Origin of the sequence: Micromonospora reichwaldensis (assembly GCF_031845925.1) — a bacterium.
GTDB classification, from domain to species: Bacteria; Actinomycetota; Actinomycetes; order Mycobacteriales; family Micromonosporaceae; genus Micromonospora; species Micromonospora reichwaldensis.
Map to the genome: position 1 here is coordinate 1 of NZ_JAVRFL010000023.1, position 57,671 is coordinate 57,671.

Sequence of the window (57,671 nt, forward strand, 5' to 3'; positions counted from 1 at the left end):
GGGTGCGGAGGCGCGGGGCGCGGATGTGGGGAGCGGGGCCGGGGGCGCGGGGTGCGGATGCGGGGCGGGGGTGCGGGGGTGCGGGGGTGCAGGGCGGATGTCGGGCTTTGGCGGCGGGGGAGACGGGGGCGGGGAAGGATGAGGGTGTGCGCGCTGTGACTGTCAACCCGGGTGTCGCCGACTCGCTGCGGCTGGTCGACGATCATCCGGAGCCGCCGCCCGAGGAGGGCGCGATCCTGGTCGAGGCACTGGCGGTGGGGATCTGCGGCACCGACCACGAGATCATCGCTGGCGAGTACGGCGAGGCGCCGCCCGGCGCGGACCGGCTGGTCCTGGGACACGAGTCGCTGGGCCGGGTGCTGGAGGACCCGTCGGGCACGCTGCAACCCGGCGACCTGGTGGCGGGCGTCGTCCGGCACCCCGACCCGGTGCCCTGCCCGAACTGCGCGGTCGGCGAGTGGGACATGTGCCGCAACGGTCGGTTCACCGAGCACGGCATCAAGGCCCTGCCCGGCTTCGCCCGGGACCGCTGGCGGCTGCAACCCCGGTTCGCCGTGGGACTGGACCGGGCCCTCGCCTCGGTCGGCATGCTGCTGGAGCCGACCAGCGTGGTGGCGAAGGCGTGGGAGCACATCGAGCGCATCGGTGCCCGTGCCGAGTGGCAGCCGCAGACCGTACTGGTCACCGGGGCGGGGCCGATCGGCCTGCTGGCCGCGCTGCTGGCCACGCAGCGCGGGCTCGCCGTGCACGTGCTGGACCGCAACACCACCGGGCCGAAGCCGGGTCTGGTCCGGGCGCTCGGGGCGACCTACCACACCGTGCCCGTCAGCGAGCTGGACTTCGAGCCGGACGTGGTGCTGGAGTGCACCGGGGCGCCGGTCGTCGTCCTCGACGTGATGTACAAGGCCGCGCCGACCGGCATCGTCTGCCTGACCGGCGTCTCCAGCGGCGGGCGGACCATCGACCTCGACGCCGGGGCGCTCAACCGCGCGCTCGTGCTGGAGAACAACGTGGTGTTCGGCTCGGTGAACGCCAACCGCCGGCACTGGGACCTCGCCGCCGCGGCGCTGGCCCGCGCCGACCGGTCGTGGCTCGACGCGCTGATCACCCGCCGGGTGCCGGTGGAGGCGTACGCCGAGGCGTACACCTCCGAACCGGACGACATCAAGGTGGTGCTGGAGTTCGGTTCCTGACTCCGCTCAGAGGCCGGGCAGCCGGCCGTTGCGGAACAGGTCGACGAAGAGCTGGTGGTCCTGCCGGGCGCGGACGCCGTACGCGTGGGCGAAGTCGACCAGGTGCGTCACGAAGCCCGCCTCGTCGGCGTCCACCGCCGCCACGATCGCCTCCTCCGTGGAGTAGTCGACCAGGTCGTGGCTGGACTCGTCGTCGGCCACCGAGTGCATCCGGGCGACCGCCCGGCCCAGGTCGGTCAGCACGCCGGCCAGTTCCTCCGGCTCGTTCACGTCCGCCCAGTCGAGGTCGGCCGCGTACGGGGAGACCTCGGCGACGAGCTGCCCGGCCCCGTCCAGCTCGGTGAAGCCCAGCCACGGGTCGGCGTGCGCCTGGAGTGCCCGCTGCGACTCGGCGGTGCGGTGCCCCTGGTGCTGGAAGTAGCCCGCGACCGCCTCGTCGGCGATGTGCCGGGCCACCGCCGGCACCTGGGCCTGCTTCATGTAGATGACGACGTCGTTCTCCAGCGCCTGGGTGTGCCCCTCCAGCAGCAGGTTGTACGACGGCAGCCCGGCCGAGCCGATGCCCACCCCCTTGCGCAGCACCACGTCCTTGATCTGGGTGGCCACGGGACGGAGCTGGGCGGAGGAGGCGGGCAGCGTGCCGAGGTAGTCCTCGAACGCGGCGCAGACCCGCTCCCGGGTCTCGGCGTCGATCTCGAAGACGCCGTCGCCCAGCGAGAACCGGCGTTCGTAGTTGTCGATGGTGGTCTGCGTGGCGAGCAGGTCGACCCGGGTGTTGAGCCGTGCCTGCTGGAGCACCCGGCGGAGCACCCCGTCGGCGTTGTCCAGGGTGATCGAGCCGATCGCGTCGTCGCCCCCCTCGGCGATGGCCCGCAGCTCGGTCAGGTACGACTGCGCGAAGCCGGTGACCAGGTCGCTGATCGCCCGGTCGGAGAGCGCCTTGGCGTAGCCGATCAGCGCCACGCTGGCCGCCAGCCGCTTCAGGTCCCAGCTGAACGGCCCCACGTACGCCTCGTCGAAGTCGTTGACGTTGAACACGAGCTGCCCGGACGCGTTCATGTACGTGCCGAAGTTCTCCGCGTGCAGGTCGCCGTGGATCCACACCCGGCTGGTCCGGCCGTCGAGGAACCGGTCGTCGGCGAAGTCGCCGACCTGGTCGGCGTAGAAGAGCGAGGCGCTGCCCCGGTAGAAGGCGAACGGGGACGCGGCCATCTTGCGGAACTTGCGGCGGAAGGCGGCCGGGTCGAGAGCCATCGACGCGCCGAACTCCTCGGTGAGCACGTCGGCGATGTGGGCGGAACGCTGGTCGGCGGAGTGGTTCATGGTGCGCAGGCTAGCCCCCGCCGGCCAACCGGGGCCCTCGGCCGACCGGACGGTACGGCTCAGGGGGCGGGCGGGCGGACCGGCGGGGCGGTCAGCGACTCCGCCGAGCGTGGGCGCACACCGGTCGAGCCGGCGTCGGCCGGCGGGGCGTCGACCGGCGGGGCGAGCGCGTCCGGTCGGGGCACGCCGCCGATCCCGGACTGCTCGGCGGCGATCTTCTCCTGGAGACGCAGGATGCCGTGCAGCAGCGCCTCGGGCCGGGGCGGGCAGCCGGGCACGTAGACGTCGACCGGGATGAGCTGGTCGACGCCCTTGGTCACCGAGTACGAGTCCCAGTAGGGGCCGCCGCAGTTGGAGCACGCGCCGAACGAGATGACGTACTTCGGCTCGGGCATCTGGTCGTAGAGCCGCTTGATCGCGGGGGCCATCTTGTCGGTGACCGTCCCGGAGACGACCATGAGGTCGGCCTGCCGGGGCCCGTGCGCGAACGGGATCACGCCAAGCCGCATGAAGTCGTGCCGGCCCATGCTGGTGGCGATGAACTCGATCGCGCAGCAGGCCAGGCCGAAGTTGAAGACCCAGAGCGAGTAGCGGCGGCCCCAGTTCAGCACGAAGCGGATCGGCTCACCGAGCACTCCCGGCACCTGCACGACCGCCCCCTTCCCGAGCACCGCCACAAGTCAACCACAGCCCACGGCGGCGCCGGTCGACCCGTCGGCGGCGGCCGCCCGACGCGGTGGCGGCGGCCGCCCGCTCACCAGGTGGGGCGTTGCAGCAGGCCGACGAACTCCACCAGCAGCCGTTCCCGCAGCGCCGCCGGCGCGGCGTCGAGCAGGGTGTTGACCACCGCCATCCGCTCGGGAGCCGCACCGGCGGCGTCGGCGGGGGTGGTCAGGCCCAGGCCGGCGGCCAGGCCCGCGACCAGGTCGGGGGTGAGCGCGTCGGGGGTGAGCGTGGTCGCGAGGGCGAGCAGCTCGGCGGGGAGCGTCACCGGTCCGGCGGCCCGGGCGGCGGCCACGGCGTCGGCCAGGTCCGGGCCGAACTCCGCCACCCGGGGCGCCACCGCGGCGGTCACCGTCAGGTGCACGCTCGGCGGCAGGTCGGCGTACGACAGCTGGGGCTGGGTGTGCCAGCCGCGGGCGGCCAGCTCGTCGACCAGGACGAAGAGGTCGAGGCCCGCATCGGTGGCCGTGAAGCAGACGACTGTCGACTCCGGCTCGGCCATCAGCCGCAGCCCGTCGACCGCGCGGACGGCGTCAGCGAGGCCGGCGACGGCGTCCCGGGTGGCCGCCGCGAGCCGCAGGTACCCGTCGTCGCCGAGGTGGCGCAGGGTGGCGTAGGCGGCGGCGATCGGTCCGCCGGAGCGGGTGGAGGCGATGACCGGGTTGACCATCGTGTAGCCGGGCCAGTCCGCGTACGCGAAGTACTGCGGGGCGCGCAGCGCCGGGTCGCGGTGCAGCAGCACCGACACGCCCTTCGGGGCGTACGCGTACTTGTGCAGGTCCACCGAGATCGAGGTGACCCCCGCGAGCGCGAAGTCGAACGGCGGCACGTCCGCCCCGAGGCGGCGCAGGTACGGCAGGGTCCAGCCCCCGAAGCACGCGTCCACGTGGCAGCGCACCCCGGCCTCGGCGGCAGCTTCGGCGATCGCGGCGACCGGGTCGACGACGCCGTGCGCGTACGAGGGGGCGGAGCAGGCCACCAGCACGGTCTCCGGGCCGATGGCGGCGGCCACGTCGGCGGCGGCCGGCCGCAGCGTCGACGCCGACACGGGCACCGTGTCCACGGCGACCCGCAGGTAGTGCGCCGCCTTGGCGAACGCGGCGTGCGCGCTGGCCGGCACCACGATCCGGGGCGCCGCGATCTCCGGGTGGGCGTCCCGGGCGGCCTTGACGGCGAGGATCAGCGACTCGGTGCCGCCGCTGGTGACGCTGCCGACCACGTCCGGCGCGGCGCTGCCGGGGCCGCCGCCGAGCAGCCGGGCGGCAGCGCCGACCAGCGCGTTCTCCATCGCCAGCAACGACGGGAAGGCGGTCGGGTCGAGCCCGTTGACGTGGGCGCTGCCGGCGTACGCGGCGGCGGCCAGCTCGTCCAGCCCCGGCACCGCCGGGTCGTAGACGTACGCGAACAGCCGCCCCCCGTGCGTGGGCCGGTCGGCCGCCCGCAGCGCCGACACTTCCGCCAGCACCCGCTCGGCGGGCAGCCCGTTCCCGGGCAGCGCCCGCCGCTCGGTTCCCTCGTCGATCATGGAGTCGTGGTGCCCTTTCCGTGGGGGTCAGCGGCTTTCCTCCCCCACCACAACCGCATGATCGGCGGGGTGGGTGCGGGGGTGCGGGGGTGCGGGGCGGGGTTGGTCTCGGCGGCGGTCAGGCGGGCCGGGGTCAGGTCGTAGGGGCGGAGGGCCAGGACGGCCAGGCCGACCAGGAGGGCGGGGAGGACCGTGAAGCCGAGCAGGATGCCGAGGCGGGCGGTGCCGGACTGGGTGGCCGCCGTGCCGGTGTCGGACGACACGTAGCCGCTGAGTTGGAGCACCAGGCCGAAGATGCCCGGCCCGAGGGCCAGCCCGAAGGTCTCCCCGGCCGTCCAGAGCCCGGTGAAGACGCCGGCCTGCCGCCGGCCGGTGCGCGCCGTGTCGTACGCGATGCAGTCCGGGAGCATGGCGAGGGCGAACACCTGCTGCCCGGCGTAGCCGACACCGATCAGCGCGACCAGCAGGTAGACCGCGAGCGGGGGCAGCACGGGGGCGGCGACCAGGGCCAGCGCGCCCACCGCGAAGATCAGCGAGGCGGCGACCAGCGCGGCGAGCTTGCCGACCCGCGCCCCGACCCGGGTCCAGAGCGGCATCACCAGCAGCGCCGGCCCGACGAAGCAGGCGAACAGGACGGTCGGCCCGCCCTTGGGATCGCGCAGGATCTGGTCGGCGAAGTAGTTGACCCCGGCGAGGACGGTGGCCACCCCGGCGGACTGCACCACGAAGCAGACCAGCAGCGCCCGGAACGGTCGGTTGCGGGCGGCGACGGCGAGCTGGGCGCGCAGCGTCGGCTCGCTCTCCCCCACCGTGCCGGAGGGCGCGGACCGGGTGCCGAAAAAGGCGCCGACCGCGCCGAGCACGATCAGCCCGGCGACGAAGAGCCCCATCCAGCGGTGCCCCGGGACGCCTCCGCCGCCCGCGTCGCGCACCAGCGGGGCCACCGCGCCGGAGACCAGGATGGCCAGTGCCAGCACCGCGATCCGCCAGCTCATCAGCCGGGTACGTTCGGCGTAGTCGCCGGTCAGCTCCGCCGGCATCGCCACGTACGGCACCTGGAAGAAGGCGAACGCGGTGGCGGTGGCGAGGAAGGCGAGCGCCACGTACGCCCCGGCGGCCGGCCCGGCGCCGAACGGCGCGGCGAAGATGGCGGCGAAGAGCACGCCGAGCGCGAGCCCGGCGACCAGCAGGTACGGCCGACGCGCGCCCCAGCGCGACCGGGTGCGGTCGGAGATCCGGCCGGCGACCGGGTTGACCAGCACGTCCCACGCCTTCGGCAGCAGCACCAGCAGGGCTGCCGCGCCCGCCGCGACGCCGAGGGTGTCGGTCAGGTACGGCAGCAGGAGCAGACCGGGCACGGTGCCGAACGCGCCGGTCGCCAGCGATCCGAGCGCATAACCGGCATGCACCCGGCGCGGCAGCACGCCCGGCGCGGACGTCGGGCCGGCGGCGGCCGGCGAGGCGGGCGGGGAGCCGGCTTCTCCCGGCGGCGCGTCCATGACGCCGAATGTTACTCACGTTATGGCACGGGTCACATCCCCTCCTCGGGGGACCAGCTCGCCCTCATGTCCACCCCGTCGCCGCGCAGCGGCGTCCCCTCGGCGCGCAGCCGGGCCCGCGCCTCCCGCTCGTGACCGGGTGGCAGCCGGCCGGCCGCGTTCACGACCCGGTGCCAGGGCACTCCCCCGCCGTGCCGGGCCATGATCGAGCCGACCAGCCGGGCCGACGCCCGCCCCGAACGTTCGGCCAGCGCGTCGGCCACCGCCCCGTATGACATCACCCGGCCCGGCGGAATCCGCTCGACGAGCTCCAGCACCGCCTCGACGTACTCGTCAGGTCTCACGACCGGCCACGATATGAGAACGCGCCGGGGCGTGCCGGGACCGACCACGCAGAATGGGCGGGTGCGTGACATGGTCACGGCGGCCCGACGGGTCGTCGTCAAGATCGGATCCTCCTCGTTGACCACCGCCGAAGGCGGGCTGGACGACGGGCGGGTCGGCGCGCTCGTCGGCACCCTGGGCGCGCTCGCCGCCGAGGGCCGGGAGGTCGTGCTGGTCAGCTCCGGCGCGATCGCCGCCGGCCTCGCGCCGCTGGGGCTGTCCCGGCGCCCGCGCGACCTGGCCACCCAGCAGGCCGCCGCCAGCGTCGGGCAGGGCCTGCTGATCGGCCGGTACGCGGCCGCCTTCGCCCGGCACGGGCTGACCGTCGGGCAGGTCCTGCTCACCGTCGACGACGTGACCCGGCGGGCGCACTACCGCAACGCGTACCGCACGCTGCGCAAGCTGCTCGACCTGCGGGCGGTGCCGATCGTCAACGAGAACGACACGGTCGCCACCGAGGAGATCCGCTTCGGCGACAACGACCGGCTGGCCGCCCTCGTCGCCGCCCTGGTCCACGCCGACCTGCTGGTGCTCCTCTCCGACGTGGACGCCCTCTGGACCGGCGACCCGACCCGCCCGGGCTCCAGCCGGATCAGCGAGGTGCACGACGAGCGGGACCTGACCGGGGTCGACATCGGCGGCGCCGGCCGGGCCGGCGTGGGCACCGGCGGCATGGTGACGAAGGTGGAGGCGGCCCGGATCGCGACCGGGTTCGGCATCCCGGTGGTGCTGACCGCCGCGCCGCTGGCCGCCCCCGTGCTGGCCGGCGAGCCCGTCGGCACCCTGTTCCACCCGAGCCGCCGCCGCCCGACGGCCCGGCTCTTCTGGCTGGCCCACGCCACCACTCCCCGGGGGCGGCTGCACCTCGACCCGGGCGCGGTCGCGGCGGTGGTGGGCCGCCGCAAGTCGCTGCTGCCCGCCGGGATCACGGCCGTGGACGGGGCCTTCACCGCGGGCGACCCGGTCGACCTGGTGGACGTCGAGGGCGCCCCCGTCGCCCGGGGACTGGTCAACTACGACGCGGTCGAGCTGCCCGGGCTGCTCGGCCGGTCCACCACGGAACTCGCCGCGGCGCTCGGCCCGGCGTACGAGCGTGAGGTAGTCCACCGCGACGACCTGGTACTGCTGTAAGGAAGGGCACCTTGTTAACGGATTCTGTATAGCAAGGGGCCCTTCCTAACGACTGAGGAGATGAGTGCGGCGATGAGCGTGAGCGAACAGGCCCGGCGGGCGCGTACGGCGGCGGAGGCGCTGGCCGTCGCCACGCGTACGGCGAAGGACGCCGCGCTGGTGGCGATGGCCGACGCGCTGGTGGCGCGTACGCCGGAGATCCTCGCCGCGAACGCGACGGACCTGGCGGCCGGGCGCGAGGCCGGGCTGAGCGCGGCCGTGCTGGACCGGCTGGCCCTCGACGCGGGGCGGGTGGCCGGCATCGCCGAGGCGCTGCGGCAGATGGCCGCGCTGCCGGACCCGGTGGGCGAGGTGGTCCGGGGCTCGACCCTGCCCAACGGGCTGGAGCTGCGCCAGATCCGGGTGCCGTTCGGCGTGGTGGGGATCATCTACGAGGCCCGGCCGAACGTGACGGTCGACGCCGCCGGCATCTGCCTGAAGTCCGGCAACGCGGCGCTGCTGCGCGGCTCCTCGTCGGCGGCCCACTCCAACGCCGCCCTGGTCGCGGTGCTGCGCGACGCGGTGGCCGACGCCGGGCTGCCGGCGGACGCGGTGCAACTGCTCGACGCCAGCAGCCGCGACTCGGTCAAGGAGCTGATGCGCGCCCGGGGCCTGGTCGACGTGCTGATCCCGCGCGGCGGCGCGTCCCTGATCCGCACGGTCGTGGAGGAGTCCACCGTGCCGGTCATCGAGACCGGCGTGGGCAACTGCCACGTCTACGTCGACGCCGCCGCCGACGTGGCGAAGGCCCTCGCGATCGCGCTCAACGCGAAGACCCAGCGGCTCTCCACCTGCAACACCGCCGAGTCGCTGCTCGTGCACGCGGCGGTCGCCGACGCCTTCCTGCCGCCGATGCTGGCCGCCTTCGCCGAGGCCGGCGTCACCGTGCACGGCGACGAGCGGGTCGCCGCCCACTCGGCCGCCGTGCGGCCGGCCACCGACTCCGACTTCGCCACCGAGTACCTCTCCGCCGACATCGCGGTCGCCGTCGTCGACTCGCTCGACGCGGCGGTCGCGCACATCCGGCGGTACGGCACCGGGCACACCGAGGCCATCGTCACCGACTCGACCACCGCCGCCCGGGAGTTCGTGGCCCGGGTGGACGCGGCGGCCGTGATGGTCAACGCCTCGACCCGGTTCACCGACGGCGGCGAGTTCGGCTTCGGCGCCGAGATCGGCATCTCCACCCAGAAGCTGCACGCCCGCGGCCCGATGGGCCTGCCCGAGCTGACCTCCACCAAGTACGTGGTGACCGGGGACGGCCACCTGCGCGGCTGAACCATCGCCGACGCTCGCGGATGCCCGGACGGCCGTGGGCGGGGCCACCGCCGAATGGCGGGTGACCGCTAGTCTGGGTCGGGTTCGGCACGGCTTGTCTTGGGGAGGCGGCATGCTGGGCGAGAGTGCCCTGGAACAGCAACTGGCACAGACGCGGGCCGCGCTGCGCGAGGTGGGCGGCGCCGCCGCACCCCGGGAGCGGGTGGAGTCGGTGGCCGAGGCCGCCGAGGGCCGCATCCGGGTGACGCTCGGCACCGACGGCCGGGTGAGCGCCGTCGACATCGACCCCCGGGTGCTCCGGGAGGGCTCGGAATACCTCGCCGCCGAGCTGCGCCAGGCGGTCAACGCCGCGCTCGACGGCCAGGACGACGGGATCGCCGCCACCGAACCGATGCCCGACCTCGCCGCGATGACCGCCACCATCGAACGCCTTCAGGACCAGGGCCTGCGGCAGATGCGGGAGATCAGCCAGGCCGTCGGCGAGACAATGCGGAAACTGCACGGGAGCTGAGCGTGGAGAGCCTCGACGTCGACCTCGACGCGCTGGGTCGCGGCGCGGACGAGCTGGAACGAGCCAAGGAGTCCGTCCGCCAGGTCTTCGAGGGCTTCCAGGCGGCGGCCGGCGGCTACGCCGCGGCCTTCGGCGGCGACGACATCGGGTCCTTGCTCGGCGTCGCCCACCAGGCGTGCGTGGACGCGCTGGCCGAGTGCCTCGGCACCAATATCACCGAGTTGGAGAGCTACGTCGACGGCCTGCGCGGGATGGCCGACGGCTACCGCGCCGCCGAGGAGAACGCGGCCGCGTCCTTCCGCTCGATCCTCGGCTCGCTGGGTGCCTGAGCCGCCGGGCCCCGGCTCGTCTGGAGGCCAGAGCCGCCCGACCGGCTCACCCCGGTGGCTGAGCCGCCCGAACTCGGCTCGCCCCGGTGGCTGAGTCGCCCGATCTACGGAAGGAGTCGCGGTGGGACTGACGCTCCCGGGTGAGCTCGCCTCCCTGCTCTCGATGCTCGGCTACGAGTGGCCACAGTCGGACGAGACGGCGATCTTCCAGCTCGCCGGGGAGTGGACCGGCATGGCGGGCCAGATCTCCGGGTCGGTCGCGCAGCTGGAGGCGGCGGCGCGGACGGTGCTCGACAACAACCGGGGCGAGAGCTTCACCGCCTTCGCGGGCGAGTGGAACGACGGCGAGTCGGCCGCGCGCAACATCGCCGACGTCGCCCGCCCGGCCACCGTCATCGGCGTCGGGCTGATGGTCGCGGCGGGCGTGGTGCTGGCCCTGAAGATCCAGGTGATCATCCAACTGGCCCTGCTGGCGATCCAGATCGCGCAGGCCATCGTGACGGCGGCGGTCACCTTCGGGGCGTCCCTCCTCCAGATCCCGATCTTCAAGATGATCACCGGTCTCATCATCGACCAGCTCATCGGCATGGCCGTGGAGACGGTGCTCAATGGCTAGGAAGCGGACCAGCCCACCCCGGCAGACGCAGGCCAAGGGTGCCCGCGTCGTCTCGGCCTACCTGGAGAACGCCGACGTCTTCCGCACCGCCAAGTCGGCCGGCACGAAGCCGAAGGGCCCGGCGGTGCTGGTGCTGAAGAACCGGCCGGACTTCGATCGGCGGGACTTCGACCGCAAGGCCCGCGACCTGCAACGGCTCGGCCGGGACGGGGCGCTGAAGAAGGCGCCGTCGGACCGGGACAGCAACAAGGTCTACGACCCCTCCACCGGCAAGCGCCGCACCCGTACGAACATCTACCGGGACCGGATGATCCGCAGCCTCACCAAGGACGGCCGCCTCACCCAGGACATGGGCACCCCGGAGACGAACAAGTACCTGGCCAACAAGAACGTGGTCGAGCGCCTCTACGCGGGCAAGGGGCCGATCACCGCCCGGGGCCAGGGCTACGACCCCGACCACATCCAGGAGCTGCAACTGGACGGAACGGACACGTACGATAACCTCAGGCCGATGGACGCCTGGACGAATCGCCAGCTCGGCAGCGACATCTCCGTCGCGCTGCGGGACGTTCCCGAGGGCACCCCGGTCATCGTGAAGGTGATCCCGTGACCGCCCCCCAGGACCCGGCGCGCCTGGACCGGATCCGGGAGAAGCTCGCGCTGCTGCGGCGCCTGGAGGCCGAGCACGGCTTCGGCGTGGTCATCGGCGAGCCGACCCCGCTGGAGCCGATCCCCGACCTGCCCGGCGTGGCCGAGGTCTACGGTCTGTTCGGCCGGCTGGCCGGCGACAACTTCCGGTTCGACCCGCCCGAGGAGATCCGCAGCCCGGCGGCCTGGGCGGCCCGCACGGTGGACGAGGACGACCCGATGGGCAGCCCGCTCGCGGTCGGCCACGAGGTGCACAGCATCCCGCCCCGGCTGCGCGGCGAGATCGGGGCGGGGGCGCCGATCCGCCTCGACACCGAGGACCTCGACGTCTACTGGATGGAGCCCGACGACTACGTCTTCCAGTACGAGCACCCCGACGAGGACGTGGAGTTCACCGTCGTCGCGCCCGACGTGGCCACGTTCTTCGACGAGCACGTGCTCGGTCCCGGCTACCCGGAGCTGGTTGCCGTCGTCCTCGGGCCCGGCGTCCGGGACCAGCGGCTCCGCAAGGGCCGGCACGCCGGCGAGTACGCCGATAACTGGCGGCGCCTGCTGATCGCCGCCGACCTGGCGTCCTGACGCCCGCTGCGGCACCTGGCGTCCCGGCCCCGCCACCTGCGGCGCCCGCACACCCTCCACACCCGAGACGCAAAGGACCACCGATGGCCGCTGACCCCCGGTTCCGCTCACTGTGGAACGAGGACGAGCTCATCCCGTACCCGCGCGAGGCGTGGCTGGAGGGGGGATTCGACCCCGACCTGCTGCCCGCCGGCGACGAGATCCCGCTCGACGTGGCGGTCGTCTACACCGCGTTCCTCGAAGGCGACATCGAGCTGTTCGACACGATCCAGCTGAGCACCGAGGACGGCTCTCTGGACATCCGGTTGATCGTGGTCGGCGCGGTCGCCGACAACCCGGAGCTGCTCTACGTGCTCGACCCGCGGACGGGCGAGATCCTCCAGTTCGACCTGGAGCAGCAGGACATCCAGGCCGTCAACAGCACCTTCCGCACCTTCGTCGAGTTCCTCTACCAGTTCGCGCTCTTCGTGGAGGCCGACGAGGGCAAGCCGGGCCGGGCCGAGCGGGCGGAGACGCTGCGCACCGTCCTGGAGAGCATCGACCGCGCCGCGTTCGCCCCGGACGCCTGGTGGCCACTGGTGATCAGCCAGCTCAAGTGAGGTCGGCGGGTGGAGCCTCAGCGGCAGGCCCGGATCGCGCTCAGCGTGGTGTGCACGTCGAACTGGGGCCCGTCGTCGCTCTCCCACCCGCCGTCGCTGCGCTGGGTCTCGGCCAACCGCCGCCGCGCCCGCCCCAGCAGCCAGTCCTGCCCGTCGATGCCGGCGCGGCGCAGCGTCGCGGCCAGCCAGGCCACGTCGCCCGGGGACAGCTCCGGCACCCGCTCGGCGAGGATCACCTGGATCCGCGCCGCCTCGTGGAACATCTCCTGCCGGTGCAGGACCGCCGCGCTCAGCCAGCCGGCGGGCAGGAAGGACGGCCAGCTGCCGTCCGGGCGCAGCCGGGCGACGAGCGACTGGGCGGCGGCGTGCACGACGCCCGCGTACGCGCCGCCGACCCGGTGGTCGAGCGGCCCGGCCGCCCGCGCGTCCAGGCCGGCGACGGTCAGCCAGAACCCGGCGTTCGCGGTCAGGTGGAACCCCGCCTCGGGGTCGCCCGGGCGGGCCCACTCGGGGGCCACGTCGGCCAGCGCCGGATCCTCCTCCCAGCCGCCGTCGGGCGACTGCCGCGCGGCCAGCCAGTCCAGGGCCCGGCGGGCGGCCGGACGACCGAGCGCGCCGAGATCGTCCAGCTCGGACAGGCGGAAGCAGGTGGCGTCCACGGAGGAGACTCCCCCGCCCAGCGTCGCCGGCCAGCCGCCGTCGGGCGCCTGGCCGACCTCGGCGTCGTCGAGCAGTTCGGGAGGTGGCGGCACGCCGGTGCGCAGCCGGGACAGCCGGGCGCGGTCCACCGCGTCCCCGTGTGCCACGACGAACCCGACCGCCGCATCGATGTCGACCACGGCGGCAACGCTACCTGCGCAAACGTGATCGCGCCTCGGCGAATCGGCCGAGGCCGCGGGGGTCGGGACGGCCCGCCGCGACCTCGGCCGACGGCGCGGGTCAGTACGCCGGCAGCGACGGGTCGATCTGCTTGATCCAGGAGAGCACGCCGCCCTGCACGTGCACCGAGTCGCGGAAGCCGGCCGCCTTGAGCGCGGCGAGCGCCTCCGCCGAGCGGACCCCGGACTTGCAGTGCAGCACGATCTGCCGGTCCTGCGGCAGCTTGGCGAGCGCCTCGCCCGAGATGATCTCGCCCTTGGGGATCAGCGTCGCGCCGGGGATCCGGACGATCTCGTACTCGGCCGGCTCGCGGACGTCGACGAGGAAGATGTCCTTGCCCGCGTCCTGCCACTCCTTGAGCTCCAGCGCGGTGATGGTCGCGTCGACCACCGCCTCCTGGGCCTCCACCGACACCGCGCCGCAGAAGTCCTCGTAGTCCTCCAGCAGGTCGGTGACCGTGGGGTTCTCGCCGCAGAGCACGCAGTTCGGGTCCTTGCGGACCTTGATCTTGCGGTAGCTCATCTCCAGGGCGTCGTAGACCATCAGCCGGCCGACCAGCGGCTCGCCGATGCCGGCGAGCAGCTTGATCGCCTCGTTGACCTGGATGGAGCCGATCGACGCGCAGAGCACGCCGAGCACGCCGCCCTCGGCGCAGGAGGGGACCATGCCGGGCGGCGGGGGCTCCGGGTAGAGGCAGCGGTAGCAGGGGCCGTGCTCGGCCCAGAACACCGACGCCTGGCCGTCGAAGCGGTAGATCGACCCCCAGACGTACGGCTTGCCGAGCAGCACGGCCGCGTCGTTGACCATGTAGCGGGTGGCGAAGTTGTCGGTGCCGTCGACGATCAGGTCGTAGCGGGAGAAGATGTCCCGCACGTTCTCCCGGTCCAGCGCCGTGTTGTGGATCTCCACGTTCACCAGGGGGTTGATCTCGCGGATCGAGGCCGCGGCCGACTCGGCCTTGGAGCGGCCGACGTCGGAGACGCCGTGGATGATCTGGCGCTGGAGGTTGGACTCGTCGACGGTGTCGAAGTCGATGATGCCGAGCGTGCCGACCCCGGCGGCGGCGAGGTACATCAGGGCCGGCGAGCCGAGGCCGCCGGCGCCGACACAGAGCACCCTGGCGTTCTTCAGCCGCTTCTGCCCCTCGACCCCGACGTCCGGGATGATCAGGTGGCGCGAGTAGCGGCGGATCTCGTCAACGGTCAGCTCGGCGGCGGGCTCGACGAGCGGGGGCAACGACACGGTGGACTCCCCGGGATCGGCTGAAGGCGAACCGGCCCATTGTCGCTCGCACCGGCCTCGATCGGCCATGAGGAGCGACACGTAGCCCGAACTGCGGGAAGGGGAATAAGTCAGGTGCCGGGAACGAGTTCGCCGTCGTAGCGCGAGCCGTCGACGTACGGCCAGGCGTTGGCGACGCAGCCGTCCAGGCCGTACGTCTGCTGCTGCATCACCGGCGCCGGCTCGCCGGGCGCCGGGCAGGCCTGGTGTTCCTCGCCGAGTTCGTGGCCCACCTCGTGGTTGACCACGTAGGCGCGGTAGATCTCCAGCGGCGCCCCGTAGTCGGGGACCGCCTCCAGCCAGCGCGCCAGGTTGATGATCACCTGCCCGGGGAGCCGGCAGGAGGTGTAGCCCTCGGTGCTCAGCCCACCCTCGGCGCACATCCGCTCCGAGGTCTCCGGGGTGGCGAGGTAGACGGTGAAGTCGGCGTCGTCCGCCTCCGCCACCCGCCGCAGCCGCAGCTCCTCCGAGGCGATCCAGCTGCGGGGGTCGCCCAGCACCTCGTCCACGGTGGCGGCGAAGGCGGCGACGTCCTGGTCGGTGCCCTGCTCCACGGCCACCCGGTAGTACCGGAGCGGCCCGTCGGTGCCCCGCACCGGGGAGTCGCCGGGCGCGGTGGTGAAGTCGCCCGTACCCGTGCGGGGGTAGGCGGAGGGCCGTGGCCGCTCGTCCGCCCCCGCCGCGAACGACGTGCGGTTGCCATCGCCCGTGGTCGGCACGGGCGCGCGGTCGCCGGCCCGGGTCAGCGTCACGGCGGCGGTCGCCGCGAGCAGGAGGGTGACGCCGAGCACCACCACCCGGCGGTTCCGGAGCGGGGACGGCGGTCGCCACCAGCGCGTCGGCCGAGGTGACGACGGTCGGGTCGGCGTCGGGCGGCGCGCCGGACCGGGCGGGTCGGAAGGGGACGACGACGTCATGGGCCGAGCGTCCCACACCAATCGGGCATTACGCCGCGAAAAACGCGAACCTCGCTCATCCCCCCCAGGGACGAACTGGGCCGGTCCCCCCGGCTGGCGCCCGACGCCCGATCGCCGCCGGTCAGAGCCGCGGGCCCGCGTACCGGCGACCGTCGCGGTACGGCCAGGGATTGGCGACACAGCCGTTCAGGAAGAGCGTCTGCTGCATCATCACCGGCGCCACCCGGCCCCGACCGGGGCAGCGCTCGTGCCGGTGCCCCAACTGGTGCCCGACCTCGTGGTTCACGACGTACGTCCGGTAGACCGACAGCGGCACCTTCGCGCTCACGAAGTGCGGCACCGAGAGCCGCCAGCGGTCCAGGTTGATGATCACCTTTCCGGGCGCCCGGCACGACGTGTAGGGCTTCCCGCCCACCCGGATGTCCACCCCTCCGGCGGCGCACAGCCGGCCCGCCGTCCTGGCCGTGGCGAGGTGGACCGTGAAGTCGTGCCGGGAGGCGGCGCGTACCTGCTGCAACCGCAGCTCGCCGTCGACCCAGCTCCCCGGCCCGGCCAGCGCCCGCTCGACAGCGGCGGCGAACTCGCCCGCGTCCTCGCCGGCGCCCGACTCCACGGCGACCCGGTAGCGGCGCAGCGTGCCCGCGTCACCCAGCACCGGGCCCACCCGGTCGTCGTAGCCGAAGCTGCCCCGGCCCGCCGACGGCACCGGCCCGGGCAGCCGGAGCACGGCCGGCGGTGGCTCGGCGGCCGAGGGCGTCGCGGCGGGCGCCGACGGCAGCGGCGAGGCCGCCCCCGGCGCGAGCATCGGCGCGGGGGCCAACTCCCCGGCGGTGAGCGCCTCCGCCGCGACGTCGGCGCCCCGCCGGTCGGCGATCACCGCCACCGCCGCGCCGACGGCGAGCACCAGCGCCACCAGCCCCGTGAGGCGCCGCCGGCGCTCCGGACGGCGGTGCCGCGGTCGGGTCAGGTCCACGCCGCCGTCCCGTGGGGACGACGTGGCCTGGGCGCGACGGCGGCCCTCGACGGGAGCCGGGGCACGACGGGTCGGGGCGGGGTGACGGGCAGGGGACATCCCGGTCAGCCTGCCATGTCGGACCGCCTGAGCGTGTCCCCCGTTTCGGTGAGCAGGCCCAGCACGGCCCGGGCCACCAGGCGCGGCACCTCCAGTTGCGCCACATGGCCGACCCCGTCGAGCATCAGCAGCCGGCTGTCCGGGACGACGCGGGCCGTCTGCGGGGCCACCCGCACGTCCACCAGCCGGTCGGCCCGCCCGCCGACGACCAGGGTGGGCGCCCCGACCGTCGCGGCGAGCCGCCACAGCGACCCCGACCCCGGCAGGTACGACCGCAGGAAGCTGGAGACCAGGCCCCGGAACGTCCGGACGTACGCGGCGGCGTAGTGCGCGGCCTCGTGCCGTACCCGGATCTCCTCCAGCGCCTCCTCCCGGCGCTGGTCGCAGATCCGGGTGAGGTCGGCCACGCAGGACTCCATCACCTGCTGGGCCATCACCTCGGGCGCGATCTGGGCCAGCCGCCAGGCGGCCAGGCGCTCGCCCCGGGGGATCGCCAGCAGCGGCAGCATCCGGCCCTGCAACGAGCGCCGGAAGTCCAGGAACGGCAGCGCCGGCGAGATCAGGGTCAGGCTCCGGACCAGGTCCGGCCGTACCGCCGCCACCTGCACCGAGACCGCCCCGCCCAGCGAGTTGCCGAACAGGTGCACCGGCCCCCGGCCGGAGTGCTCGATCCAGCGGATCACCCGGTCGGCGAAGGACGGGACGGTGTACCGGCGGCCCGGCTCACTGCGGCCGAACCCCGGCAGGTCGATGGCCTGCCCGTCGAGGTGGTCGGCGAGCAGGTACGCCAGGTCCGTCCAGTTCTGCGACGAACCGCCGAGCCCGTGCACGTAGAGGGCCGGCTCCGCGCCGGGCGTGGTGGCCGGCGTGTCCCGGACGTACGTCACCGTGCCGTCGAGGCGTACCTCCCGCCCCGGCCAGGGCGGTGGGACGGAGTGCTCGGGAAGGAGGTGGTCCGGCCGGAGGGTGGCGCGCTTCATGACTCCAGTCTGCCCGGGGCCGCAACGACCGGCAGCGCTCAGGCCAGCAGCGCCTCGATCCGGCGGTTGACCGCGGCCAGGGTGGCCCGGACGACCGCCTGCCGGGGGTCACCGGCGACCAGCGCGGAGCCGACGAGCTGCTCCACCCAGCCGTCGCAGACCAGCAGCACCACGACCGTGGCCACGTCGCAGTTGCCGAAGGGCACCACGGCGGCGTGCTCGACGAAGCAGCGCCCACGGTCGGGGCCGGCGTCGGGGCCGGGCTCGCCGCCGCGCAGCAGCTCGTCCACCGCCGCCGCCGCGGCCACCGCGCAGAGCCGCAGCACGTACCCGTCGACGGCCGGCCCGGTCGAGTAGCCGGCGGCGCTCTCCCCGCCGGCGAGCAGGCGTACCTCCACGGTGGCGTCGAGCCCGAAGGTGCTCACCTGGACGTGGTCGATCACCACCCGGGGGCCCACCGCGCCGCCGGTGTCCAGCGGCCGGGACGGCGCGGTCTCCGTCGTCGTCACCTGCCCACCGGAGTACGACGTACCGACGGTCGCCGGGGCACCGGCCGGAGACCCGGCCGGGGCGGCGGAGACCGAGCCGGGCTCCTCCACCGTGGCCCGGCCCCGGTGCGGGGCGACGGGCTGCCGGCGCCGGCGCGGGGCCTCGGGCGCCGCCTCGGGACGCTGTTCGGCCCGGGTCGACGCGGACTCCGACGGGCCGCCGGTCACCCTGGCGCCGGGCACCCGGGGCTCGGCGGAGGACGGCTCGGCGGGGCGTGCCGCGACGCCCGCCGACCGGGGGTCGACGCCGCGCGGCTCCGCCGACCGGCGGCGCACCGGCGGGGCGGGTGCCGCCGGCATGCCCGGCAGGTTCTGCGGCGCGGCGGCCAGCCCCATCCGGTCCTGGAGCAGGCGGGCGACCTGCCGGCTCACCTCGGCCGGGTCGGCCCCGTCTGCGAGGTCGAGCCGCAGGCTGTGCGCGCCGGCCGGGGTACGGCGCAGCGCCGCGTCGCGGACACCGGCCACGCCACGGACGGCGTCGAGGATGGCGTTGACGTCGAAGCCCTCCGGGCGCTCCCGCGGCGGGGCGGGCTCGTCCTCGCGGCGCAGATGCGTGGCGATGCGGGCGAGTTCGGGGGTCTCGGCGGGTGGCTCCACGGCTGGCGGCTCCGGCACGACGGGCACGTCCGGCTCGGCGGGGACGCGCTGCGGCAACACCGCCGATGCGGGGTCCGGCGCCGGGTCGGCGGCGGCCGGCGGGGCCGGCTCGGGTGCGGACCGGCGGGCCGCGTAGGGGGGTGCGCTCGTCGGGGCGGACCCGGACGGGGTGCGCTCACGCCGCCCGAACCCGCTGGTGGCGGGCTCGGCGGCGGGCTGCGGGCCGCCCGGCGGCCTCGGAGCCGGCTCCGCGCTTTCCGGCCGGAGCCGGAACGGCCGGGTGACCCGGTCCGGGGTGTCCTCGGCGCGGGCCGCCGCAGCGGTTTCCGGCGCGTACGCGAGCGGGGGCGCGCCCGCCGGCGCGGGGACCGACCCGCCCGACGCCCAGGCCGGTCGCTCGGTCGGGGCCGAAGGTTCGGCCTCGGGACCCGTGAGCCGGTCGGCGGGGGCGGACGGTCGCTCGTACGCCGGCCGGGGCACCGGCGCGGTCTGGGCGACGTCGTAGGGGCGGCCGGGCTCGCGGGGCGGGTCGTAGGGGCGGGGAGACTCGGCGCGCGCCGGCTCCTGCGGTCGTTGCGGCTCACCGGCCCAGGCCGGCGGCTGTTCCTCGCGGGCCCGGCGACCGACGGGCTCGGGCTCCTCGCGGGCTCGGCGCCCCGCCGGCTCGGCGTCCTCCCGGGAGCGACGGCCCACCGGCTCGGCCTCCTCCCGGGACCAGGGCGGCGCCCACGCGGCGCCCCAGCTCGGGCGGTTCCAGTTCGGGCCGGTCCAGTCCGGTTCGGGGCTCGGCGGCCACTCGGCGGACGACTGTCGCGAACCGCCCGGTTCCGACCGGGACGACGGTTCCCGCTCGCCGCCCGGAACGTGCTGCGCACCGGCCGCCGGTTCGGCGACCGGGGACCGGTCGGCACCCGGGTCCGCGCCGAAGCCACGCCCGACCCGCTCGTGCCCCGCGGCGTGCGGCGCACGGTCCTGGTCGAATCCAGCCGCCGTGCGGTCCTGGTCGAACCCGGGCGCCCTGTGGTCCTGGTCGAAACCGGCGGGCGTGCGGTCCTGGTCGAAGCCGGCAGCCGTGCGGTCCTGGCCGGGGGCGCCCAGCGTCCGCTCCGCGTGGGGGCCGTCCGGGGCGCGGCCCTGGCCCGGCCCACCGGTGGCCCGGCCCTGGTCGAACTCCCCCCGTGCGCCGTCCGTGCCGGCGGCGACCGGGTCGGCGTCCCGGTCCTCGCGGAAGGCGCGGTCCGCGCCCAGCGCGCGGTCGACGCCGGCGAGCCGATCGCCGGCCGTCGCGCGATCGCCGGCCGTCGCGCGGTCGCCGGTGGCGGGCGCGGCATCGACCGCGCGCTCGGTGGGCGGGCGCTCGGTGGGCGGCGGGAAGCGGCGCGGATCGGGTGCCGACGGCCCCGGCGCGTAGTGGTCGCTCCAGCCGCGCGTCGGGCCTGCGGCCGACGGGGGCTCGTCGGCGGCGGCACGGTCGGCCGTCGGCGCGTGGAAGCCGGGCGGCACCTCGAAGCCGCTGGCGGCGGTGCCCACCGGCGGGACCTGGACGGCGGGGGGCGCAGAGGTCGGCAGCCCCGGCTCCGACCAGCGGTTCTGGCGGCCGGCCGGCGGGTCCTCGGCGGAGCGCCGGACCGGACGCGCCTCGGGGTCGGTGAACCCGTGCTGCGTCCCGGGCGGCTGCTCGGCCGACGGCGCCGGGCGCTGTGCGGGCACCACCAGCCGGTCGTTGCCCGGGTCGCGGCGCTGGTCGCCGAGGATGCCGGGCGGGGCGCTCACCGGGACCTGGCGGTCGACCGGCGCGTCGTCGGCGGCGTGGTCGACGCCGTTGGCGTGGTGGCCGTTGACCCGGGCCGGCGGCTCGGTCGCGGCCGGCGGGCCGGGCAGCGGTGGCGGCAGGTCGCCGTGCTGCGGGGACGAGGCGGCCCAACCGGGGGACGGCTCGGGCGGACCCCATGGCGAGGCCGGCTCGCGGGGGCCGGAGATCTCCCCGCCCCGGGACCAACTGGCCGCCGGGGGCGCCCACCCGTTGCCGGAACGGGCCAGGTCGTCCTGCGGACCCGTCCCGTCGCCGTGCTCCCCCGGGTTGGCGGCACCGGGTTGCCCTGTTTCACTCACCGCGCACTCCTTGGTCGCCCCCGCTGAGGCTACCGTGTGGTGACAGTGGCGATAAGTTACAGCGGCGGGCCAATTCCGCGACGGGTCCCCGGGCCCCGACCGGTTCGGGTGAATTGCCGGCTCGTACGAAGAGACTCGGAGGTTCCCATGACCGCTGTGGGGAACGGTGCCCAGACCGCCGGCCGGCCCACCCGCCTGCCCCGTTCCGCGCGCCGCAAGCAGCTGCTCGCGGCGGCCCAGGAGGTGTTCGTCGCCCAGGGCTACCACGCGGCCGCGATGGATGACATCGCCGAGCGGGCGGGAGTCTCCAAGCCCGTGCTCTACCAGCACTTCCCCGGCAAGATGGACCTCTACCTCGCCCTGCTGGACACGCACTGCGACGCGATCCTCGCGAAGGTCGACGACGCCATGCGCGGCACCAACGACAACAAGGAGCGCGTCGGCGCGTCGGTGCGGGCGTACTTCGACTTCGTCGACCACGAGAGCGAGGCGTTCCGCCTCGTCTTCGAGTCGGACCTGCGCAACGACCCGGCGGTGCGCCAGCGCGTCGAGCGGGTGGAGCAGGGCTGCATCGCGGCGATCACCGACACCATCATCTCCGACACCGGGATCAGCCGGGCGCACGCCGAACTGCTCGCCTCCGGCCTGGTCGGCGCGGCCGAGACCGCCGCGCAGTTCTGGCTGGCCCGTGGCCGGCAGCTGCCCAAGGCCGAGGCGGAAGCACTGGTCGCGGCGCTCTCCTGGCGGGGCATCGCCAGCTTCCCGCTGCAAGGTGAGTCAGCCTGAACATCCGGCCCCGAGATCGGATAGCCTTCCCAACGGCGGCTCTTTCGCCCGAATGAGGAGGCACAGTGGAGGTCAAGATCGGCGTGCAGTACGCGCCCCGCGAGCTGGTCCTGGAGAGCGCGCAGTCGCCGGCCGAGATCGAGCAGATCGTGACCGACGCCTTCGGCAAGGACGAGGGCACCCTCTCCCTGACCGACGAGAAGGGCCGGCGGGTGATCGTGCCGGTCAACAAGGTCGCCTACGTCGAGATCGCCGAGGCGTCGCCGCGCGCGGTCGGGTTCACCGTCCGCTGAGTGGTCCGGTCGGCCGCGACGGGTGACCCGACGATCGCCCGTCGCGGACGCCCGGTTCGCGGTCAGTTGTTCAGCCCGGCGGCGGCCATCCGCGCGGCGTGCGCCGCGGTCAGCCGCCCGAACAGCCCCGGCACGTCCACCCGCCCGCTCTGTGCGACGAGCGCGGTGAGCGCCCCCCGTTCGGCGGCGGCCACCCGGCCGGCCTGTGACAGTGCCTCGCCGACCAGTCGCCGCGCCCACATCGAGAGCCGGCCGGCCACCTTCGGATCGGCCTCGACGGCCGCCCGGATCTCGGCGACGGCGAAGTCGGCGTACGACGAGTCGTGCAGCACGTCGAGGACGAGCTGACGGTCCGGCTCGGCGAGGGCCGCGGCGATCTCCCGGATGAAGTCGTCGGTGATGGCGTCGCCCACGTACGCCTTCGTCACCGCCTCCGCCCAGTCCCTCGGCTCGGTCGAGTCGTGGTACGCCTGGAGCGGCTCGACGTACGGCGCCATGGCGTCGTCGGGCAGCACGCCGAGCGCGGCGAGCCGGTCGGCCAGCCGCCGGTAGTTGCCGATCTCGGCGGCGGCCATCTCGCCCAGCGCCGCCCGCCGGCGCAGGTCGGGGGCGAGCCGGGCGTCGACGGCCATCCGTTCGAAGGCGAGCAGCTCACCGAAGGCCACCAGGCCGAGCAGGTCGACGACGGCGCGGTCGGGCAGATCGGTCGCGGGCACGAGCGCAGGCTACCGCCCGCCGGCAAACCGGCCAGAAGTGACACAGGTCACACAGGTGGCCCCCGGCGTGGCGCGTGCGGATGGAATCGGGACGACTCCGGGTCGGTTCAGGTAGCATGGAGCAGTTGCCGCGGGCGCCGACCTGACCCAGGTTGATCCGAGCGATCAGCCGGTCCGGTCGAAGTGTGAGGCCCGCGGCGCGCGTGCGGCCCGGTCCGGCAGAGGCATTCAGCCGCCGACCGTGTGGCCCGCGCCACACCGAACGCGCCCTGACGGACATGCCGGGGCGCACCCACGAGAGGGCACCCCCAAATCCATATGAGCGAGCTGACTCAAGACCTGACGGACGGCCAGGAACTGGCCGCCACCGCTCCGGTGCGCCCGGAGGCACCCACCTTCGCCGAGCTGGGCGCGCGTCAGGAGACCGTCGACGCGCTGGCCGCGGCCGGCATCACCCGCGCCTTCGCCATCCAGGAGTACGCGATCCCGATCGCGATGCGCGGCGTCGACATGATCGGCCAGGCGCCCACCGGCACCGGCAAGACCCTCGGCTTCGGCGTACCGCTGCTGGAGCGGGTCTTCGCGCCGGGCGAGGGCAGCGACGGCGTGCCGCAGGCACTGGTCGTCGTGCCCACCCGTGAGCTGGGCATCCAGGTGGCCAAGGACCTCGCCGCCGCGGGCAAGACCCGGGGCGTGCGCGTGCTGCCGATCTACGGTGGCGTGGCGTACGAGCCGCAGATCGACGCGCTGCGCAAGGGCGTGGAGATCCTGGTCGGCACCCCCGGCCGCCTGATGGACCTGCAGAAGCAGAAGCACCTGCGGCTGGACCGGGTCCGCGCGCTGGTGCTGGACGAGGCCGACCGGATGCTCGACCTGGGCTTCCTCGACGACGTCGAGAAGATCCTGGCGATGCTGCCGGAGGACCGGCAGACCATGCTCTTCTCGGCGACCATGCCGGACCCGATCGTCACCCTCTCCCGGCGCTTCCTGCGCCAGCCGATGACGATCCACGCCGGGCACACCGCCGAGACCGGCCCGTCGCCGCAGACCGAGCAGCTGGCCTACCGCACCCACTCGATGAACAAGGTCGAGATCGTGGCCCGGATCCTCCAGGCCGAGGGGCGCGGGCTGACCATGATCTTCACCCGCACCAAGCGGGCCGCCGACCGGGTCGCCGAGGACCTCGACTTCCGTGGCTTCGCGGTCGCCGCCGTGCACGGTGACCTCGGGCAGGGCGCGCGCGAGCGGGCGCTGCGGGCGTTCCGCGCCGGCAAGATCGACACCCTGGTCGCCACGGACGTGGCCGCCCGGGGCATCGACGTCAGCGGCGTCACCCACGTCATCAACTACGACTGCCCCGAGGACCAGGACACGTACACCCACCGGATCGGTCGTACCGGCCGGGCCGGGGCGACGGGCGTCGCGGTGACCTTTGTCGACTGGGACGACATGCCCCGCTGGCGGATCATCGACAAGACGCTGGGCCTGGACAAGCCGGAGCCCGCGGAGACGTACCACACGTCCCCGCACCTCTACACGGACCTGCACATCCCCACCGACGTCAGCGGCACCCTGCCGACCGCCGAGCGCACCCGCGCCGGGCTGTCGGCCGAGGTCGAGGAGGACCTCGGCGGCGGACGGTCCCGCCGGGGTGAGGGCGGCCGGGGCGCCCGGCGCGGCGAGGGCCGTGGCGAGCGTGGCGAGGGCCGTGGTCGCGGCGAGCGCCGCTCGGGCCGCGCCGGCGCTGCGACCAGCGCGCCCGAGGCCGACGCGCCGGCCGACACCGCCGACGAGGAGGGTCCCCGCGTCCCGCGTCGCCGTCGGCGTCGCCGCGCCGGCGAGACCGTCGCGGGCGAGCCGACCACGGTGATCACCGCCGAGGCCACCGACGCCCCGGCCGCCGCCGAGGGCGAGGCCGCGAAGCCCCGCCGCCGCCGGCGCCGTCGTGGTGGTGGCTCCGCCGCCGGTACGCCGGCCGAGGCGACCGCCGACTGACCGACGTACGTCACCCGAGATCCCCCGGACCGGTGCACCCGGTGCCGGGGGATCTCCTCGTCCGGGCCGTGACCCGCGGGCTGGGCGGACGCGACACCACCGGCGAGCCCCCGCCGGGACGCGCGCCGGGCAGACCGCCGGTCGACGAGGAAGATGGAGCAATGCCCGAACCACTGGACGCCGCCCTGACCGAGGTCCGGGCACTGCTGCTCGACCCGGCGCTCACCCGTGCGGTGGCCGCCGGGCGCCGGCGTGGACACCGCCCCTCGATGGTCCGCGCCGAACTGCGGCCGGTCGCGCTCAAGGCGGGCCCCCGGTTGCAGATCTCCACCTCCGACGGCTCCCGCCCGTACACCCGAAACGTGGCCCCCGGCCCGGAGGCGGACGCGGCGGTGGACGCGCTGCTGGCCGAGCCGTTCGGCAACTGGCACGTGGAGACGGCCGACGCGACGCTCCAACTGCGGGTCACCAAGTCCGGCGAGGCGCAGGTGCACCGGGCCACCGCGGCCCGGCCCGCCGCCGAGCCGGGTGGGCACGACCGGGCGAAGGAGTACCTGCTCGACCCCGGTGACCCGATCTTCGCCGAGATCGGCGGCTCGGCGGCGAAGCGGCGGCAGGTCGACGCGTTCCTGCGGGCGCTGGCGGCGACCCTCCCGGACGACCTGACCGGTCCGCTGCGGGTGGTCGACCTGGGCTGCGGCAACGCGTACCTGACCTTCGCCGCGTACCGGTGGCTGGCGCAGCGGGGGGTCGACGTCGAGCTGGTCGGCGTGGACGTCCGGGAGGACCAGCGGCGACGCAACACCGAGCTGGCCGAGCGGCTGGGCTGGGCCGACCGGGTCAGCTTCGTGGCCGGCACGATCGCCGACGCCGTCGTGGAACCCGCCCCCGACCTGGTGCTGGCCCTGCACGCCTGTGACACCGCCACCGACGAGGCGCTGGCCCGGGCGGTGCGCTGGCAGGCCCGCTGGGTGCTCGCCGCGCCGTGCTGCCACCACGACGTCGCGGCCCAGCTGCGGGCGCGGCCGGCCCCGGCCCCGTACGAGCTGCTGACCCGGCAGGGCATCCTCCGGGAGCGCTTCGCGGACGTCCTCACCGACGCGCTGCGCGCCGGGCTGCTCCGGCTGCACGGCTACCGGGCCGAGGTGGTGGAGTTCGTCGACTCCCGGCACACCCCGCGCAACCTGCTCATCCGGGCACGACGCACCGGCACCGCGCCCACCGCCGCCCAGCGGACGGAGTACCGGGAACTCGTCGACCAGTGGGCGGTCACCCCACGGCTGTCGGCGCTGCTGCCGCCGGTGCCCGCGCCGGACGAGCGTGGTCGGGCGGTCACGGAGACCGCCAGCCGCGTGTGATCCACGCCATTCCGCAGGGTACGGAGTCCCGCTCACGAGACGGTCTGGTCGATCAGTCAACTGTTTCCCTGCCTTTCCGTACTACCCTCGGAGTCGCACCGCCGGGTGCCGGTCGGGAGGGAAGACCCGCAGGGATGGGTTCCGTAGAGGTTTCTCCACAGATGGCCTTCGCACGTTTCGTACGGCGCGCCATCGACGACGCCCGCGAGGAACGCGGCTGGACCGTCACCGACCTGGCGTCCCACACCGGCGTCGGTCGGTCGACCGTGTTCCGTTGGCTCGCCGGAGACTGGCAGGACTACCCCGAGCTGGCCAAGGTGCGCGGCTTCTGCGCCGCGCTGGACCTGCCGGTCGCGGCCGCGTTCCGCGCGCTCGGCCTGCCCGACGCCGGTCCCACGCCCCGCCGGCGCGTCGACGACGGCCCGGTCGAGGCGGACGTCCGGGTGATCCTGCAACGGCTCGCCGACCCCACCGTGCCGGCCGAGGAGAAGCACCACATCCGCGACCTGCTGCGCTACCTGGCCCGCCGCCCCATCCGCCGCGCCGGCTGAGCACCACCAGCGGAAACGTGCCTCACCCGGCTTCGGGCGGCATCCGCGAGGTCAGGGCACCGTGAGCGTGAACTCGGCGGTGCGCACCACGCCGGCGACCTGGAAGTCCAGGTAGAGCCGGTAACGGCCCGGGTCGGGCGTGGTCACCCAGAACGTCACCGCCCCGTCGACCGGCTGCGGCTCGGGGTGGACGTGCAGGTAGCCGAGATCCCCCTCGCGCAGGGCGACCAGGTGTCCGTACGCGCCGAGGTAACGCTCCAGCGCCGAGGGCCCGCCGGCCGAGTCGACACGGAAGGTCAGCGGCACGGTCACGCCGGCCTGCGGGGTCCCCTGGTGGCTGACGGTGAAGCCGTCGACCGTGGCCGAGGACGCCGGCGCCGGCAGCGGCCTCGGCTGGTAGCCGCCCGGCGCGGTCAGGTCCACCCCGAGGGTCACGGCGGTCTGCCGGCCGTCGTCGGCGAGCGCGGTGAAGTCGGCGTACGCCCGCCAGACGCCCGGCTGCGGCAGGGCCAGCGGCACCGACCAGGTGCCGTCGGCCGCCATCGTGGGGTGCAGGTGCTGGTAGCCGGTCAGGTCCCGACGTACCACGATGAGGTGCATCGGCTTCTCGTGCACGACCGCGAACCGGGTCACCGGGCGGCGTTGCGCGTCCCGGACCAGGAAGCGCAGCTCGCCCGCGCGGCCGGCGGTGAACGTGGCGGTCAGGGGGGTGAGCGTGTAGCCCGCCGAGCTGATCGAGAGACCGGCGGCCTGCGCCGCCGCGGCCTGGTCGACGCCGTGCTCGTGGGCGCCCGTGCCCGGCGGGTGGCTGTGGCCGGTGAGGGCGCTGTCCGGTCCCGCCGCCGCGGACGGGCCGCCGCCGTTCAGCCGACCGAGGCCGAAGCCGAGCAGGACGGCGAGCACCAACCCGCCGACGACCAGCGCCAGCCGGACGGTGCCGCGGTCCGGCACGGCCGACACGTGCTCCGGCCCGGCGGACGCCTGCTCCGGCGAGACCGGCGCGCCGTCGGACGCGACCGGCGCCTGGTCCGGCGCGGTCGGCCCGCCGTCGGGCGCGGTCGGCACGTGCTCCGGCGCGGCCGAGGCGTGCTCCGGCGCGGCCGACACCTGGTCAGGCACCGCCGCCGTCCCGGTCGCGAACGGGCTGCTCATCGGTCATGCCGCCCACGCTACCGCCCGTCGGCACCGCGCCGGCCCGCCGGTGGCGCGGCGTGGCGACGGTCGCAGTCCGCCCCCACCGGGAACTGTCCCGACCGGTCCGGACACGACGCCGGGCGGTGGGCGGGCAGCCGGCGGTGGGCGGGCGGCGCCGGACGCTCAGCCCGCCACGGCCAGGGCGAGCGGGAGCACGTCGGGGGCGCCGGCCCGGCGTAGCTCCCGGGCGGCCATCGTCATCGTCCAGCCCGAGTCGACCAGGTCGTCGACGAGGAGCACGGGCCCGTCGAGCCCGGCGAGGGCGGCGGCCAGGTCCTCCGGCACGGCGAAGGCGCCGTGCAGGGCGCGTACCCGCTGGGCGCTGTTGCCGCGCGGGCCGCCGGCCGGCGCGCCGGTCGGCGTCACCTGGCCGAGCAGCGGCAGCCGGCCCACGGCGGCGATCCGCTCGGCGAGCGAGCCGACCAGCCGGGGCCGGCGGCGCGAGCCGACCGCGACCACCCCGACCGGGCGGCGCGGCCACCGCTCGTCGCCGTGCGCCCACGCCTTCAACACCTCGACCACGGCGGCGGCCACGTCGTCGGGTACGGCCACGTCCGCCGCCTCCGGCCCGACCAGGTCGCGCAGCCGGCCGCCCCACCCCAGGTCGGAGAGCCGCCCCACCGCGCGCCCCGGCAGCGCCTGCTCCGCCGGGGCGATCCGCCCCTTCAGCGGTACGCCGACCGCCTCCAGCCCCGTCGGCCAGAGCTTCTTCGGCGTGATCTCCACCCCCGGCCGGCCGAGGAAGGTCTGCGCGGCGCTCAGCGCCACGTCCGACACGTCGGCCGTGAACAGCGGGCCGGCGCAACGGTCACAGCGGCCGCAGTCGGCGGCCCCGGCGTCGTCCAGGCACTCGCGCAGGTAGCGCAGCCGGCAGTCGGCGGTGCTCGCGTACTCCCGCATGGCCTGCTGCTCGGCGGTGCGCGCCTCGGCGACGCGGCGCAACCGGGCCTCGTCGTAGACCCAGGGCTCCCCGGTGGCGAGCCAGCCGCCGCGCACCCGGCGGACCGCGCCGTCGACGTCGAGCACCTTGAGCATCAGCTCCAGCCGGGCCCGGCGCAGGTCGACGATCGGTTCGAGGGCCTGGGTGGAGAGCGGACGGTCGGTGTGCAGGGCGGCCAGGACGGCGCGGACCTGCGCCTCGGGCGGGAAGGCGAGCGAGGCGAAGTAGCGCCAGATCGCGGCGTCCTCGGTGCCGGGCAGCAGCAGCACCTCGGCGTGCGCGACGGCGCGGCCGGCACGGCCGACCTGCTGGTAGTACGCGATCGGGGACGGCGGCGCGCCGAGGTGCACGACGAAGCCGAGGTCGGGCTTGTCGAAGCCCATGCCCAGCGCGCTCGTGGCGACGAGCGCCTTGATCTTGTTGTCCAGCAGGTCCTGCTCGGCGGCCCGCCGGTCGGCGTCCTCGGCCTGCCCCGTGTAGGAGGCGACGGCGTAGCCCCGGGAACGCAGGAACTCGGCGGTCTCCCCCGCCGCGGCGACCGTCAGCGTGTAGACGATGCCCGAGCCGGGGAGCCGGTCCAGGCGGTCGGCGAGCCAGCCCAGCCGGTGTGCCGGGCTCGGCAGCTCGACCACGCCGAGGCGCAGCGACTCCCGGTCCAGGCTGCCGCGCAGCACGAGGGCGTCGCCCAACTGCTCCGCCACGTCGGCGGTGACCCGGGCGTTGGCGGTGGCCGTGGTGGCCAGCACCGGGGTGCGCTCGGGCAGGTTGCCCAGGAACGTACGCAGCCGGCGGTAGTCCGGCCGGAAGTCGTGCCCCCAGTCGGAGACGCAGTGCGCCTCGTCGACCACCAGCAGGCCGGTGGTGGCGGCCAGCTTCGGCAGCACGGTGTCCCGGAAGTCCGGATTGTTGAGCCGCTCCGGGCTGATCAGCAGCACATCCACGGCGCCGGCGTGGATCTCGGCGGTGATCTCGTCCCACTCGTCGAGGTTGGCGGAGTTGATCGTGCGCGCCCGGATGCCGGCCCGGGCCGCCGACTCGACCTGGTTGCGCATGAGCGCCAGCAGCGGCGAGACGATCACGGTGGGCCCGGCGACGCCTTCTGCGCCGGCCGCCTCCCGGTCCCGCAGCAGGGCGGTGGCCACGAAGTAGACCGCCGACTTGCCCCACCCGGTGCGCTGCACGCAGAGGACCCGACGACGGTCGACCACCAGCGCCTCGATCGCCCGCCACTGGTCCTCCCGGAGCCGGGCGTGCTCGCCGGCCAACCGCCGCAGCACCGCCTCGGCCCGCTCCCGTACCGCCGTCCGATCCTGGCTCATCCGGCATTTCTACCAGCTCCGGCGGACGTTGCCCGCTTCCGCGAGACGGCGGACCGTCCGGGGGCACGGCGCCCGAACGCCCTCGGACGGGGACGGTCCGCGTGCGGGTCGGCCACCGGTGCAGCCGGGGGCCCGCGTCACCACCACGCTCGGCCCGGTCGACGGCGTGCCGGACGACCGCACGGACGGCCGGGCGGGCCCTCAGGGCCAACGCGGCGGCACGGGCGCGTGCCAAGATCTGCGGCGGCAACTGTCCAGCTAGGAAAGAGAATCATGCGAATGACGCAGCAGACCGGCCGCGCCGGCAGGGTCCGGCGGGTCGCGGCGGCAGCCGTCTCCCTGGTGGCCGCGACCTCCCTGGTGGCCGGGTGTGGCAACGACGACGCCCAGGACGCCCCGGCGGCCTCCTCGCCGGTCCCGTCGGCGTCCCCGTCGGCCAACCCGAAGAGCACGCTCCTGGCGGCGGTGCCGGACGAGGAGGACCCGGCCTTCCGGTTCAGCGGCAGCGACCCGACCGGCGTCGTCACCGGCGTGGTGGACCCGGCGGGCAAGGGCATGGACCTCACCGTGACCGAGAAGGACAAGGAGCTCGACTTCACGATGAAGCTCTCCTTCCGCCTGATCGAGCAGCGCTCCTGGATGAAGGTGAGCTTCGACGGCGCCGAGGAGCTCAGCAGCATGCTCAAGCTGCCGAAGAAGTGGATGGAGCTGGACCACGCGAAGCTGACCGACCCGGCCAGCGTGCCCTACTACGAGGGTGCCGACCCGGGCAACACCGGCGCGATCCTCGGGGCGATGGGAGACACCGTGACGGACCAGGGCGGCGGGACCTACACCGGGACCGTGGACCTGACCCACGGCGAGCACGTGCGCCAGGCCATGGCCGACGCCGTGGACGTCGACGCGCTGGGCGCCGCGGCGAAGACGATCCCGTTCACGGCCGTCGTCGGGGCGGACGGGAACCTCACCTCGCTGACCCTGGAGATCCCGGCGGTCGGCAAGCTCAAGGCCACGAAGTACGTGGTGAAGTACTTCGACTTCGGCAAGGCCCCGAAGGTCACCGTGCCGACGGGCAGCCAGGCGCAGAAGGCTCCGGCGTCGGCATACGAGCTGCTGAACAGCTGACGTACGAGGACAGGAAGGGGCCGCGGTCGCACGAGAGGGCCGCGGCCCCGACTCCCGCGGGCCGTCGGTCCCCGTCCACGTGCAGGCCCCGCCGATGACGAGCCGGCGCCGGGCGGCGGCGGCTGCGTCATCGGCGGGCCTGGGCCCGCGCCGTCAGGGGCGGCGGGACGGGGTGCGCAGGGAGTGCTTCAGGAGTGCCAGGCGCGGGGCGAGGCTGGCCAGGCCGCCGGGGAAGAAGTAGACGGCCAGGATGAAGACCGTGCCGAGCACGAAGAGCGGCTGCGACAGCGGGTTGCTCAGGAACGCCGGCAGGGCCTCCACCGCGTCGGACGTGCCGAACGCGACCAGCCGGTGGTCCAGGTACATGTAGAGGATCCCGCCGATCACCGGGCCCCACCGGGTGCCCGGCCCGCCGAGCACCACCATGACCAGCAGCGCCAGGGTCCACTCGGAGGAGGTGATGTGCGGCGAGGCGCCGCCGACGATCAGGACGTAGACCGCGCCCCCGGCCGCCGCCAGTCCGCCGGCCAGGGTGAACGCCACCAGCTTGAACCGGTACGGGTCGAGCCCGAGCACCCCGATCCGCCGCTCGTCGTCGCGCAGGCCGGCGAGCACCCGCCCGGTCGGCGAGCCGGAGACCCGGTGCACCACGAAGACCACCACGACCAGGTACGCCAGCGCCAGCCAGTAGAGGTTGACGGTGTTGGTGACCCCGACCAGCCCCTCGGGCAGCCCGGAGACGTCCAGCGGCAGCCCTTCCTCGCCGCCGGTGAGCCCGCCGAAGTCGCGGGCCACCAGGATCGCCCCGACCTGGGCGAAGGCGAGCGTCACCATGGCGAACGCGATGCCGACGGTACGCAGCGCCACCGCGCCGAGCAGCGCGGCGAGGATCGTCCCGCCGGTGGTCGCGAGCAGCGCGGCCTGCCACAGCGGCAGCCCCGCCTTGGTGACGAGGATGTCGGTGCCGTAGACGCCGGCGGCGAAGTAGAGGGCGTGCCCGAAGGAGAGCATCCCGGTCCGCCCGAAGAGCAGGTCGTACCCGGCCGCCAGGCCGCCGAAGACCAGGCAGACGGCGAGCAGTTGCAGGGTGCCCGGGGAGTTCAGCGCCCCCTCGAAGATCCCCGGCAGGTGCAGCGTCGAGTACGGCAGGATCAGCGCGACCACCAGCGCGACCAGCGGCAGGTACGGGCGCAGCCCGTGCCACCGTCGGCGCCCCGGCGTCAGCTCGTCGGGCACGGCGGCCGGCGGCGCCGGCACCTCGGGGCTCTTGACCTCGGTCATGCCGTTGCCACCTTTCCGGCGATGCCCTGCGGGCGCAGCAGCAGCACCACGGCCAGCAGCGCGACCACGCAGATGTCGCCCAGCCCGGAGGTGCCGTAGTAGTTGACGAACTGTTGGGTCAGGCCGACGGCGACGGCCGCGTACGCGGACCCGATCACCGAGCCCATTCCGCCGATGACCACCACGATGAACGCGAAGATCAGCAGCGAGCCGCCCTGGCCGGGCGAGACGGTGCCGAAGTAGACGCCGCCGAGCGCGCCGGCCAGCGCCGCCGCCGCCCCGCCGATCGCGAAGACCAGGGTGAACGCCTTGCGCACGTCGATGCCGAGCGCGGTGACCATCTCCCGGTTCTCCACGCCGGCCCGGATGATCAGGCCGTAGCGGGTCCAGCGGAGGAAGGCCAGGATCGCGCCGAGCACCAGCACCGCGGCGATGATCAGCAGCAGGCCGCCGTTGGGCACGTTGGCGCCGAGGATCCCGGTGACCTGCCGGGTCCACTCGGGGCGCGGGAACGGCCGGGCGTCCGCGCCCCAGGTCGCCTGGAGCAGCGCCACGCCGGCCAGCGAAAGGCCGACGGTGACCAGCACCTGCTCGATGGTGCGGGAGTAGAGCGGCCGGATCAGCACCAGCTCGACGAGCACCGCCACCAGCGTGCCGGCGGCCACCCCGAAGGCGACCGCGACCACGAAGCCGAAGCCGTCCGACCCGGCGCCCGGCAGGTTGCCCGCCGCCCACCAGGTCCCGTACGCGCCGACGCCGAGGAAGACGCCGTGCGCGAAGTTGAGCACGTCGGCCAGGCCGAAGACCAGGGAGAGCCCGCTGGCGACCAGGAAGTAGAGCGCCGCCAGGCCGAGCCCGGTCAGCGTCAACAGGATGACGGTGTCCATCAGTGCTCGTCCTTCCGTGCGCCGGCCGGCGTACCGGCGGGGTGGTGTCCCTCGGCCGAGCCGACGCCCAGCAGCGACTTGGTCAGGGCGGTCTCCAGCAGCAGTTCCTGCGCGTCGCCGGTCCAGGCGACCCGGCCGGCGGCCAGCACGACCGCGTCCCGGGCGAGCCGCCGGACCACGGCCAGGTTCTGCTCGACCAGCAGCACCGGCACGGATTCGGCGACCCGTTCCAGCACCTCGGCCACCTCGGTCACCACCTTCGGCGCGAGCCCCTTGGTCGGCTCGTCGACCAGCAGCAGCCGGTTGTCGTTGAGCAGCACCCGGCCGATCGCGAGCATCTGCTGCTGCCCGCCGGAGAGCGAGCCGGCCCGTTGCCGTCCGCGCCGGTCCAGCTCCGGGAAGAGCGCGAACACCTTGTCGTACGCCGGGGTGCTGCCCCGCCGCTCGGCGAGCCGGAGGTTCTCCGCGACGGTGAGCCCGGCGAAGACGCACCGGTCCTCGGGCACGTAGCCCAGCCCGCCGCGGACCAGCCGGTGGGTGGGCCGGGCCAGCAGGCTCTGGGCGCCCATCCGGACGGCGCCGCGCACCTCGCCGGCGGGCGGGGTGAGGCCGACGATCGCGCGCAGCGTGGTCGTCTTGCCCACGCCGTTGCGCCCGAGCAGGACGGTGACGCCGGTCGGGGCGACCGTGAAGGACACCCCCTGGAGGATGTGCAGCCCGGCGATGCGGACCGACAGGTTCTCCACACTGAGAATGGGTTCCACTAGAGCGACTCCCCCAGGTAGGCCTCTTGCACGGTGGGGTTGGCCATCACCGTCTCCGGGGTGTCGCAGGCCAGCAGCGCGCCGTGGTGCATCACGGCGATCCGGTCGGCCAGTTCCAGGATGACGTCCATGTGGTGCTCGACCATCAGCACCGACCGGCCGCTGTCGCCGGTGAGCGAGCGGATCACCGCGACCAGCTCGGGCACGTCCTCGGCGCTGACCCCGGCCATCGGCTCGTCGAGCAGCATGACCCGGGGCTCCCCGGCGAGCAGCAGGGCGATCTCCAGCTTCCGCTTCTCGCCGTGGGCGAGGGTGCCGGCCAGCGCCGTACCCCGGTGGGCGAGGCCGACCCGGTCGAGCGCCGCGTCGGCGGCGGCGGCGACCTCCCGGTCGGCCGCCGCCCGCCGCCACAGCTTCATCGAGCCCCCGCGGTGCGCCTGCACGGCGAGCCGGACGTTCTCCCGCACGCTGAGCGAGCCGAAGACCGAGCTTGCCTGGAAGGTACGGCCGAGGCCGAGACGGGCCCGCTGGTGCGGCGGCAGGGAGCCGATGTCCTGCCCGTCGAGGGTGATCCGTCCTTCCGTGGCCCGGCGGATACCGGTGATCAGGTTGAACAGTGAGGTCTTGCCGGCGCCGTTGGGCCCGATGACGCCGAGGAACTCCCCGGGCGCCAGGTCGAGGTAGACGCTGTCGACGATGGCGACCTCACCGATCCGCCAGGTCAGACCGCGGGTGGCGAGCATCTGGTGTCAGCCCTTCATCGCCACGGCCGGCGGCGCGGACTCGTCCCCGGTCAGCGCCTTCTGGGCGGTGGCCGTGAACGCGGTGCCGCTGCCGGACAGCTTGGCCTGGAACATCGGCTGGAGCAGCGCGTGGTCCTCGGCGCGGATGGTCATCTTGCCCTTGACCCCGTCGAAGCTCCAGCCCTCCAGCGCCTTCACCATCTTCTCGACGTCGTCGCCGCCCTCCTCGATGGCCCGTACGACCATCTGCGCGGCGGCGAAGCCGTCCGGGTGGAACAGGTCGACGGTGCCGACCTTGGCCTTCAGCGCCTTCACGGCCTCGTTGTCGGAGGCCCCGTCGAAGTAGTGCGACAGGAAGGAGATCTTGCTGCCGGCGGCGCCGAAGGTCGGCCACGAGGCGCGGATGTCCAGACCGGTGACGACCGTGGTGGAGGAGAGCACGCCCTGCTGGTCGAGCGTCTGCCACATCGCGGGGGCGGTGGTGCCGGCCCAGGCGACGAAGAGCAGGTCCGGCTTGGCGGACTTGATCTGGCTGGCGAACGGGGTGAACTCGGTGGCGCTGGCCGGCGCCCGGACGCTGCTGACGGCCGCGCCCGCGCCGCCGATGACGGCCTTCACGGCCGCCTCGTTGGCGTCGCCGAAGGCGCCGTCCTGGGCGAAGACCACGACCTTCTTGCCGGCCGGATCGCCGATGAACGACTTGGCGGTGACCACGTCCTGGTACGACTGCCGCCCGGAGCGGAACGTGTACTTGTTGGCGCCGGTCACCGCGTCGGTGGCGGCGGGACCGGAGATGAAGAGGACCTTGTTCTGCGCGGCGATCGGGGCGACCTGGAGGGCCACGCCGGAAGCCGTCGAGCCCGCGATGATCTTGTTGCCCTTGCCGATCAGGTCCTTGGCCGCGGAGACCGCCTTCGCCGGGTCACCCGCGTCGTCGACCTCGGTGACCTCGACGGCCCGGTCGCCCACCTTGTTGGTGCCCTTGGTGGCGAAGTCGAGGCCGGCCTTGAATCCCTCGATGTACTGCTTGCCGTAGCTGGCGAGGGCTCCCGACTGGGAGTAGACCAGGCCAACCTTCACCGGGGCGGCGCTGTCGCCGCCACCGGAGGCGGTGTCCTGCGGGCTGCCACAGGCCGTGGCGGCGAGCGCCGCGGCCATCATCGTGGCGGCGGAGAGGAACACCCGCCGCGTCGTCCGGACCGTCATTGCGACTCCACGTGAGGACTCGGAGGTAGGGAACTCATATGACGGCTCACGCTAGAAGTGACGTCACCCACGGGCTATGTGGCCGAAACACACAAGTAACAGGGGTGGGGTGGTCGGGGGTTACAACGATCACGACGCGGTGGCGACCCCACCCGTCCGCGATGGGCGCCCGCCCCATCGACGGAAGTGATGCTGTGTCGCTCCGCGCCACCGATACCCACACCGGGCCGGTCGGGACCGTCGAGATCTTGGTAGGAAAGTGCCCCTTGAGGGGCCGTTTCCTACCAAGATCTGCGGCGTCGGCCGCATGAGATGTCGCGAGACGTCGACCGGGGCGGCGTCGAGTTGGGAAGCGGCGTGCCGTCGACCGATCCGCCACGACGCGGATCGCCCCGACAACGGGGCCGGCCCGCCGGCCCCGGGAAGTGGGGTGGCGGGCCGGCGAGGGACGGGCCGGGCTGGCCGGAGGCGGCGGCACCGTCTCCGTCAGGGCAGCCCGTGCGGGGAGGTCAGCGCAGGGCGAGGTCAGCGGCGGGCGAGGCCCTCGCGGGCGGCGACGGCGGTGTCCGGGTGGTCGGTGAAGACGCCGTCGAGGCCGAGGGCGAGGAACAGCTCGTACTCGGACTGGATGTCGCCGCGAGCGTTGGGGTCGGCGCCGATACGCAGGTCGGTCGGCAGGAACTGGTTCTCGGCCCGGAACGTCCAGGCGTGCACGATCAGCCGCTCGCGGTGCGCGTCCCGCACCAGGGTGGTCGGGGCGAGCAGCCGGCCGGTGGCGTCCCGAGGGACGATCAGGTTCTTGTTGGCACCGACGCCGTCGGCGTACGAGGCGATCCACTTCAGGCCGGCCGGCTTCGCCAGGTCCTGGTAGGTGCGGGCGTCGCCGGCGACGGTGAAGTCGTAAGGGCGGCCGGTGGCGTCGAGGAGCTGCGCGAGCCGGACGTCGATCATCTTGTCGAGCTTGCGCAGGTTGGCCGTCTCGAACGACTGGATGATGACCGGCGAGTTGCGGCGGGTCAGCCCGTTGCGCCGCAGCACCTCGACCAGCGGCTCCTCCAGCGGCAGGCCGATGGACGCGAAGTAGCTGGGGTGCTTGGTCTCCGGATAGACGCCGATCGTCCGGCCCCGCGCCCGCCCCTCGCTCCGGGCCAGGTCGATCACATCCTGGAGGGTGGGCACCTGGAACCGGCCGTCGAAGGCGGTGTTGGCGACACGCACCTTGGGCAGCCGCTCCTTGGCCCGCAGGGTCCGCAGCTCCGCGAGGGTGAAGTCCTCCGTGAACCAGCCGGTGACCGCGACGCCGTCGATGGTCTTCGTGGCCCGGCGCGCGGCGAACTCGGGTCGGGCGGCCACGTCGGTCGTACCGCTGATCTCGTTCTCGTGCCGCGCGACCAGCGCGCCGTCGCGGGTGGCGACCAGGTCCGGCTCGATGTAGTCCGCGCCCTGCCGGATCGCCAACCGGTAGGCCTCCAGGGTGTGCTCGGGCCGGTAGCCGCTGGCGCCCCGGTGACCGATCACGAGCGGCCGGTCCGCCGCCCGGGCACGCTCGGCGGCGGGTGCCGGGGCGGCCGAGGCCGTCAGCGCCGGCACGGCCACGGCCGCCGCGAGCAGGGCGCCGGCCAGGCCGAGGGCGGAAAGGGTACGTCGCAACGCAGTCTCCTTGTCGTCGAGGAATCCGCCTCAGCAGACAGGCCCGCGTTGACGGCGAGTTGGTCGGTGCCTGGCCGGCGGATGAACCCTCGGGATGCCGGTTTCCACACCCGATCCGCAGCGGAAAAGGAAGATTGTCTGGTGCGCCGGCTTCTTCGTCACCCCGTGCGGCTCGTGCCGCTCGGCTTCCTGGTGACGATCCTGGTCGGCACCGGACTGCTGATGCTGCCCTGGGCCACCAGCGAGTACCGGCACACCCCGTTCCTGACCGCCCTCTTCACCGCCACCTCGGCGGTCTCGGTGACCGGGATGGCGGTGGTGGACACCCCGAACTACTGGAACGGGTTCGGGCTCGTGATGATCACCGTGCTCACCCAGGTCGGCGGCCTCGGCATCGTGACCGGTGCGACCCTGGTGATCCTCGTGGTGGCCCGGCGGCTGGGGCTGCGCAGCCGGCTGCTGGTGCAGGCCGAGACCGCCGAGTTCGGCATCGGCGACGTACGCCGGCTGCTGCTGCGCATCGCCGGCCTCGCGCTGGCCTGCGAGGCGGTCATCACCGCGATCCTGACCGCCCGGCTGTGGATTACCTACGACTACCCGTTCGGCCGGGCCCTCTGGGGCAGCGTCTTCCACGCCGTCCAGGCGTTCAACAACGGCGGGTTCGCCCTCTACACCGACAATCTGGTCGCCTTCTCGACCGACGCCTGGGTCACCCTGCCGCTGGCGATCGGCACGATCGTCGGCGGGCTGGGCTTCCCGGCGCTCTTCGAGGCGGTGCGGGAGTGGCGGCAGCCCACCCGGTGGGCGGTCTCCACCAAGCTGACCGTCTGGGGCAGCCTGACACTGCTGGTGGTGGGCTTCACCGCCCTGCTGACCATCGAGTGGGCCAACCCGCGCACCCTGGGCATCTACACCTGGCCGGACAAGCTCCTGGTGGCGTTCGCCCAGAACTCGTACATCCGCACCGGCGGTTTCAACGTCCTGGACATGGGCGGCCTTGAGGAGGAGAGCTATCCCCTCCTCATCGCGCTGATGTTCATCGGCGGCGGCAGCGCCAGCACGGCCGGCGGGATCAAGGTGACGACCTTCTTCCTGCTCGCCTTCGTGATGTGGGCGGAACTACGGGGAGAGCCGGACGTGACGGTCGGGAAACGCCGGGTGGCCACCGCCAGCCAGCGGCAGGCCATCACCGTCGCCCTGCTCAGCGTCGCGCTGGTGGCCTGCGGCACGGTACTGCTGATCTTCCTCACCGAGGGAGTCCCCTACTACGCGGCGCTGTTCGAGGTCACCTCGGCGCTCACCACCACCGGCCTCAGCCTCGGGGTCGCCGCGTCGCTGCCGGAGAACGGCCAGCTCGCCCTGATCATCCTCATGTTCGTCGGCCGGATCGGGCCGCTGACCCTCGGGTCGGCGCTCGCCCTGAACACCCGCCGGCGGCTGTACCGCTACCCGGAGGAGCAACCCATTGTCGGCTAGGAGGACGGACGAGGGCAGTGTCGTGGTGATCGGGCTGGGCCGGTTCGGGTGTCACCTGTCCGGCGCGCTGGCCGCGATGAACCACGAGGTGCTGGCCATCGACCGCAACCCGGAGCAGGTGCAGCGGTGGTCGGCGCAGCTCGACCGCGTCGTGCAGGCCGACGCCACCGAGGAGGGGTCGCTGCGCCAGCTCGGCGTGGCGGACTTCGGCCGGGCGGTGGTCGCCATCGGCGCCTCGTTGGAGGCGAGCGTGCTGACGGTGTTGGCGCTGGTCGAGCTGGGCGTACCGCAGATCTGGGCGCGGGCCACCTCGACGAAGCACGCCAAGATCCTGGACTCGGTCGGCGCGCACCACGTGATCTTTCCCGAGGCGGAGACCGGGGAGCGGCTGGCCCACCTCATCGTCAGCAGGATGCTCGACTTCATCGAGTTCGGCGACGACTTCGCCATCGCCAAGGTGTGCGCCCCGGAGGCGATGCTCGGCCGGCCGCTCTCGGAACTGACGCCCACCGGGCGCTACGGGGTGCGCGTGGTGGGCGTGAAGCTGCCCGGGGAACGCTTCCGGTACGCCACCGACGCCACCGTGATCGCCCCGGGCAGCATGCTGATCGTCGAGGGGGACATCGAGCAGGTGCAACGGTTCGCGGAGTTCAGCTGACCCCGGCGGGCTCAGTCGTCATCGTCATCGTCCCTTTCCGTGTCCCTTTCCCTTTCCGTTTCCTGGCTTACTTTTTTTCCACCACCCGCCTTGCCCTTGCCGGAGTTGTCGGACTTGGCCTTCGACCCGCCGGAACTCCCGGCCGACGTGCCGGCCTTCTTCGTCGGGGCCTTGACGGTGGGCGCCTTGACCGGTGCCTTGGCCGGCGCCTTCGTGGGTGCCACGCTGGGCGCCGCGCCGGCCACCCCGGAGACCTGCGCCCCGCAGGCCTCGTCGCCGAGGCGGAACTCCAGCGGCAGCGGGTTGGCCCCGCCGTGGCGGCCGGTCAAAGTGAGTTTCTCGGACGCGCCGGGGGCCAGCGCGGCCCGCTCCGGAGCCGGCTCCACGAGCACCGTGCGCCCCTGCTGGCGCACCGGGACGGGGGTCGCCTTCGTCACCGTCTGCTGGCTGGGGAAGGTGAAGCTCAGCCGCCAGTCGCGCAACTCGCGCATGCCGGTGTTGGTCAGGGTCAGCTCGGCGGCGAAGTCCTTGCCGGAGTCCGTGCGCAGCGCGTACGTGACCCGGCACGGCGGCGGCGTCTCCGCCCCCATCCGCGCCTCCGTCGGCTGGTCGATGCCGCCGCTGGCGGGACTGTGCGAGGTCACCCCCCACAGCGCCGCGGTCACCGCCACCAGCCCGGCGGCGGCCACCCCCGCCTCGATCCGCCGGCGCCGGGTCGCCGCCCGCCGGTTGCGCGTACGGGAGAACGGCAGCGCGTCGGTCGCGGCGGACCAGGGCAGGATCGTGGTGCCGGCGGCGGCGAACGCGGCCTCGTCCACGGGCCCCGCCGCAGGGGAGACCGGCACGGCGGAGATCATGCCGGCGGCCTCGGCGAGCGTACGCGCGACCTCGGCGGTGGCGGGCCGGTCACCCGGGCGCTTGGCCAGGCAGCGGCTCACGAGCTCGCGCACCTCGTCGGGCAGCCCCGGCACCGGCGGCATCGGCTCCGGCTCGTTGTACATGTGCGCGCGCAACATCTGCGTGGTGGTGCTCGCCTGCCACGGCAGCCGGCCGGTGAGCATCCGGTAGAGCAGCAGGCCGACCGCGTACACGTCGGTGGCCGGGGAGACCTGGCCGTTGTCGAGCCGCTCCGGGGCGAGGTACGCGGGGGTGCCGAGCAGTGTGCCGTCCGGCCCCTTCTCCTTCTCCCCCACCAGCGCGGAGATGCCGAAGTCGACCACCTTCACGCCGGTGGCGGTCAGCATGACGTTGCCCGGGGTGACATCGCGGTGCACCACGCCGCGGGCGTGCGCGGTGGCCAGCGCCGAGGTGACCTCCGCGCCGATCGTCACCGCCTCCCGCCAGGGCAGACTGCCCCGGCGCAGCCGGCCGGTCAGCGACTCCCCGTCGACCAGCTCCATGACGACGTACGGCACGGTCAGGCCGACCTGCTCCGACTCGCCGTAGTCGTAGACGTTGGTGATGTTGGGGTGGCACAGCCTTGCGGCGGCCTGCGCCTCGATCCGGATGCGGTGCCGGAACGCGCGGTCGGCGGCCAGCCGCGACGCGAGCACCTTGACCGCCACCTGCCGGCCCAGCACCTCGTCGTAGCCGCGCCAGACCACGGACATGCCGCCCGCCCCCAGCTGCTCGATCAGCCGGTACCGCTCGCCCAGCAGTTGTGCGCCGTCCCGGATCGGTCCACCCATGAAGGTCGTTGTTGCCCCGGACCGGCCCGGCTACACCTGAAGGGTCGGAATCGGTCAGCGATTCACCCGTTCAGGCGGTGGCGAGGAGCTGGTCCACGGGCGCGTAGTCGTCGGTCAGCACCAGCGCCTCGCCGACGAACGCGGTGAGGTCCGCGCCCGCCAGCAGGCTGGCGTCCTCCCGCAGCTCGGCCAGCCGGGCGCGGACCGCCTCCAGCGGCAGCGGGGTGTCGGAGGCGACGATGAGGAAGTTCGAGCCCTCCCGACCGGCGAGCGCCGCCGCCGGGGCGATCAGGGCGACGTGCCGGAACTCGGCGGCGACGGTGGCCAGCTCGCTGCGGATGAAGCGCAGCGGCGGGTAGTCGATGACGTTCTGCACGTAGACGCCGCCCGGGCGGGTCACCCGGCGGACCTCGGCGGCCATCTCCCGGGTGGCGAGGTGCCAGGGCACCACCAGGTGCCCGAACGCGTCGCCGACCACGAGGTCGCGGCTGTCGGTGGCCTCCCCCGCGACGAGCAGCCGGGCGTCACCCACCACCGCCCGCAGGTCCGGCCCCTGGCGTACGCCGAGCTGACGCTCGCCCAGCTCCACCAGCCCGCCGTCGATCTCGAACACGACGTTGTCCGTGCCCGGGCGGGTGGCGGTCAGGTAGCGGGGCACGGTGAACCCGCCGCCGCCCAGGTGCAGCGCGTCGAGCCGCTGCCCCTGCGGGGCGACCACGTCGGCCACCGCCCCGATCCACCGGGTGTACGCGTACTCCAGGTGGGTGGGGTCGGCGAGGTCCACGTACGAGTGCTGGGCCGAGTTGAGCAGCAGGGTGCGGCCGGAGTCCCGGGCGGGATCGACCTCCACGCTGGCGCAGTGGTAGGCGGTCTCGATGTCGCACGGGTTCGGGGCGACGGTGGTCAGGCCGGCGCCGACGAGACCGAGCACCGCCAGGGCGGCCTTGGCGCGGGCGGGGCCGGGCAGCTCCGCGCGGTCCTGGCGGCGCAGCCACACCCCGAGGCCGAGCCCGGTGAGCCCGAGCGAGGCCGCCAGGGCGAACAGGATGACCGTGCTGGGCAGCGCGGCCACCAGCACGAAACCGGTGACCAGGGTGGCCGTGACCGCGCCCAGCGTGCCTACGCTGGAGAGCCGGCCGACCACCTGGCCGGTGCGCCGCAGGTCGGCGAGCTGGAGCTTGACGACCAGCGGGGTGACGGCGGCGAGCAGGGCCGCCGGCACGAAGACAGCCAGCGCGACGAGCAGCAGGATGGCCGAGGCCGCCCCGCCGCGCAGCACCTCGCCGGCGTACCGGACGACGGGCAGGGTGACGGCCGTGGCGATGCCGGCCAGCACCAGCGCCGGGGCCAGCATCGCCCTCGGGTTGCGCCGGTCGGCCAGCCAGCCGCCCGTCCACGCGCCGTAGGCGATGGCGGCCAGGGCGATGCCGATGACCGAGCTGGTCACCTGGAGGGTCACCCCGACGTACGGCCCGACCAGCCGCAGCGCGGCGGTCTCCAGCACCAGGACGGCGCCGCTGGAGAAGAAGACCAGGAACGCGGCGAGGCCGTTGGGCAGGGCCCGGGCGGTGGAGGCCGCCGGAGTGGCGGGCGGGACCGTGACGTCGGAGGATGGGGAGCTCACCCGCGCGATGGTACGCAGGAAAACTGGGCCCCCGGGTCAGTACATCGAGAGATGAACATGGTTCGTGTGGTCGGCGGCGGGGCTGCCGCTGCCGCCGTACGCCCGCCAGCCGGTGCCGGGGTGCCAGATCTGCCGGTACCAGATCACGTAGAGCACGCCCAGCCTGCTGGCGTTGCGCACGTGCCAGGCGGCGAGGCTGTCCCCGTACGACTTGTCCCCGCCGGTGGCGGTCTTGTCCTCGAACCCGCCGGTGGCGGCCGAGAAGTCGCAGGCCCGGCCCTTGGGGTGCTCGCCGGAGCCGCCGCTGCGGTAGCAGGAGACGTGCCGCTTGTAGCCCGCGGCCTGGGTCTGCTTGAGGGCGTTGAGCGTGCGCGGGGTGATGCAGCCGGAGGTGGTCGGGTCGTTCACCGAGCAGGACTCCGACGGCCAGGACCCGTCCGAGTTGCGGGGGGCCGGCTTCGCCGAGGAGGAGTTGCCGCCGCTGAAGCCGCCGCTGCTGCCCGAGCTGACCTCCGCGAGCGCCGCCTCGGCCTCCTTCTTCTTCTTCGCCATCACGGCGAGCTGCTTCTGCTGCTCCCGCACCTCGGTGTCGATGGCGATCTTGGCCTGTCGCGCCTGCTCCCGCGCCTCGATCAGGCTGCGCAGCCGCCTGCTGTCGCGCTGCGCCATCAGGTCGAGGCTGGCCGCCCGGTCCAGGAACGCCTCCGGGGAGGCGCTGTTGAGCAGCATCGACGTGGGCGTCAGCCGGCCCAGCCGGTAGGACTGGGCGGCCACCTCGCCGACCTGCGCGGTCAGCTCGACCAGCCGGACCTCCACGGCGCCCAGCTGCACGGCCAGCTGCTTCTGCCGGACCTTCGAGTTCTCCAGCTTCCCCTTGGCCTCGATGTGCGCCTTGGCGGTGGCTTCCAGGGCGTCCCGGAGCTTCTTGGTGCCGCCCTCGTTGGGCTCCGCGTACGCCGGCACGGCGCCCACGCCGAAGAGCAGCGTGACGGCGACGAGCAGGGCGGTCAGCGGACGGCGGGCATGCCGCCCGGCCGACAGGGCGGTCAGCGGACGGCGGCCGCGACGCCCGACGGGCATGGTCCTGCGCACGAAAGCATCCTTCCGTCGGCCGCCGGCCCCGGATGACAACACGGCGCGGCGGCGGCCCCCGCCGGGCGCCGGTCGGCGGCCTGCTGGCGGAGACCGGCGGTCAGGATACCGGACGGAGCACGCCGGGCCAGGCCCGCGAACGCCCGGACCGTCGAACGTCCACGCAGGGTCGCAACGGCGTCACGCCCCGTCGAGCAGGGCCTCGCGCACGCCCATCCAGACCTGCTCGCTCGCGGCGACCAGGAGGCCGTGGCCGTCGTCGCCCGGGCGGTAGTCGGTGCCGTCGAAGCGCCGGGCTACCCCGCCCGCCGCCCGGACCAGCAGGGCGCCCGGGGCGTGGTCCCACGGCAGGGTGCGCCAGAAGAGCACGAAGTCCTGGTCCCCGGTCAGCACGTCCAGGTATTCCCGGCCGGCGCAGTGCTGGCCGGGCAGCATCTCGCCCAGCCGCGCGCCGCCCTCCTCGACCAGCGCGCGCGGCGCGGCCGGCAGCGCGTGCGACATCGCGGCGCCGCGCACCGCGTCGAGCGCGGGCGCCCGGTCGCCGGTCCGCACAGGTTGGCCGTCGAGCCAGGTGCCCTCGCCGGCCCGCGCGACGGCCAGCGTCCCGGCGAGCGGGTCGAGCACCCACGCGGCGACGGGATCCCCGTCGGTCAGCAGCGCCACCATCAGCGCGAACGGCTGCCGGCCCGCGGCGAAGTTCGAGGTGCCGTCGACCGGGTCGACGAGCCACACGTCGCCGGAGCCGCGCAGGTGCTCCAGCAGGGCCGGGTCGTCGGCGACCGCCTCCTCGCCCACCACGACCGAGCCGGGACGCAGTCGGCGCAGGGCCGCCGAGATCACCTCCTCGGCGCGGCGGTCGGCGACGGTGACGAGGTCGCCCGGCGCCTTCTCGCTCACGTCGGCGTCGTCGAGCTTGCGGAACAGCGGAAGCACGACCTGGTCGGCGGTCTCACGCAGCAGACCACCGACGTCGTCGAGCAGGGTGTCAGCCACGCGGCGGCAGCTTCACCACGCTGACGAAGAACTCGTCGATCTGCCGGACCACCGAGATGAAGCGCTCGAAGTCCACCGGCTTCGTCACGTACGCGTTGGCGTGCAGCTGGTAGCTGCGCAGGATGTCCTCGTCGGCCTGGGAGGTCGTCAGCACCACCACCGGGATCCGGCAGAGCTGCTCGTCCTTCTTGATCTCCTCCAGCACCTCCCGGCCGTCGCGGCGCGGCAGGTTCAGGTCGAGCAGGATCAGGTCCGGCTGCACCACGTCGGCGTACTGGCCCTCCCGCCGCAGGTAGGCGAGCGCCTCGGCGCCGTCGGAGACGACGGTCAGCCGGTTGCGGAGCTTGTGCTCCTCGAACGCCTCCTGGGTCATCAACACGTCACCCGGATCGTCCTCGACCAGCAGGACCTCGATCGGGCTCTTGCCGTCCGCCGGCGCGGTCATCCCACCGTCTCCCTCATGTCACCCGTTCTACCGCCTTCCGGTGCCCGGCCGGGCCCGTCCGTGGTCTCCGTCTCGTCGTCGCGCCGGTCGGCCTGCGCCGGGACACCGCCCGTGCCGGCCCCGGCGGCGGGCTCGTCGCCGTTCCCGGGCGTCCCGTCGCCGTCCCCGGCCACACCGTCCCCGGCTTCACCGTCCGCGCTCGCGCCGTCCCCGGGCGCCGGCTCGTCCGCCGTCGACGCGGCGGCCGCCTCGACGTCCTCGGGGAGCGCCGGGAGGGTGAAGCGGATCGCCGTGCCCTCCTCGGTGCCCGTGTCCACCCAGACCCGACCGCCGTGGTACTCCACGATCTTCTTGACGATCGCCAGCCCGATCCCGGTGCCCGGGTACGCGTCCTTGGCGTGCAGCCGCTGGAAGATGACGAAGATCTTGTCGGCGAACTCCGGCTCGATCCCGATGCCGTTGTCCTGGCAGCTGATCTCCCACTCGTCGCCCACGAGACGGGCCGAGACGTGCACCTTCGGGGGCACGTCGGGGCGGCGGAACTTGACCGAGTTGCTGACCAGGTTGGCCAGCAGGTTCGTCAGCAGCGGCTCCTCGCCACGGATGACGGGCAGCTCGCCCCAGGTCAGCTCCGCGTCGGCGTACTGCCGGGCCGCCTCGGTCTGGCCGGCCACGTCGCCCATGACCTTGTTCATGTCGACCTCGGTGAAGCCGGTGGTGAGCCGGCCGATCCGGGAGAAGGCGAGCAGGTCGTTGATCAGGCGCTGCATCCGCTGCGCGCCGTCGACCGCGAACGCGATGTACTGGTCGGCCCGCTCGTCCAACTGCCCCGCGTAGCGGCGCTGGAGGAGCTGGCAGAAGCTGGCCACCTTGCGCAGCGGCTCCTGGAGGTCGTGCGAGGCGACGTACGCGAACTGCTCCAGGTCACGGTTGGAGCGGGTGAGTTCCTCGGCCTGCTTCTGGAGCTGGCTGTTGACCCACTCGATCCGCTCCCGGGCCTCCCGTACCTCGGCCAGGTCCTTGGCGATCTTGCGCCGCATGGCGTCCACGTCCTCGGCGAGCCGGAGGAACTCGGGCGGGCCGGCGCCGGCGATGCCGTGCTGGTAGTCGCCCTCGGCCACCTCGCGGACCTGGTCGGCGAGGCCGGTCAGCGGGCGGATCACCATCTTGTCCAGGGAGACCAGCAGCATGCTGCCGGCGATGATCACCACCGCGAGGGCGGCGATCAGCAGGACGACCAGCAGGTTGCTCGTCCGCAGGACGTCCTCGGCACTGCGCTGCCGGGCCTCGAAGATCTCCTGCTGGAGATGGTCGACGGCGCCGCGTACGTCGTCGAACTGCTCCCGCGCCTGGTCGGTGATGAGCGCCTGCCCCGCGGCCGTGCCGTTCTGCTGCGTCGTGGTGACCACCGGCACCGCCACCGCCTGGCGCCACGCCTCGGCCCGTTGCTCGACCAGCCGGATCTCCTGCCGAAGCTCCGGATAGTCGTCGACCAGCCGCTGCATCGAGGCGACCAGGTCCTGCTCGCGCTTGCGGCCCGCCTCGTACGGCGTCAGGTCGGCCGGGTTGCCGCTGACCGCGTAGCCGCGGATCGCCGTCTCCTGGTCCAGCAACGCGTTCAGCAGCTCCTGCGCCTGCACCCGCAGCGGGCCGGTCTTGTACAGGATCGCGTCGATGTGCGTCCGGTTCTTCGCCGCCAGCGCCACCTCGCCGCCGGCCAGCCCGATCAGCAGGATCGCGACGACGGTGAGCAGCGTGACGACCCGCCGGCGCAGGGTCCAGTCGCCGACGCGCGTCACCGGCCACCGCCCCGGCTCACCAGGAGCATGGCGACGTCGTCGGCGAACGGACCGCCGTTGAGCTGCTCGGCGCGCCCGACCAGCCAGGCCGGCAGCTCCGACAGCGGCACCGCGAGGGTCGCCGGGTCGGCGAGCAGTCCGCTGAGGCCCGGCACGTCGAGGCGCTCGTCGCCCTCGCCGATCCGGCCCTCGATGAGGCCGTCGGTGTACATCAACAGGGACCAGTCATCGGTGTCGAACTCCAGGTCGTAGGCCACGGGCCGGCGGGGTCGTACGCCGAGCAGCAGGCCGCCTGGCGCCGGAACCGGCACCACCTTGCCCCCGGCGAGCAGCAGCGGCGGCGGGTGCCCGGCCAGCCGGACGGTGGCCCGGTTGGCGTCGAGGTCCAGCCGCACGGTCGCGACGGTCGCGAAGATCTCCTGGAGCCGGCGCTCGCTCATCAGCACCTGTTCCAGCGCCGGGAGCACCTCGTCGTCGGGCACGCCGGCGAGGATCAGCGCCCGCCAGGCGACCCGGAGCTCGACGCCGAGGGCCGCCTCGTCCACGCCGTGCCCGCAGACGTCGCCGACGATCAGGTCGAGCCGGTCGGGCCGGGTCTGCACCACGTCGTAGAAGTCACCGCCGATCAGGGCGGCGTGCCGGCCGGGCCGGTAGAAGGTGTGCACCGCGACGACGTCGGTGGTCATCAGTGGCTGGGGCAGCAGGCCCCGTTCGAGGCGGGCGGACTCGGCCTGGCGCAGCTCGACCTCGCGCAGTCGCCGGGCGTTCTCGTCGGCCCGCTTGCGCTCCACCGCGTAGCGCAGCGCCCGGGTCAGCAGCACGCCGTCGACCTGGCCCTTGACCAGGTAGTCCTGGGCGCCCTCGGCGACCGCGACGATGCCGAGGTGCTCGTCGGAGCGGCCGGTCAGCACGCAGACGGCGGCGCCGCTGGCCATCTCCAGCACCTGCCGCAGCCCGTCGAGGCCCTGCGCGTCGGGCAGGCCCAGGTCGAGCAGGACGCAGTCGACGCCCATCACGCGCTGCCGGGCCTCGCTGAGGCTGGTGGCCACCAGCAGGTCGATCATCGAGTTCGTCTCGGCGAGCAGCTCACCGACCAGGAAGGCGTCGCCCTCGTCGTCCTCCACCAGCAGCACCCGCAGCCGCTCGCCGGGAGGCAGGTTGGGATGACGTCCCATGCCGCCGTGCGGATACGGCGCGACGGAGGAACCGGCCAGGCCGGTCCCCCGGTGCGGCCGGGTCACCGCCGCGAGACGCGGGAGATCGCTGGTGATGTCGGGCTCCTTCCGAGTGCCCTGCTGATCCTGTATTAGACAACGTTCGCACACAACACGACGGGCTCCGCATGCGCGGGCATGGGTCGGATCACTGTGCGGCGAGGGGCAAAGCGGGCGTCCGCGCTCCCCCGGCCCACACCGGGAGTCCCGCTGACGGCCGCCGGGGTGCAGGATGGTGCCCACCTGAGACCAGTCCCGAGGAGACCCCGTGGGCGCACCCCCCACCCGCCCCGCCGACCGCGCGCTGGCCCGGCCCCGTCGCCGGCTGGCCGCCGCCGCGGCGGCGCTCGCCGCGCTCGTCGCCGTCGGCGCCGGCACCCTGCTCGACCTGCGCACCCCCGCGCCGCGCCCGGCCGACGCGCCGTCGGGCGAGTTCAGCGCCGCCCGGGCGTACGCGCACGTCGAGGTCGTCGCCGCGCGGACGCACGTGGCGGGCAGCCCCGCCAACGACCAGGTCCGCGCCCACGTCGAGGGGGTGCTGCGCGGCCTCGGCCTGGAGACCGAGGTGCAGGACACGGTCGCGCCCGAGGCCGGCCAGCTCAGCGGGGCGGCCGGCGGGGCCACCCTGGCCCGGGTACGCAACGTGGTGGCCCGGCTGCCCGGCACCGATCCCACCGGCAAGGTCTTCCTCGTCTCGCACTACGACTCGGTGCAGTCCGGGCCGGGCGGCAACGACGACGCCGCCGGCACCTCGGCCATCCTGGAGGTGGCCCGCGCCCTGGCCGCCGGCCCCCGGCCGCGCAACGACATCGTCTTCGTGCTCACCGACGCCGAGGAGGCGTGCCTGTGCGGGGCGGCGGCGTTCGCGTCCAGCCACCCGCTGGCCGCCGGCGGTGGCGTCGTGCTCAACCTGGAGGCGCGCGGCTCGACCGGCCCGGTGATCATGTTCGAGACGTCGCGGGACAACGCCGCCCTGGTGGACGCCTTCGGCCGGGCCGCCCCGCACCCCGTGGGCACCTCGTTCGCCGTGGAGATCTACCGCGCGCTGCCCAACGACACCGACTTCACGGCGTTCCTCGACAACGACTTCGTCGGGCTGAACTCGGCGTACATCGACGGCGGGGCGATCTACCACACCCCCCTGGACACTCCCGCCGCCATGGACCGGGCCAGCCTCCAGCACCACGGCGACAACGCCCTCGGCCTGGCCCGCGAGTTCGGCCGCGTCGACCTGAGGGCGCTGGACTCCGGGCACGACGCCACCTACTTCCCCGTCCCGGGCGGGCTGGTCCGCTACCCCGGCTGGCTGGTCCTGCCCCTGGCGCTGCTGGCGCTCGCCGCCGTGGCGGCCCTCGGCTGGCTCGCCCTGCGGCGGGGCCGCACCACCGGGGGCCGGCTCGCCGCCGGGTTCGGGCTGGCGCTGCTGCCGCTCGTGCTCGCCCCGCTCGCCGCGCAGCTGCTCTGGGCGGCGATCACCGCGCTGCGGCCCGGCTACGCCGAGCTGCTCGACCCGTACCGGCCCACCTGGTACCGGCTGGCCGTGGTGGCGCTCGCCGCCGCCGTCCTGTGCACCTGGTACGCGCTCACCCGCCGCCGGGTCGGCCCGGCCGCGCTCGCCATCGGAGGGCTGGGCTGGCTGGCCGTGCTCGGGGTGCTGCTCGCCGTGCTGGTGCCCGGCGGGGCGTACCTGGTCACCCTCCCGGCCCTGGCCGGCGCGCTGGCCGGGCTGGTCGCGCTGAGCGTGCGGATCGACGGTCCGTGGCCGGTGGTCGCGACCACCCTGGCCGCCGCGGTGGCCGTGGTGATCCTGCTGCCCACCGTCGTCCTGCTCTTCCCGGCGCTCGGCATGGCCATGGGCGGGGTCGCGGCGCTGGTCGCGGTGCTGCTCGGCCTCGCCGCGCTGCCGGTGGTCGACCTGCTGCACCCGCAGGCCGGCGGGCAGCGCGGACTGCTCGCCGTGCGCGCGCGCCGACTCGGCGCGCTGCCGGCCGCCGCCACCACCCTGGCGGCCGTGGTCTTCGCCGGGGTCGGGCTCGCCGTCGACCGCTTCGACGCCGCGCACCCCGCGCCCACCCACCTGATGTACGCCCTCGACGCCGGCACCGGCCAGGCCCGCTGGCTCAGCCACGAGGAGGACCCCCAGCCCTGGACCGACGGCTACGTCGACGGGGTGACCGAGGTCGCCGACTTCCCCGGCCTGGGCGACGCCGAGCTGCGCGCCGGCCCGGCGCAGCCGGCGAACCTGTCCGCCCCCAAGCTGGAGGTGCTCGCCGACACCACCGCCGGCGCCGAGCGCACGCTGCGCCTGCGGCTCGTCCCGCAACGCCAGGTCCGCCTGACCACCCTGCACGTCGACGCGGCGACCGCGACGGTACTGCGGGCGGAGGTGGCCGGCCGGGCGGTGCCGGTGGAGGCCCGGGAGGGCCGCTGGGGCTTCGGCCTGGTCTTCCACGCCCCGCCGCCGGAAGGCATCGAGGTGACGCTGACCGTGACGCCGAAGGCGGGGCAGGTGGCGCTGCGCGCGATGGACGCCAGCGACGGCCTGGACGCCCTGCCCGGCTTCCGCCCGCGCCCGCCGGACGTGGGGATCGTGGGCTCGCACAGCTCGGAGATGCTGGCCGTGGCCCGCACCTATCCGCTCTAGGCGAGGTGGCGGCGGCCTGCGGGTGTGGCTCGGGGAACGATCGGTTCCCGAGCCACACCCGCACCTGTCAGGTGACTCAGCCTCGGGTGACCGTGACCTCGGCGGTGAAGGCGCCGCTGCCGTTGCCCGGCGCGTCGTCGTTGATCCGCAGGTACAGCGTGCTGCCGGAGCCGTAGTAGGTGAACGTCGTGCCCGTCCCGGCGTACCGGTAGTTGCCGTTGGTCTTGGCCAGCAGCGAGAAGGCGCGGGCGTTCGTCATCGGGAACTTCGAGTCGCCCGCCATGTTCGTCCAGCCCTGCGGCCCGTTCTGCCCGGTGAGCCACACGCCGGACCAGATCGACCCGTAGGCGCTGATCTGGACCCGGTCGCCGTACTGCAGCCAGCAGCCGGAGTTGACGTCGTACGACGCCTCCTCGACCTGCTTGGTCTCCTCGCAGACGATCGTGCTGGTGGCCGCCGCCTGTGCCGGCGTCACACCGACCAGCGCGCTGCCCGCCACGGCCGCCGCCACCGCCAGCCGGGCCGATACCGTCTTGAATCTCATGTGGTCCCCCCTCGAAATGGTTGCCGTTACGGAGATCAACACTAGGAATCCGAACGTCGGGGCACCTCAGTGCAAGCACGTAATTGATGTCGGCCAGGGGTCAGTCCGGGTCAGTCCGCCAGGAAGGTCAGCACCGCGAGCACCCGCCGGTGGGTGTCCGGCTCGTCGGCCAGGCCGAGCTTGACGAAGATGCTGCGTACGTGGGTCTCCACGGTGCGCTCGGAGAGGTGGAGTTCGGCGGAGATGCCCCGGTTGGCCCGACCTGCGGCCATCCGGGCCAGGATCTCCCGCTCACGCGGTGACAGCGCGCCGACACCCACCGACACGCGCGGGCGGCGCAACAGCCGGTCGACCACGATCGGATCGATCGCCGTGCCCGACGCCGCGACTCTGCGCACGTCGCGGAGGAACCCGGCGACGTCGGTGATCCTGTCCTTGAGCAGATAGCCGACCCCGCCACCGGGCTGCTGGAGCAGCGCCAGGGCCTCCCGGTGCTCGAGGTGCTGGGACAGCAGCAGCACGGCGACTCCGGGGTAACGACGGCGTACGGCCAGCGCGGCGCGGACGCCCTCCACGGTGAAGCTGGGCGGCATGCGGATGTCGACGATCGCGACGTCCGGCTGGTGCTCGGCGACAGCGGCCAGCAGCTGCTCGCCGTCGCCCACCTCGGCCACGACCGTGATGCCCTGCTGCTGAAGCAACAGCGCCAGGCCGCTGCGCAGCAGTACGGAGTCGTCGGCCAGAACCGCCCGCACACCACCGTCCCGTGCGGCGACCGGTACGGCCCGGGTCATGACGCCGCGAGTGGCATGACGGCGCGTACCGCCGTGCCACGCCCCCGGCTGCTCGACACCCGCAGGGTCCCGCCGCACGACTCGACACGCTCCCGCAGGCCGTGCAGCCCGCCACCCGGCACCGCGAGCGCGCCGCCGATCCCGTCGTCGTGGACGGTGACCTCGACCCGGCCCCCGCTGGCGGCGAGTGTGACGGACACCTGGCCCGCTTGGGCGTGCTTCTGGCTGTTCGTCACCGCCTCCATCGTGACGAAGTAGGCGGCGACCGCGACCGGTTCGGGGAGCGTGAGGTGGCTGACCCGATCGTCGACCAGGACGGGGACCGCGGCGCGCTCGGCGATGGCGGCCACCGCCCCGGAGAGGCCGTGGCACACCAGGGCCGCCGGGTTCATGCCCCGGACGAGGTCGCGCAGATCGGCGATCGCCTGCTCGACCTCCGCCGCGCCGCGCGCGACCAGGGCGGGATCCTCCTGCCGCAGCATCATGGCGGCGACGAGCAGCCGCTGTTGCACTCCGTCGTGCACGTCACGCTCCACCCGACGACGCTCCCGGTCGCGAGCCCGGATCAGGTGGCGGCGCTCGGCGCGGTGCATGCTGAGCGCGGCCCCGACCGGGATCAGCGCCGCACCGAGGGCGTAGAGCGTGGTCGGCCAGTGCCCGGGGCCGTAGGCGACAGTGCTCAGCATCGCCGTGCACAGGCCGTTCACTGCCAACGCGGCCCAGAACGGGGCGTACACGTGCCGTTCGGCGCGGTCGGCCCGGCGGTACCGCACGATGAACAGCCCGGCGAGAAACACGCCGACCAGCGGATAGGACCACGCCCGCAGGTGCAGCAGATGACCGGTGCTCAGCGTCCCGGCCACCATGGCCCCGGCAACGAGCACCGGCCAGTACGCGTAGCCGGCCGCGGCGACGAGCCGCTCCCACCGCCCCCGCAGGCGGCCCGACGACACGATGAGACCGGCGTGCAGGTGCATCGGATCGTGCACGATGCTCAGCATCATGCCGGCGGTGAACAGGGCGGGCAGGGTGACGCGACCCCAGGCGTCCAGCAGCCACACCAGGCCGCAGACCACCAGCAGCGGCCCGATGCGGTTGTCGGGGCGCTCCCGCCACAGCCGCAGTCCCACCTCGACGTGCAGGACCCCGGTGACGGCGAGGCAGGCCAGCTCCCAGGGATCCGTCCAGTACAGCGCCAGCAGCGGTCCGCACAGCAGCGCCGCGGTCGCGACACGCAGCGGCCACCGTAGAAGTTCCATGGATCATGATGTTGCCGCGTGGCCGCAAGCATCGGTGGATGTCCGTCGTCAGCCCGACTTTTCCGCCCCCAAATGGGTCGGGGAAGCGGGCGTTCCTACTTCCAGCGGAAGCGCACGAACGGACCCAGATTAACGCGTTGACCTGCGCCGCACCGCCACCGCAGGATCGCGGGAACAGATCGGGCACAACTCGGCGCATCACCGGGATCCCGCCAGCCGAGGGCCAGATAGGGCCGCGTCAACCAGGTTCCGCGTCCGGTCAATTGCCTCCGGCCACTCCCCCGCGTACGTGTTCAGGGTGATGATCGGCGTTGCATGCCCCAGCGCCATCTGAACCGTCTTCACGCTCGCCCCGCCATGGATCAGCAGCGTCATCGAGGCGAAGGCGGGGCCGGCTGCCGGGATGTCGGGTCTCAGGCCTACGTGACAGATCGGTATCGGGACTTGCTTGACATGTCCGGCTAGCCCGTCAGTCCTCACGATCGCCTACTGAGCCGACAGCATCTGTATTGTCCTGTCGACTGATGATCGCCAAGGGAGTCGGGCATGAGCAAGGCCGTCACGAGGATGTTCGCCCGGGGGGTGGTAGCTGTGATGGTCGGGACCGCCGTACTCGGCTGCTCGCCCCAGTCCGGACGGCAGGCGGCGGCACCCTCACCTTCTACGTCGGTGCAGCCCACCGCGAACCCGTCCAGTATGCGGGCACGCCTTGAACTGCCGATGCGGCTGGGTAACCGCTCCCGGTTCTTCCATAGGCCGCTGCTCTTCGCTCTGGGCGACGACCTTGAGCGACTGAGTCGGCTAGTGGACGATCCAAGGGACGAAGCCGGGCAGGTCTACAACGGCGAGAGTGACGCCGACTATGCGGTACTGGTCAGCGCTGTAGCTGGCACCGTGAGCGACGAGGAAGCAACGCTGGACGAGGTGTTCAGGTTTTTTCCGCAAGTGCGTGAGATCCGAGCGGTGGACCCTGGCCCCTTGGGCGGCGTGGCCCGCTGCGGTAACGGCCGCAACGACCAGTACTACGTCACGATGTGCGCCTGGGCCGATCGGATCAGCCTCGGAACGGTCACCTTCCTCAGCTCGAAGAAGCGCCTGGGCCCCCCTGGGAACGAGTTCATAGAGATCCGGAGCATGTTGGAGATTCCTATCCCGGGACCTGACCCCCGGCCAGTGATAACCGGGTAGGTCTGGCGCCGTTAGCAGGACGAGGCGACCGGCTCCCCTGTCCTGACAACCGGCTGCCGGCCCCGTTCAAACTTTCTGTACGTCTTCATGGCGGCCCTTGACGGGCCGCACGCGCCGCCGCCAGGGCGCGCGTCCGTCGCTGCGCTGGCGCTCCGACTCCGGCCACGCAATACGCCCGGCGGCTGGCGCGGAGAGCGGGAAGCCCGGTGGGCCGCCGAGGACGACAGGGGTATTGACCGGTTGGGGGTTGGGCCGGCAGCCGGCCGGGCCGCGCGGCCACGAGCCCGCGCGGCGTGAGGGAGCGGACGCCGGCCGCGTTGGCGAGCTGGCGGTGGTCGCGGGGTTGCGGTTACTGCGCCTCCGGCGGGGGCGCTCCGGCTCCAGGATGGCCGGGGCTGCGTCGGCGCGTTGCGGTCCGTGGGTGGTAGCGGTAGGCCATCCCGCCCGCCATCGACCCGGGCAAGCCGAGCAGACCACCGCCCGATCCGCCAGCGTCCGAACTTGCGTCAAGGCCGTCTTGACGTGGCGGGCCGGGCGGCGGCCCGCTCCCCGGAGGGCGGGTCGATGGCAGACGGGATGGCGAGGCGCGGCTGCTGCGTCAGGCTGTCGTAAGGCCGACCGAGTCTCAGACGGCGTGTCGCATGGAGCCACCTCGAACGTGAGGCAGGTTCGAGGTATGAGCATGAGCATCCCGGAGGACGGCACGCCTGTGTTGCAGGACTTCCTTTACGTTGACGTGCCACGCGTGCGGTCCCTTCTTGGGCAGCTGTATCAGGGCACCCCGGATAAGGTCGAGGAAATCACCGAGCGCCTTAACCGGTGGGGCCTTGGGGCATCCCTCGGTGTGGCAAAGGGCGAGGCCGGACGCCAATCGATCTCACGGAACCAGGAAACCCGGAGTTTCGGGGAACTGCATTTCACGATGTTCGAACAGTCGGCCGAAGCAACGGGGTTTCTCACCGACATCTCAGACGTTGCTGCCGATCATCGAATCTGGGAGTCCGATAGAATTGCAGAAGTTGCACCCGAGGGTTCAATCGTGCGAATCGAGGCACCTTCGAATATCACCGATGGGCAGCACTTCTCTGAAATGGTTGGGCACATGCTGGAGTCGGGTGTCCTCAAGAAGAACCAGGCCCAGGCCAAGACAATCTTTCACATGGCCAAGATGATGTACCCGAAGGGGGTGATGATTCGAATAATGCCATGCGGTCCGAGTAAGCCGAACCACGGTTTCGTTGGCACTCTGTTGGAGAGATCTGACTACATCGGACCGGAAAGGAGTGCACTGTATGGTCGCTATGGCAATGAGGCCCGAGACTGGATAACGGTTGGCGTCGTCGCACGAAGGGGTGAACGCCGGTCTGGCCCCGTCCCCTCGCTTCCCGACAACGCTGCCAGTTCTCAGCCAGGATTTGAGCGGGATAAGCTCGATGCGTTAGTTCAGCATTTTTCTAAGATTATGGAATCGCATGGCGCAAACGAATCTCCCACCTACCCCGGAATGGCCATCATTCCTCTCGCTGTTTATCGGCCGATAACTCCTCGTGAAGATGCGAGTTGAACACGAGCATGGCGGGCCGCTGTCGACCGTAGGTAGCCTTCGATGCACTTATTGCATCCAACACGCGTGAAGCCCGGCGACTCGCCGGGCTTCACGTGTCACACTTGCAGTATTGCGCACAAGGGGTGCGGGCGGGGTTGCGCTAACCGCAAGCGATTACAGGATATGGACGATCTCCGTTTCACCTTCGCGAGTTTGAAGCTTAAGGCGACCGCCCCCGCGCTCCAGCAATTCAAGCACGAGGTTATAAACCACCAAGGCGCGATTTATCGTATCCGTCTTGGTGTCTCGAGTCTTCTCACAAGCTTGATCGAGGGCTTCGACTGCACGCGGCGCTAGATTTACGGTGACGCGCACTAGCGAGCTACCGCCACCCCCACCGCCACCGTTGTCGCCGCTGTCGTTGGCGCGGTTGTTCTGGAGGCCCCCAGGCTGCTCCGTGCCTGCCCGGCGTCGATCTTCGGTGGATCGGCTGCCCACGTCCACTCCTCTCGGATAGTCAAGGGTCGTGAGCTGAGTTCCCAGTCCCGCCCCTGGTCCGCCCAGCACACTTCCCGTCTTAGCCACGACGCACTCCTTCTCCTCTAGGCGCGGGTACGCCCCGACATGGCAACGGCTGGCTCACTTTGCCCGCCGTCCCACGAGGCCGAGAGCTTGGCAGCTCAGGCCTACCCGCTGGCTGTCGTAGTAGTCATACAACGTATGCATCAGCTATGACTGTTCCAATGTCTCACACTGACACACCTACGACTAGTGCTAACCAGTCGCGGCACGATAACAGGCACCCCTAAAAGTTGGGAGATGCGGGCATCTGAGGCGTGAGGCAGGCAACGCGAAGGGCTGGCACGCAGACCTTCCTCGTACGTGTCCTGTGTAGGGATCGGAGCATCACCTGGCCTAACGAGCATCCGACGGGCAGGCAATGGGCAACCGTGACCCTCTGCAGACGGTTCGTAACCACCTACCACTCTGTCCATTTTGTCGCATATGTGGATTAAATCAACTTGCGTGCTAGCCGTACGGACGTACGACTGAAATGGGCGTTCGCGACCAGCAATCGTGTGATCGAGGGTGCTATCGTGACTGGCCGTAGCCCTGCTGGGTCTACACAAATGGGT

At 73.5% G+C, this 57,671-nt stretch carries 49 protein-coding genes and 1 pseudogene; 20 read left to right on the plus strand and 30 right to left on the minus strand.

Annotation, left to right across the window (positions count from 1 at the left end; translation table 11 throughout):
- Positions 1-146: 146 nt before the first annotated feature.
- Entirely contained in the window at positions 147-1,193 is a 1,047-nt protein-coding gene (locus RM555_RS19470; RefSeq protein WP_311413096.1) for a glucose 1-dehydrogenase, read from the plus strand.
- Between the two features lie 6 nt (positions 1,194-1,199).
- Here the strand turns inward: RM555_RS19470 and RM555_RS19475 are convergent, their stop codons facing one another.
- The 5 genes from RM555_RS19475 to RM555_RS19495 form a co-directional block, all read right to left on the minus strand.
- Positions 1,200-2,516, minus strand: a complete 1,317-nt coding sequence (locus RM555_RS19475; RefSeq protein ID WP_311413097.1) for a DUF2252 domain-containing protein — start codon at positions 2,514-2,516, stop codon at positions 1,200-1,202.
- Positions 2,517-2,575: 59 nt separating this feature from the next.
- Entirely contained in the window at positions 2,576-3,166 is a 591-nt protein-coding gene (locus tag RM555_RS19480; RefSeq protein WP_311413173.1) for an NADH-quinone oxidoreductase subunit B, read from the minus strand.
- 104 nt (positions 3,167-3,270) lie between these two features.
- Positions 3,271-4,764: a pyridoxal phosphate-dependent decarboxylase family protein gene (locus RM555_RS19485; RefSeq protein WP_311413098.1), complete on the minus strand. Its 1,494-nt coding sequence runs from the start codon at positions 4,762-4,764 to the stop codon at positions 3,271-3,273.
- Positions 4,761-6,263 carry an MFS transporter gene (locus RM555_RS19490; protein ID WP_311413099.1) on the minus strand — a complete coding sequence of 501 codons (1,503 nt, stop codon included), beginning with the start codon at positions 6,261-6,263 and terminating at the stop codon, positions 4,761-4,763. The genes RM555_RS19485 and RM555_RS19490 overlap by 4 nt, the downstream gene beginning before the upstream one ends.
- Positions 6,264-6,295: 32 nt before the next feature.
- Complete coding sequence (locus RM555_RS19495) at positions 6,296-6,607, minus strand: MGMT family protein (protein WP_132230864.1); 312 nt, start codon at positions 6,605-6,607, stop codon at positions 6,296-6,298.
- A 13-nt stretch (positions 6,608-6,620) separates the two neighbouring features.
- On the opposite strand from RM555_RS19495, the gene proB reads away from it, so the two are divergent.
- The 8 genes from proB (at position 6,621) to RM555_RS19535 (ending at position 12,377) form a co-directional block, all read left to right on the plus strand.
- Positions 6,621-7,778 carry a glutamate 5-kinase gene (proB, locus tag RM555_RS19500; protein ID WP_151456506.1) on the plus strand — a complete coding sequence of 386 codons (1,158 nt, stop codon included), beginning with the start codon at positions 6,621-6,623 and terminating at the stop codon, positions 7,776-7,778.
- A gap of 72 nt (positions 7,779-7,850) precedes the next feature.
- Entirely contained in the window at positions 7,851-9,095 is a 1,245-nt protein-coding gene (locus RM555_RS19505) for a glutamate-5-semialdehyde dehydrogenase (RefSeq protein WP_311413100.1), read from the plus strand.
- Positions 9,096-9,207: 112 nt separating this feature from the next.
- The gene (locus tag RM555_RS19510; RefSeq protein ID WP_311413101.1) at positions 9,208-9,606 is read left to right on the plus strand and encodes a YbaB/EbfC family nucleoid-associated protein; all 399 of its coding nucleotides are present in this window, start codon (positions 9,208-9,210) and stop codon (positions 9,604-9,606) included.
- 2 nt (positions 9,607-9,608) lie between these two features.
- Entirely contained in the window at positions 9,609-9,935 is a 327-nt protein-coding gene (locus tag RM555_RS19515) for a hypothetical protein (RefSeq protein ID WP_132230860.1), read from the plus strand.
- A gap of 121 nt (positions 9,936-10,056) precedes the next feature.
- Positions 10,057-10,551 carry a WXG100-like domain-containing protein gene (locus RM555_RS19520; protein WP_311413102.1) on the plus strand — a complete coding sequence of 165 codons (495 nt, stop codon included), beginning with the start codon at positions 10,057-10,059 and terminating at the stop codon, positions 10,549-10,551.
- Entirely contained in the window at positions 10,544-11,161 is a 618-nt protein-coding gene (locus RM555_RS19525; protein WP_311413103.1) for a hypothetical protein, read from the plus strand. The genes RM555_RS19520 and RM555_RS19525 overlap by 8 nt, the downstream gene beginning before the upstream one ends.
- Positions 11,158-11,778 (plus strand): hypothetical protein, encoded by a 621-nt coding sequence (locus RM555_RS19530; protein WP_311413104.1) that lies wholly within the window; start codon positions 11,158-11,160, stop codon positions 11,776-11,778. The genes RM555_RS19525 and RM555_RS19530 overlap by 4 nt, the downstream gene beginning before the upstream one ends.
- A gap of 83 nt (positions 11,779-11,861) precedes the next feature.
- Positions 11,862-12,377 (plus strand): SUKH-4 family immunity protein, encoded by a 516-nt coding sequence (locus RM555_RS19535; RefSeq protein ID WP_311413105.1) that lies wholly within the window; start codon positions 11,862-11,864, stop codon positions 12,375-12,377.
- Between the two features lie 17 nt (positions 12,378-12,394).
- Here RM555_RS19535 and RM555_RS19540 read toward each other — a convergent pair whose 3' ends face one another.
- From RM555_RS19540 to RM555_RS19565, 6 genes and pseudogenes are all read right to left on the minus strand, one after another.
- A complete protein-coding gene (locus tag RM555_RS19540; protein WP_311413106.1) occupies positions 12,395-13,216 on the minus strand; it encodes a prenyltransferase/squalene oxidase repeat-containing protein in 822 nt (273 codons plus the stop codon).
- 100 nt (positions 13,217-13,316) lie between these two features.
- A complete protein-coding gene (gene moeZ / locus RM555_RS19545) occupies positions 13,317-14,567 on the minus strand; it encodes an adenylyltransferase/sulfurtransferase MoeZ (protein ID WP_311413107.1) in 1,251 nt (416 codons plus the stop codon).
- 41 nt (positions 14,568-14,608) lie between these two features.
- Positions 14,609-15,334 (minus strand): DUF3152 domain-containing protein, encoded by a 726-nt coding sequence (locus RM555_RS19550; RefSeq protein WP_311413108.1) that lies wholly within the window; start codon positions 15,332-15,334, stop codon positions 14,609-14,611.
- Between the two features lie 241 nt (positions 15,335-15,575).
- On the minus strand, positions 15,576-16,427 hold the full coding sequence (locus RM555_RS19555) for a DUF3152 domain-containing protein (protein ID WP_311413109.1): 852 nt from the start codon (positions 16,425-16,427) through the stop codon (positions 15,576-15,578).
- 104 nt (positions 16,428-16,531) lie between these two features.
- Positions 16,532-17,506: an alpha/beta fold hydrolase gene (locus RM555_RS19560; protein ID WP_311413110.1), complete on the minus strand. Its 975-nt coding sequence runs from the start codon at positions 17,504-17,506 to the stop codon at positions 16,532-16,534.
- A gap of 38 nt (positions 17,507-17,544) precedes the next feature.
- Positions 17,545-19,050 (minus strand): annotated as a pseudogene (locus RM555_RS19565) (hypothetical protein); the annotation flags it as partial.
- A 1,860-nt stretch (positions 19,051-20,910) separates the two neighbouring features.
- On the opposite strand from RM555_RS19565, the gene RM555_RS19570 reads away from it, so the two are divergent.
- Positions 20,911-21,549, plus strand: coding sequence for a TetR/AcrR family transcriptional regulator (locus tag RM555_RS19570; RefSeq protein WP_132230849.1), 639 nt, complete (start codon positions 20,911-20,913; stop codon positions 21,547-21,549).
- A gap of 65 nt (positions 21,550-21,614) precedes the next feature.
- Positions 21,615-21,842 (plus strand): DUF3107 domain-containing protein, encoded by a 228-nt coding sequence (locus tag RM555_RS19575; protein ID WP_088960194.1) that lies wholly within the window; start codon positions 21,615-21,617, stop codon positions 21,840-21,842.
- Positions 21,843-21,904: 62 nt separating this feature from the next.
- Here the strand turns inward: RM555_RS19575 and RM555_RS19580 are convergent, their stop codons facing one another.
- Positions 21,905-22,558: a ferritin-like fold-containing protein gene (locus tag RM555_RS19580; protein WP_311413111.1), complete on the minus strand. Its 654-nt coding sequence runs from the start codon at positions 22,556-22,558 to the stop codon at positions 21,905-21,907.
- 318 nt (positions 22,559-22,876) lie between these two features.
- Here RM555_RS19580 and RM555_RS19585 point away from each other — a divergent pair, with 318 nt between their 5' ends.
- The 3 genes from RM555_RS19585 (at position 22,877) to RM555_RS19595 (ending at position 26,462) form a co-directional block, all read left to right on the plus strand.
- Positions 22,877-24,553, plus strand: a complete 1,677-nt coding sequence (locus RM555_RS19585; protein ID WP_311413112.1) for a DEAD/DEAH box helicase — start codon at positions 22,877-22,879, stop codon at positions 24,551-24,553.
- A 161-nt stretch (positions 24,554-24,714) separates the two neighbouring features.
- Positions 24,715-25,911 carry a class I SAM-dependent methyltransferase gene (locus RM555_RS19590; protein WP_311413113.1) on the plus strand — a complete coding sequence of 399 codons (1,197 nt, stop codon included), beginning with the start codon at positions 24,715-24,717 and terminating at the stop codon, positions 25,909-25,911.
- A gap of 134 nt (positions 25,912-26,045) precedes the next feature.
- Positions 26,046-26,462 (plus strand): helix-turn-helix domain-containing protein, encoded by a 417-nt coding sequence (locus RM555_RS19595; RefSeq protein ID WP_311413114.1) that lies wholly within the window; start codon positions 26,046-26,048, stop codon positions 26,460-26,462.
- Positions 26,463-26,513: 51 nt separating this feature from the next.
- On the opposite strand, the gene RM555_RS19600 is transcribed toward RM555_RS19595, so the two are convergent.
- Both RM555_RS19600 and RM555_RS19605 read right to left on the minus strand, forming a co-directional pair.
- Positions 26,514-27,614 (minus strand): hypothetical protein, encoded by a 1,101-nt coding sequence (locus RM555_RS19600; protein ID WP_311413115.1) that lies wholly within the window; start codon positions 27,612-27,614, stop codon positions 26,514-26,516.
- 165 nt (positions 27,615-27,779) lie between these two features.
- The gene (locus RM555_RS19605; protein ID WP_311413116.1) at positions 27,780-29,915 is read right to left on the minus strand and encodes a RecQ family ATP-dependent DNA helicase; all 2,136 of its coding nucleotides are present in this window, start codon (positions 29,913-29,915) and stop codon (positions 27,780-27,782) included.
- A gap of 279 nt (positions 29,916-30,194) precedes the next feature.
- Here RM555_RS19605 and RM555_RS19610 point away from each other — a divergent pair, with 279 nt between their 5' ends.
- Entirely contained in the window at positions 30,195-31,040 is an 846-nt protein-coding gene (locus tag RM555_RS19610) for a hypothetical protein (RefSeq protein ID WP_311413117.1), read from the plus strand.
- Positions 31,041-31,193: 153 nt separating this feature from the next.
- On the opposite strand, the gene RM555_RS19615 is transcribed toward RM555_RS19610, so the two are convergent.
- From RM555_RS19615 to RM555_RS19640, 6 genes are all read right to left on the minus strand, one after another.
- Complete coding sequence (locus RM555_RS19615; protein ID WP_311413118.1) at positions 31,194-32,321, minus strand: branched-chain amino acid ABC transporter permease; 1,128 nt, start codon at positions 32,319-32,321, stop codon at positions 31,194-31,196.
- The gene (locus RM555_RS19620) at positions 32,318-33,208 is read right to left on the minus strand and encodes a branched-chain amino acid ABC transporter permease (RefSeq protein ID WP_311413119.1); all 891 of its coding nucleotides are present in this window, start codon (positions 33,206-33,208) and stop codon (positions 32,318-32,320) included. Before RM555_RS19620 ends, RM555_RS19615 begins: the two co-directional genes overlap by 4 nt.
- Positions 33,208-33,972 (minus strand): ABC transporter ATP-binding protein, encoded by a 765-nt coding sequence (locus RM555_RS19625; protein WP_311413120.1) that lies wholly within the window; start codon positions 33,970-33,972, stop codon positions 33,208-33,210. Before RM555_RS19625 ends, RM555_RS19620 begins: the two co-directional genes overlap by 1 nt.
- On the minus strand, positions 33,972-34,715 hold the full coding sequence (locus tag RM555_RS19630; RefSeq protein WP_311413121.1) for an ABC transporter ATP-binding protein: 744 nt from the start codon (positions 34,713-34,715) through the stop codon (positions 33,972-33,974). The genes RM555_RS19625 and RM555_RS19630 overlap by 1 nt, the downstream gene beginning before the upstream one ends.
- A gap of 6 nt (positions 34,716-34,721) precedes the next feature.
- Positions 34,722-35,921: a substrate-binding domain-containing protein gene (locus tag RM555_RS19635; RefSeq protein ID WP_132230839.1), complete on the minus strand. Its 1,200-nt coding sequence runs from the start codon at positions 35,919-35,921 to the stop codon at positions 34,722-34,724.
- A 525-nt stretch (positions 35,922-36,446) separates the two neighbouring features.
- Positions 36,447-37,571, minus strand: a complete 1,125-nt coding sequence (locus RM555_RS19640; RefSeq protein WP_311413122.1) for a glycerophosphodiester phosphodiesterase — start codon at positions 37,569-37,571, stop codon at positions 36,447-36,449.
- Positions 37,572-37,712: 141 nt separating this feature from the next.
- On the opposite strand from RM555_RS19640, the gene RM555_RS19645 reads away from it, so the two are divergent.
- Together RM555_RS19645 and RM555_RS19650 are read left to right on the plus strand one after the other, a co-directional pair.
- Positions 37,713-39,047 carry a TrkH family potassium uptake protein gene (locus tag RM555_RS19645; protein ID WP_311413123.1) on the plus strand — a complete coding sequence of 445 codons (1,335 nt, stop codon included), beginning with the start codon at positions 37,713-37,715 and terminating at the stop codon, positions 39,045-39,047.
- Entirely contained in the window at positions 39,037-39,705 is a 669-nt protein-coding gene (locus RM555_RS19650; protein WP_311413124.1) for a potassium channel family protein, read from the plus strand. The genes RM555_RS19645 and RM555_RS19650 overlap by 11 nt, the downstream gene beginning before the upstream one ends.
- Positions 39,706-39,716: 11 nt before the next feature.
- On the opposite strand, the gene RM555_RS19655 is transcribed toward RM555_RS19650, so the two are convergent.
- The 7 genes from RM555_RS19655 to RM555_RS19685 form a co-directional block, all read right to left on the minus strand.
- A complete protein-coding gene (locus RM555_RS19655) occupies positions 39,717-41,393 on the minus strand; it encodes a serine/threonine-protein kinase (RefSeq protein WP_311413125.1) in 1,677 nt (558 codons plus the stop codon).
- Positions 41,394-41,463: 70 nt separating this feature from the next.
- Positions 41,464-43,017, minus strand: a complete 1,554-nt coding sequence (locus tag RM555_RS19660) for a fused MFS/spermidine synthase (RefSeq protein ID WP_311413126.1) — start codon at positions 43,015-43,017, stop codon at positions 41,464-41,466.
- A gap of 36 nt (positions 43,018-43,053) precedes the next feature.
- Positions 43,054-44,097: a coiled-coil domain-containing protein gene (locus tag RM555_RS19665; protein ID WP_311413174.1), complete on the minus strand. Its 1,044-nt coding sequence runs from the start codon at positions 44,095-44,097 to the stop codon at positions 43,054-43,056.
- A gap of 192 nt (positions 44,098-44,289) precedes the next feature.
- Positions 44,290-45,102: an inositol monophosphatase family protein gene (locus tag RM555_RS19670; RefSeq protein ID WP_311413127.1), complete on the minus strand. Its 813-nt coding sequence runs from the start codon at positions 45,100-45,102 to the stop codon at positions 44,290-44,292.
- Positions 45,095-45,547 (minus strand): response regulator, encoded by a 453-nt coding sequence (locus tag RM555_RS19675; RefSeq protein WP_311413128.1) that lies wholly within the window; start codon positions 45,545-45,547, stop codon positions 45,095-45,097. Before RM555_RS19675 ends, RM555_RS19670 begins: the two co-directional genes overlap by 8 nt.
- Complete coding sequence (locus tag RM555_RS19680) at positions 45,544-47,346, minus strand: sensor histidine kinase (RefSeq protein ID WP_311413129.1); 1,803 nt, start codon at positions 47,344-47,346, stop codon at positions 45,544-45,546. Before RM555_RS19680 ends, RM555_RS19675 begins: the two co-directional genes overlap by 4 nt.
- Positions 47,343-48,521 (minus strand): PP2C family protein-serine/threonine phosphatase, encoded by a 1,179-nt coding sequence (locus tag RM555_RS19685; protein ID WP_151456478.1) that lies wholly within the window; start codon positions 48,519-48,521, stop codon positions 47,343-47,345. Before RM555_RS19685 ends, RM555_RS19680 begins: the two co-directional genes overlap by 4 nt.
- A 307-nt stretch (positions 48,522-48,828) precedes the next feature.
- On the opposite strand from RM555_RS19685, the gene RM555_RS19690 reads away from it, so the two are divergent.
- Positions 48,829-51,204, plus strand: coding sequence for a M28 family peptidase (locus RM555_RS19690; protein WP_311413130.1), 2,376 nt, complete (start codon positions 48,829-48,831; stop codon positions 51,202-51,204).
- Between the two features lie 76 nt (positions 51,205-51,280).
- Here the strand turns inward: RM555_RS19690 and RM555_RS19695 are convergent, their stop codons facing one another.
- The 3 genes from RM555_RS19695 to RM555_RS19705 form a co-directional block, all read right to left on the minus strand.
- Complete coding sequence (locus tag RM555_RS19695) at positions 51,281-51,748, minus strand: hypothetical protein (protein WP_311413131.1); 468 nt, start codon at positions 51,746-51,748, stop codon at positions 51,281-51,283.
- Between the two features lie 110 nt (positions 51,749-51,858).
- Positions 51,859-52,503, minus strand: coding sequence for a response regulator transcription factor (locus RM555_RS19700; protein ID WP_311413132.1), 645 nt, complete (start codon positions 52,501-52,503; stop codon positions 51,859-51,861).
- Between the two features lie 35 nt (positions 52,504-52,538).
- On the minus strand, positions 52,539-53,801 hold the full coding sequence (locus RM555_RS19705) for a sensor histidine kinase (protein ID WP_311413133.1): 1,263 nt from the start codon (positions 53,799-53,801) through the stop codon (positions 52,539-52,541).
- A gap of 546 nt (positions 53,802-54,347) precedes the next feature.
- Here RM555_RS19705 and RM555_RS19710 point away from each other — a divergent pair.
- Both RM555_RS19710 and RM555_RS19715 read left to right on the plus strand, forming a co-directional pair.
- Positions 54,348-54,989 (plus strand): hypothetical protein, encoded by a 642-nt coding sequence (locus RM555_RS19710; protein WP_311413134.1) that lies wholly within the window; start codon positions 54,348-54,350, stop codon positions 54,987-54,989.
- A gap of 682 nt (positions 54,990-55,671) precedes the next feature.
- Positions 55,672-56,553 carry a DUF6414 family protein gene (locus RM555_RS19715; RefSeq protein ID WP_311413135.1) on the plus strand — a complete coding sequence of 294 codons (882 nt, stop codon included), beginning with the start codon at positions 55,672-55,674 and terminating at the stop codon, positions 56,551-56,553.
- Positions 56,554-57,671: the final 1,118 nt, after the last annotated feature.

Bases quoted from the DNA above. Each gene is read 5' to 3' on its own strand.
- RM555_RS19475 (WP_311413097.1), bottom strand. From the start codon at position 2,516: ATGAACCACTCCGCCGACCAGCGTTCCGCCCACATCGCCGACGTGCTC.
- RM555_RS19485 (WP_311413098.1), bottom strand. From the start codon at position 4,764: ATGATCGACGAGGGAACCGAGCGGCGGGCGCTGCCCGGGAACGGGCTG.
- RM555_RS19490 (WP_311413099.1), bottom strand. From the start codon at position 6,263: ATGGACGCGCCGCCGGGAGAAGCCGGCTCCCCGCCCGCCTCGCCGGCC.
- proB (WP_151456506.1), top strand. From the start codon at position 6,621: ATGAGAACGCGCCGGGGCGTGCCGGGACCGACCACGCAGAATGGGCGG.
- RM555_RS19505 (WP_311413100.1), top strand. From the start codon at position 7,851: ATGAGCGTGAGCGAACAGGCCCGGCGGGCGCGTACGGCGGCGGAGGCG.
- RM555_RS19510 (WP_311413101.1), top strand. From the start codon at position 9,208: ATGCTGGGCGAGAGTGCCCTGGAACAGCAACTGGCACAGACGCGGGCC.
- RM555_RS19525 (WP_311413103.1), top strand. From the start codon at position 10,544: ATGGCTAGGAAGCGGACCAGCCCACCCCGGCAGACGCAGGCCAAGGGT.
- RM555_RS19535 (WP_311413105.1), top strand. From the start codon at position 11,862: ATGGCCGCTGACCCCCGGTTCCGCTCACTGTGGAACGAGGACGAGCTC.
- moeZ (WP_311413107.1), bottom strand. From the start codon at position 14,567: ATGGCCGATCGAGGCCGGTGCGAGCGACAATGGGCCGGTTCGCCTTCA.
- RM555_RS19560 (WP_311413110.1), bottom strand. From the start codon at position 17,506: ATGAAGCGCGCCACCCTCCGGCCGGACCACCTCCTTCCCGAGCACTCC.
- RM555_RS19570 (WP_132230849.1), top strand. From the start codon at position 20,911: ATGACCGCTGTGGGGAACGGTGCCCAGACCGCCGGCCGGCCCACCCGC.
- RM555_RS19585 (WP_311413112.1), top strand. From the start codon at position 22,877: ATGAGCGAGCTGACTCAAGACCTGACGGACGGCCAGGAACTGGCCGCC.
- RM555_RS19590 (WP_311413113.1), top strand. From the start codon at position 24,715: ATGCCCGAACCACTGGACGCCGCCCTGACCGAGGTCCGGGCACTGCTG.
- RM555_RS19595 (WP_311413114.1), top strand. From the start codon at position 26,046: ATGGGTTCCGTAGAGGTTTCTCCACAGATGGCCTTCGCACGTTTCGTA.
- RM555_RS19600 (WP_311413115.1), bottom strand. From the start codon at position 27,614: ATGAGCAGCCCGTTCGCGACCGGGACGGCGGCGGTGCCTGACCAGGTG.
- RM555_RS19605 (WP_311413116.1), bottom strand. From the start codon at position 29,915: ATGAGCCAGGATCGGACGGCGGTACGGGAGCGGGCCGAGGCGGTGCTG.
- RM555_RS19610 (WP_311413117.1), top strand. From the start codon at position 30,195: ATGACGCAGCAGACCGGCCGCGCCGGCAGGGTCCGGCGGGTCGCGGCG.
- RM555_RS19615 (WP_311413118.1), bottom strand. From the start codon at position 32,321: ATGACCGAGGTCAAGAGCCCCGAGGTGCCGGCGCCGCCGGCCGCCGTG.
- RM555_RS19620 (WP_311413119.1), bottom strand. From the start codon at position 33,208: ATGGACACCGTCATCCTGTTGACGCTGACCGGGCTCGGCCTGGCGGCG.
- RM555_RS19630 (WP_311413121.1), bottom strand. From the start codon at position 34,715: ATGCTCGCCACCCGCGGTCTGACCTGGCGGATCGGTGAGGTCGCCATC.
- RM555_RS19635 (WP_132230839.1), bottom strand. From the start codon at position 35,921: ATGACGGTCCGGACGACGCGGCGGGTGTTCCTCTCCGCCGCCACGATG.
- RM555_RS19655 (WP_311413125.1), bottom strand. From the start codon at position 41,393: ATGGGTGGACCGATCCGGGACGGCGCACAACTGCTGGGCGAGCGGTAC.
- RM555_RS19665 (WP_311413174.1), bottom strand. From the start codon at position 44,097: ATGCCCGTCGGGCGTCGCGGCCGCCGTCCGCTGACCGCCCTGTCGGCC.
- RM555_RS19675 (WP_311413128.1), bottom strand. From the start codon at position 45,547: ATGACCGCGCCGGCGGACGGCAAGAGCCCGATCGAGGTCCTGCTGGTC.
- RM555_RS19685 (WP_151456478.1), bottom strand. From the start codon at position 48,521: ATGGGACGTCATCCCAACCTGCCTCCCGGCGAGCGGCTGCGGGTGCTG.
- RM555_RS19695 (WP_311413131.1), bottom strand. From the start codon at position 51,748: ATGAGATTCAAGACGGTATCGGCCCGGCTGGCGGTGGCGGCGGCCGTG.
- RM555_RS19705 (WP_311413133.1), bottom strand. From the start codon at position 53,801: ATGGAACTTCTACGGTGGCCGCTGCGTGTCGCGACCGCGGCGCTGCTG.
- RM555_RS19710 (WP_311413134.1), top strand. From the start codon at position 54,348: ATGAGCAAGGCCGTCACGAGGATGTTCGCCCGGGGGGTGGTAGCTGTG.
- RM555_RS19715 (WP_311413135.1), top strand. From the start codon at position 55,672: ATGAGCATCCCGGAGGACGGCACGCCTGTGTTGCAGGACTTCCTTTAC.